Raw genomic sequence first — 54,157 nt, 5'->3', positions numbered from 1 at the left:
CCTGCGTGGTGGTCGAGGTGAACCGCAGCTTGGGACCGGGCTTCCCGACACCCGCCGGGTGGACGGTGGTCGTGGTGGTGCCGCCGGTCTGCTGCGGGCCGGTGGACCCGGGTCGGTGGGTGTTGTGCGGGTGCCACCACGTCGTCCTGCCGTTGAGCTCGTCGACGAGAGCGTTCCAGACGGCGTGGGCGGGGTGGTTGAGGATGGTCCGGTCGGTGTGGTGAATGGCACGCACGGGAAATCGGTCCTTTCGCTCGACGGGTGCGGCAGAGGAATCCGGTGAATCGCCGAATTCCCTTTTCTTGTTGTGTGTGTGGTGTGGTGTGGGGTTAGGGGAAGATGTTGTGGCCGGGGGTGAGGGTGTGGGTGGGGTCGTAGGTGTTTTTGGCGTTGGTGAGGGTGGTCCAGTGGGGGCCGTAGTGGTGTTGCCAGTCGGTGGGGGTCATGTTGGGGATGGCGCCGACGAGGTAGCGTTTGGCGCCGAGTTGGGTGGCGGTGTTGTAGAGGTTGCGGTTGCGGGTGAGGTGGGTGGTGGGGTTGGTGGTGGTGGGGTTGGGGAAGGCGAGGAGGTCGAAGAGGTAGGTGATGGGTTCGTTGGGGGTGATGGCGAGGGGGTGGGTGAGTTTGTTGGTGTGGAAGGGGTAGCAGAGGAGGAGGCCGGGGCCGATGTCGTCGGGGGTGAGTTGGGGGAGGGTGTGGTTGAGGAAGGTGGGGGTGGTGGTGGCGGGGAGGAAGAGGGAGAGCCAGGGTTTGGGGGTGTTCCAGTAGCCGAGGTTTTTGATGGTGTCGGCGAAGGTGTCGGCGCGGTAGGTGTATTCGCGGTAGGTCTGGTCGGTGATGGTGGTGGTGGTGGGGTTGAGTCCGGTGAGGAGGGGGGTGGGGTTGGGGGGTGTGGTGTTGTAGTGGGTGACGGCTTCGATTTTGTAGTGGGGGGGTTGTCCGTTGGGTTGGATGAGGATTTCGCCTGTTTGGGAGGGGAAGCGGCCGTCGTTGAGGATGGTTTGTTGGTCGGTGAGGAAGGTGTGTTGGTCGGTGTAGGTGAGGGTGAGGATGCGGGCGTTTTGGGGGGCGGGGACGAGTTTGAGGGTGGCTTTGGTGATGATGCCGACTTGGCCGGCGCCGGCGAGGGCGGTGTGGAAGAGGTCGGGGTTTCGGGTGGGGGTGGCGGTGAGGATGCGGCCGGTGCCGGTGACGATTTCGATGGCTTCGACGGTGTCGGCCTGGAGGCCGTGTTTGTGGACGGTGGAGCCGATGCCGCCGATGCTGATGGTGCCGCCGATGGAGAGGTGGAGGTAGTCGGTGAGGGCGGGGGGTGTGAGGTTTTGGGCGAGGGTGGCTTCGGTGAGTTGGGCCCAGGTGACGCCGGTGTCGACGGTGGCGTTGGTGGGGGTGATGGTGTGGATGCGGTTGAGGGCGCGGGCGTTGATGCTGATGCCGCCGGCGACGCCGGCCTGGCCGTAGTTGGAGTGTGATTCGAGGTCGTTTCCGGTGCCGCTCTGGCCGTTCATGGCGACTTTGAGGTTGTTGCGGCGGGCGAAGTCGATGATGGTGGCGATGTCGGGGGCGCCGGCGGGGTGGAGGACGGCGTAGGGGGTGTTGGTGGTGAGGCGGCCGAAGTCGTGGGCGTGGGTGTTGCGGGTGGTGGGGTTGGTGGTGAGGGTGCCTTGGATGGGGGGTAGGGGGGTGATGCGGCCGCGGGTGGGGGTGTCGGTGGTGGCCCAGGTGCGGGTGGTGGTGTTGTAGCCGATGACGGTGGCGGCGGCGCCGGTGAGCAGGGTGCGCCTGGACAGGGGGGTTCGGTTCATGCGCGGTGGTCTCCTCGGGGTGGTGGTCGGGCCCGGGTGGGTGCGGGTGCGGGTGCGGGTGCGGGTGGTGTGTGGTGGGTGGCGGTGGTGCGGTCCGGCCGGTCCGGGGGTTTGTGTTCCTGGTCCGGTGGTCGGGCCGGCCGTGCCGGTCCTGCTGATCGCGGTCTTCTCGGCCTGTCGGTCGTGCAGGTCGTTCGCGCCTCGTCGACCCAGCCGGTCCAGCCGGTCCAGCCGGTGCGGCCGGGGTTGAGCGGGCTGTCGGCAGTACTGGCTGTGCTGTTCCTGCTCGGCCTGTCTGCTCTGTCGGCGGTGCCGGCCGCGGGGTCCTTGCCGGTTGTGCCGGTGGGGGCCGCGGGTTTTGCCCGGTGTGTGGAGCGGCCGTGTTCGGTGCGGTTCATCCGTCGGGTCGGCTGCGCCGTTTCTTCCGGTCCTTCCGGGTCCTTGCCGCTGGTGCTGGTGCTGGTGCTGGTGCTGGTGCGGGTCGGGTTCCCGTGCTTGGCGGTTCGATCGGCCTGCCCTGCCGGTTGGGCCGTCCGCGCGGGTCTTGCCTGGTGCGTGGACCGGCCGCGTTCTGTGGGTGCTGCGGGTCGGGCCGGGGCCGAAGGGGCTGCGTCGGTGTTACTGGCCCTGTCGGTTGTACCGGCCTTGCCGTTCTTGCTTGTCGTGCGGGTTGTGCTGGTGCGGGTTCGGTTTTCGTTCCTCGTGGTGCCGCACGTCTGTCCTGCCGGTGCTGTCGGCCGTGGCCTGCCCTGCCGGTTGTGCCGGTGGTGCCGGTCCTGCTGGTCCTCGGCCGTTGTGTTCGTGCGTGCGGTGGTGTTCCTGCCTTTTGCAACTGCGGTGCTGGTCCTGCTTGTTGTGCTGGTGCTGGTGCTGGTGCGGGGGCCGGGTCCTTTGCCTGCTGTTCCCGACGGCGCTGCTGGTCCCAACTGGTGTGGTGGCGTGGTGGGTTGGTGTTCTCGCCGTGCCGTTTCTCCTGGCCGTCCCGGCCTTGCGGGTTGTGCGGGTGGTGCCGGTCCTGCCCCGGTCCGTCGATCCTGCCGGTTCTGCGGGCGCTGGCTGTCGTGCGGGTTGTGTTGGTGCGGGGGCCGGTTCCTTTGCCTGTCGGCCCCGTCTGCCGGTCCTGTGTGCTGCGCCGGGTGTTCCGGTCGTGTGTGCTGTAGCGGTTCCTTCCGCCTGTAACTGACCTGCTGGTCCTGCTTGTTGTTTCGGCGCCGGTGCCGGTGCCGGTGCGGGTGCGGGTGCGGGTGCGGGTCGGTCGGGTCGGTCGGGTCGGTCCCGCGGGCGTGCATGGCGGGTGGTGTGGTCTGTGCCGGTTCTGGGGGTCGTGGTGTGGGTGGTCCTGCGTGCGGTGGTGTCTTTGTGGTGTGCAACTGTGGTGCTGGCTTTGTGTGTTGTGCCGGTTCTGCGGGTCTTGCCCGTCGTGCTGGTGCTGGTGCTGGTGCTGTGTCGGGTGTGTTGCTGGTGGCTGGGTGGTGCGGGGGCCGGGGTGCCGCCGGGTGCCGGTGCCGCCGTGTGCGGGGTGCCGCTGGGGGTGTGCCGCTGGGGGCCGGGTGCGGGGTGCCGTGTGCGGGGTGCCGCGGGGTGCCGCCGGGTGGTCTGGTGTGTGTGGGGTGTTAGGGGGTGGTGTGGGTGGTGGTTTGGTAGTTGGTGAGGTCGAAGGTGCGGGTTTGTTGGCGGAAGCGCCAGGTGTAGGTGGGCCAGATGTTGGGGTTGTTGCCGTGGGTGTCGGTGTACCAGCTGGTGCAGCCGCCGGTGTTCCAGACGGTGTTTTTGAGGCGGTTCTGGAGGGTGGTGTTGTAGGTGGTTTGGGCGTGGGGGTGGACGTCGAGGGTGGTGAGGTGGTGGGTGTGGAGGGTTTTGAGGGCGGCGAGGATGTAGGTGATCTGGGCTTCGATCATGACGGTTTGGGAGGAGTGGCCGAGGGTGGTGTTGGGGCCCAGGAGCATGAAGAGGTTGGGGAAGCCGTGGATGGTGGTGCCGCGGTGGGCGGTCATGCCGTGGGTGTTCCAGGTGTCGTGGAGGGTGTGTCCGTGGCGGCCGTGGATGAGGTGGGCGATGGGGCGGTCGGTGGCGGTGAAGCCGGTGGCGAGGATGATGGTGTCGATGTGGCGTCGGGTGCCGTCGGTGGTGGTGATGTGGGTGGGGCCGATGTGGGTGATGGTGTCGGAGACGATGTCGACGTTGGGTTGTTGGATGGCGGGGTACCAGGTGTTGGAGAAGAGGAGGCGTTTGCAGCCGACGGTGTAGTCGGGGGTGAGGCGGGCGCGCAGGGTGGGGTCGGGGACGGATTTTTTGAGGTGGCCTGCGGCCATGTTCTTCATGCCGGTGGTGCGGGAGGGGCGGGACATGAAGAACGCGACGATTTCGCGGCCGTGTTTGTTGAAGGCGCGGCGGAAGCGTTGGTAGCCGGGGAGGTGGCGGAGCATCCAGGTGTGGCGGGGGGTGTTGGGTTTGTCGGGTTTGGCGGCGACCCAGGGGGGTGTGCGCTGGTAGAGGTCGATGTGTGCGGCGTGGGGTTGGATGGCGGGGACGAACTGGATGGCGGAGGCGCCGGTGCCGATGACGGCGATGTTGCGGCCGGTGAGGTCGTGGTCGTGGCGCCAGCGGGAGGAGTGGAAGACGGTGCCGGTGAAGGTGTCGAGGCCGGGCAGGTCGGGGACGGCGGGGTCGGAGAGGTAGCCGGTGCCGGTGACGAGGACCTGGGCGGTGTAGTGGCCGTGTTTGGTGCGGATGTCCCAGTGGTGGTGGGTGTCGTTCCAGGTGGCGTCGAGGAGTTCGTGGTCGTAGCGCAGGTGGGGGTCGACGCCGTAGCGGGTGGCGCAGTTCTTGAGGTAGGTGTGGACCTCGGTGCGGGTGGCGAAGGTGGATTTCCATTCGGGGTTGCGGGCGAAGGAGAAGGAGTAGAGGTGGGCCTGGACGTCGCAGGCGCAGCCGGGGTAGGTGTTGTCGCGCCAGGTGCCGCCGAGGTCGTGGGCGCGTTCGAAGACGAGGAAGTCGTCGATGCCGGCTTTGAGGAGGGCGATGGCGGTGCCGAGGCCGGAGATGCCGGCGCCGATGATCGCGACTTTGAGGTGGCGGACGGCGAGGTCGCCGGCGGCGGGGGCGGCGGGGGCGGTGGCCGCGGTGGTGGTGCCCGTGCGGGTGTCCGTGCCGGTGCCGGTGCCGGTGCGGGTGTTGGTGGCGTCGGCGGTGGTGGTGGTGTCGGTGTCCGCGGTGGTGGTGGCCGCGGTGGTGGCCGTGGTGCTGCCGGCGCTGATGGTGGTGTCGGTGTCGGCGGTGGTGGTCGCGCCGGTGCCGCGGGTCGTGCCGGTGGTGGTGTCGGGGGTGGGGGTCACCCCCGCCGCCGGGGTTGTGGGGGGTGCCGCCGGGGTGGCGGTGGGGGTGTTGGTGGTGGTGCGGTCGGGGGCGGGGGTGGTGGTCATGGCGTCGGTGTCCTCTTCTCGGGTGTCCTCGGTGGGCCCGGGGGTCAGGCGCGGCGGGTGAGGGTGACGCGGAAGTTGTTGAAGATGTGGTCTTCGAGGGTGTAGGCGAAGATGTCGAGGTAGCGCTCGAAGCGGGCGACGGTGGTCTCGTCGGTCATGGTGACGGCTTCGTCGCGGCGGGCGGCGAGGAGTTGGAGCCAGGCGCGGCAGGCGCGGGCGAAGGACTCGGGTTCGTTGCGGATCTCGGTGACCTCGAAGAGGCCGTCGAGGCCGGCGGCGAGTTCGGGCAGGCGCGGGATGTGGCAGCCCTCGAACTCCTCGCGCTGGAGGAACTTCAGGTCGTCCAGGAGCTGGCGGCGCAGCGGGGGGTTCTCGACGGTCATGGTGTGCAGGACGAAGCGGGCGCCGGGCTTGAGGAGGGAGTGGACCTGCTTGAAGAAGACGCGGTAGCGCTGGGTGCGCTCCTTGGGGGTGAGGGAGGAGAGCACGAAGTGTTCGAGTGCGTTGATGCAGAACGCGGCGTCGTAGGGGGCCTGGCCGTCGGCGAGGCGGTGGTCCTCCCAGCTTTCGACGCGGGCTTCGATGGCGGGGTTGGCGAGGGCGTCGACGAAGTCGGCCTGGGTGCGGGAGAGGGTGACGCCGACGGCCTTCTTGACGCCGTGGACGGTGGTGAGGCGGTTGAGCATGGTGCCCCAGCCGCAGCCGATGTCCAGGACGGTGTCGGTGCGGGCGGCGCGGGCGAGGTCGGTGAAGGCGTCGAGCTTGCGTTCCTGGGCCTCGTCGAGGACGGCGACGAGGTCCTCGCCGTCCTCCCAGTAGCCGCCGGAGTACATCATGGTGGGGCCCAGGATGAGCCGGTAGAGCTCGTTGGGGACCTCGTAGTGGTGGCGGATGGCCTCGACGTCGGGGTTGATGGAGCGGGCTTCGACGGTGGTCATGGGATGGGGCCCCTCGGTTGACGGTGGTGGGTATCGGACGGGTGGGCGGCGGCGGGGCCGGCGCCCGGTGCGCGGTGGCGGGTGGCCCGGCCTGCGGTGCCCGATGGCCGGTGCGCGGTGCCTGGTACGTGGTGCGTGGTTCTCGGCGCCGCGCGTGGTGCGTGGTGCCGCGCGTGGTGCGTGGTGCGTGGTTCTCGGTGCCGCTCGGGCGGCCGTGGGGCCGGTTGTTGCGGTCGTGGTGCGGCCGCTCGGGCGGTGTTCTGTGCCGGGACCGGGCCGCGGGTGCGGACCGGTCGGCTCCGGCCGGGGTGGACGGCCTGGCCGGGCCGCTGCCCTCGGCGCCTGCCGTTCCGGGCGGCCGGGTGCCGTCCGTCGTGCGGTGCTTCCGGTCGAACTGGGTTGCTGGCCGGGTCGGTTGGTTCCCGGGGTCGGCGGCTCTGTCGTGTTCGGGCGGCCGGGTGCCGTCCGTGGTGCGGTGTGCCGGTTGAACCCGGTTTCCGGCGCGGGCGGGTGGTTGGGTGCCGACCGGTGGGCGGTGTGCCGGCCGGGCCGGGCGGGGGCTCCCGGGGTTTGACGCCGTCCGGGGTGGACGGCCGTCCCGGGCAGCCGCCCCCGGCGCCTGCCGTGCCGTGCCGTTTCGGGCGGTTGGGTGCCGCCCTTGTGCGGTGTTTCCGGTCGAACTGGGTTGCTGGCCGGGTCGGTTGGTTCCCGGGGTCGGCGGCTCTGTCGTGTTCGGTGTGTTGCGGTGTGTTCGGCGGGTGCCGTTCCGGGTGGCCGGGTGCTGCCCGGGGGCGGGTGGTTGCGTGCGGGTGCGGTGTGTTGTGGGTCAGGTAAGCGCGTGTCTCGCAAGCGGTGCGCAAGGCAGTGGGGGCCGGGTGGGTTGCGGGCCGGTTGCGTGGGAGCGGGTTTCATGCGGTTTCGGCAAGACGCACGGCTTCCGGGGTCCGTCCCCGGGGGGTGCTTCGGTTCCCGGACGGCGTGTTGTGCGCTGGTGCGGGGGGTGTGGGCGCTGTCGCCGTTGTGTTCCCGGTGTTGTCGGTGCCGGCTGTTCCGCCTGCCCGTCCGCCCGGCCGTCCCGCCTGTTCGCCCGCCTGTCCCGCCCGTCCGCCTGTCCCGCCCGTCCGCCCGTCCGTCCCGCCCGTTCGTCCGCTTGTCCGTGTGTTGTGTTCGTGTCTGTCGGCCGGCCTGTTGTCGGTGTTCCTGTTCGCCCTGCCCCCCTTTGTGTTGTCGGTTGTGTGTGGTGTGTTCCCGGGGGTCGGGGGTGCGAGGAGTGCCGGGGCCGGGTGCGGGTGCGGGCGGGGCTCGTAGCGGGGTCCGTTGCGGGGGCGGCGTGGGCGGCGTGGGCGGTGGGGGGTGTGGGTGCGGGTCGGGGCCGGGGGTGGTGTGTGGGTGGTGTTTTCTGTCCTGCTTCTTTCGATGCGTTGACGGCGTCCACCGTGTGGTGGGCGTGGAGAGGAACGATCACTGATGTCTCAGATCCCCACGATCGAGGACCTGGCCCAGCAGCTCCAGGCGGTCTCCGGTGCCCAGGAGATCGACGCGGACGCGGCGTTGCAGCACATCGCGGACGTCGATTCGCTGGACCTGATGGAGTGGCTGTACGGCTTCCAGAACCAGTACCCGCACATCCCGGCGGACGAGTCGCTGTTCGCGGACATCGACGACACCACGACGCTGCGTGTGGTCCACGAGCGGATCCTGGCGCTCGTGCCGGCCGCCGGTAACTGAGTCCGGGCGCGGCGGCGGAGCGGGAGAGGGAGAGGGGTCGCGTGGTGAGCGGTTTCGACGTCACCGGCTGGGGGATGTCGGTTCCCGAACGGGTGGTGACCAGTGCCGAACTCGCGCAGCGTTTCGGTGTGGACGAGCACTGGATCGTCTCGCGGTGCGGGATCCGTGAACGCAGGGCCGTGGGCGAGGGGCAGACCACGGCGTCGATGGCCGTCGAGGCCGGGCGCCGGGCGCTGGAGCGCGCGGGGCTGACGGGTGCGGACATCGCGCATCTGATCGTGGCGACGGCGACGCCGGAGCAGCCCTCGCCGGCGACGTCGGCGTTCGTCCACGACGAGCTCGCGATCGCGGGCAGCGCGCACGACGTGAATTCCGAGTGTGCCGGGTTCGTGTACGCGCTGGTGACGGCGGCGGGCCTGTTGCGGATGGATCCGCGGCCGATCCTGGTGATCGGCTCGGACACGCACACGCTGACCGCGAACCCCGCCGACCGGGACCTGTCGATCCTGGTGGGCGACGGTGCGGGGGCGGTGGTCCTGCGGCCGGGGGCGGTGGACCGGATCCGGGCGTGGAACCTGGGCGCGGACGGCTCGTGCAAGGACAGTCTGAAGGTCCTGGCGGGGGGTTCGCGGATGCCGACCACCGCGGACACCGTCGCCCGGGGTCTGCACTACGCGCAGATCAACGGCAACGAGATCTATCTGAACGCGGTGCGCTACACGGTGCGCACGATCCGCGAGACGCTGGAGCAGGCGAAGATCACGCCGGAGCAGGTCGACCACGTGGTGCCGCACCAGGCGAACATCCGGATCATCAACTCGGTGCTCTCCCACACCGGTATCCCGGCCGACCGGCTGGTGACGAATCTGGAGCGCTACGGCAACACCGCGTCGGGGTCGATCCCGATCGCGTTGGCGGAGGCGCTGGACGCGGGGCGGATCAAGGACGGTGACACGGTGCTGCTGGCCGGGTTCGGCGCGGGTATGACGTGGGGTTCGGTCCTGCTGACGTGGGGAGGGGTGGCGCGGTGAGCGGCAGGGACGCTTTCGGTGTGCGGCCGCCGTCGCCGGTGGCGCTGGTCACCGGTGCCTCCGGGGGGCTGGGCAGTGAGCTGGCGCTGGCCCTGGACGCGGCGGGCTGCCGGGTCGCGGTGCACTACAACAGCTCGCGCGAGGGCGCGGAGAAGGTCGCCGCCCAGCTCGTCAACGAGCACGTGCTGGTGACCGGCTCGGTCGCGGACTGGGACGCGGTCGGCGCGATGTACGGGCGGATCGAGGCGGAGCTCGGGCCGGTGGACGTGCTCGTCAACAACGGGGCGATCCGCAAGGACGCGCTGATGGCGATGCAGGACCCGGCGCAGTGGCGGCAGGTGATCGACACCAACCTCGTCGGCTCCTTCCACACCGCGCGTGCGTGCGTGCCGGCGATGCTGCGGGCGCGCTGGGGGAGGGTGGTCAACATCGTCTCCCCGTCGGCGCTGATCGCCACCGCCGGGCAGACCGCCTACGCGGCGTCCAAGGCCGGCCTGATCGGGCTGACCCGTACCCTCGCGGCGGAGTGCGGGCGCAGGGGGGTGACCGTCAACGCCCTGTCGCCCGGCTTCATGATCACCGGCATGACGGACACCCTGCCCGAGCACGTCGTGGCGGGCATGCGCGAGAAGGTCCCGGTGCCGCGGTTCGTCACCCCGCGCGAGGTCGCCCGCTCGATCACCCTGTTCCTCGACCAGGACTGCATGACCGGCCAGGTCATCAGCATCGACTCCGGGGCCTCCATCACCTGAACGCCCCCCCGGCGGGCCCGGGCCCGGGCCCGGCGGGCGGCCGCCGGCCACCCGCCCCCGGCCCCCGGCCCCCGGCCGCCGGCCGCCGGCCGCCCCGGGGCCGTGCCGTCCCGGACCTGTGCCGCCCCGGGCCTGTGCCACCCCGTGTCCGGGGTGGCACGCCCGTGTCCGGGGCGGCCGGTTCCGGGCCGGCCCGCTCGTACCGGCGCGGTCCGCCGACCGTGAGGAGCGCGGCTCCCACGGTGGCCGGCCGCCGCCATCGGGCGAGGACGGCGGCGGCGAGCAGCGGCACGTGGTCACGACCGGGCGCTGCGCACCGCGGTGAACGCGTTCGTGGACGCGGTGAGCCTGCACGACGACATCGTGTCCTGCGACCGCGGGGTCGAGGAGGGAACGGTCGGGAACAACGCCGCGGAGGTGAGCGGTGTGGCCCTCGGGATCGACCGGTGCGCCGCCGCGGGCGTCGTCAACGCCCCGCTGACCGCGCGGAGTTCGTGCTCTGCCCGCAGGAGGCCCTGACCGGCCCGTGCCGCCGGCACGAGCCGACCGGCCGCTTCGACCGGACGACCCCGTGCCGTCCCTGGCTCCCGCGCCGCCCGCAACCCCCGTGCCGTCCCTGGCTCCCGTGACACCGGGCCCGCCCGGTGCGCCGTCGGACCGCGCCGCCACCGGGACCCGGTCCCCCTGAGCGCCCCCTTGGGCGTCCTGCCGGGCACGCCGCCGGCCGTGCCGTTCCCGCTCCCGGCCCCCGGGTGCTCGGGCCGGTGGGAGGGTGGGCGGGGTTCAGGAGGAGGAGGCGGCGGCCGGTTCCGCGAGCCTGGCCAGTGCCTCCTCGGCGCTGGCGGTTTCGAGTTCCACCGTGGGCGGCCGGTCGGGCGAGGCCTGGGTGTGGACGAGGTAGCGGCCTTCGGGGACGAGGGCGATGGCGTGGGCCAGGACCTCGCCGTCGCCGAGCCACCACCGGGGCCCTGTGCCGAAGCGCAGCGACGCATGGCTGGTGAAGGGGTAGTAGCGGCTCAGCGGGGTGTTTCTCGCGGCGAGGACCAGGTCCTCGAGGATGGGCGGGACCCAGGACCGGCCGGGAACGCGGCAGTACTCGTCCTGGTCCGCCGCGGCCCGGAGCCGGAAGTCCCACGCCTGGCTCGGAGGATCGCCCATGCGCCGATTGTGTCGTGGCCGTCCGGCTTCCCCGAAGGCGGTGCCGTGGCGGCCCGGCCGCGGGTGCGGGCCGGTGCGGGGCGCGAACGCGCGGCCGGCACGGCGGCGTTCGGCCGTGCGCCGCCACCACCCGGACCGTCCCGACGCGGCCGGCACCGCCCTCGCCTCTCGCTGCTACGCCCGGCGCCGGGTGCCGGGGGCTACAGCTGCTCGAAGTGGAAGGAGCGGATGAAGCAGTCGCGGGGCTGGCCGATCGCGAACAGGACGCAGTCGAGGACGGACCGGGCGCTCAGCGGGTCGTCCGCGCTGCGGGAGGTGTGGTCCCAGTCGGGGTGGAGCGGGTCGCCGTCCGTGAAGTCCGGCGGGTAGAGGGAGATGACCCGGATGCCCTCGGGGCGCAGCCGGTGGGACAGGACGTCGGCGAAGCCGGCCTGGGCGGCCTTGGCGGCGTAGAACGCGGGGTGGGCCTCGGAGCGGTGGTTGCGGGTCTCGGCGGCCGAGGAGACCAGGTTGACGACGTCGGCGCCGGCGGAGGCGCGCAGCAGGGGCAGGAAGTGTTTGACGGTCAGCAGGGTGCCGGTGGCCGCGGAGGCGACGGTGTCGGTGATCGCCTCGTCGTCGGCGTCCCACAGGTCGGGGCCGTGCAGGTAGCGGGCGCCGTTGTTGATCAGCACGTCCACCCGGTCGGTGCGGGCGGCGACGGCCTGCGCGAAGTCCCGTACCGTGGCGGGGTCGGCCAGGTCGCAGGCGAACGCGTCCACGTGCGCGCCGCTGTCGGCCGTCACCTCGCGGGCGGTGCCGTGGGCGGCGGCGAGCGTGCGGGCGGAGAGGAACAGGCGCGCGCCGCTGCGGCCGGCGTGCAGGGCCAGGGCCCTGCCGAAGCCGCGTCCGGCTCCGGTGACCACCACGTTCTTCCCGGCGAGATCCATGCGTGCTTCTCCTTCGACCGTCCTGTGCCGGTCGTGTCACGGTGAGGGCGGCCGCGGCGTCGGCGCCGCCGGGTCCCTGCCCCGGCGCGGGCGGGGGCGGGGAGGTCCGCCGCGCCACGTCCCGGGGCGGGCGGCCGGCCGGGCCGGGGGGTGCGGGCCGGGGGTGGGTGCGCGGCGGCCCGCCGCCGTCCCTGCCCGCCGCCTTCGGGGCGGGCGGGGGAGGGCGCGGGGGCGGGCCGTCACGGACGCGGACCGCGGACACGGACCGTGGACGCGGACTGCGGGGCGGCACCGGGGATGTGCGGTGCCGGGCGGGTCAGTTGAGGACGGCGAGCGCGGCCTCGTAGTTCGGCTCGTCGGCGATCTCCGCGACCAGCTCGGTGTGCAGGACGGTGTCGTTCTCGTCCAGGACGACGACGGCGCGGGCGGTCAGGCCGGCCAGCGGGCCGTCGGCGATCGCCACGCCGTACACGTCGTGGAAGTCCCGCCCGCGCAGGGTGGAGAGGGTCTTGACGTTCTCCAGGCCCTCGGCGCCGCAGAACCGGGCCTGCGCGAACGGCAGGTCGGCCGACACGCACAGCACCACGGTGTTGTCCAGCGAACCGGCCTTGGCGTTGAACGTGCGCACCGAGGTCGCGCAGGTGGGGGTGTCGATGCTGGGGAAGATGTTCAGGACCTTGCGCTTGCCCGCGAAGTCCTTCAGGGACACGTCCGCGAGCCCCTCGCCGACCAGCGTGAACCCGGGAGCCTGGCTGCCGGCGGCGGGCAGCGTGCCACCGACCTGCACCGGGTTCCCCTTCATCGTGACCTGAGCCATGAAAAGCCTCCTACCAGCGGTGTGTACGGGATGCAACGCCGCCGATCCTACTGCCCGCCCCGGACCCCGCCAGGGGGCGGCCACCGACCGGACCCCCGACCCCGGCCCGGCCCCGGCCACCGACCAGCCCCGGCCCCGGGGCGTGGTGGGGCCCGCCGGTGGGGTGCGGGCCGTGTTCGAGTACCACGGCCGGATCGAGGTCGCGCACCGCGCCGCCACCGACGACGAGGACGGCGAGGACCGGCTGCGGGAGATCACCGAGGACCTCGCACGGCGGATCCGGGAGATCGCCGGCCCCTACCTGCTGGACCCGAGGTGGATGAACGGCGAGCCGTTCGTCCACCTCGCGGGCTTCACCGACCACCGTGACGAGCGGATCCCGTCCTTCTTCCGGGAGGTCGGGACACGGGCACCGGGCTCGTACGGCCTGCTGCACGTGCGCGACGACGAGGACCCCGGGCACGAGAACGAGGTGCGCGTCACCAGGACGGTCCGCGGACGGGCGGCCGAGGGCCCCGAGCCGCTGCTGTCGCCCTGCGTCCCGGTCCTGGAGGACCCGTTCCACGTCTGAGCGCACCCGCGGACCGCGGCGCGACACCGGTGGGCCGCGGCGCGCCACGGCGTCCCGGCGCCCCCGCGCGGGCGACCTCGGGCAACGCCCGCCCCCGCACGGGCGGGGGGCGGCCCGGATGCGCACGCCGGTCCGGCACCGAAGGCGCCCGCCCGGCCGTAACCCGCCCGCGGCCTGCGGCAGTTGGCGGCTGCGCCCCGGGGCGGCGACGGGGTGCGCGGGGGTCCGGCCCCGGCTGCGCCGCGCGGTGGGCGACCACCGGCCGGGCCGGTGGGGCGCCGGTGGTGGGGCCGTGGCCGAGGTCCGGGTGGCGGGGCCGGTGGGGGTGCGGTGCCAGGTGGTCCCGTAGATGGGGCCGGGCGTCCGTCGTCGGCGACCGGGCGCGGGACCGGCCGTGCCGTCACGGGGCTCGCGGGCCCGGGGGAGCGGGCCCGGCGGTGTCGTCGTCCGTGTCCGCCGTCGTGGCAGGGCGTTCCGCCGCCGCGTACCCGGCTTTCCCCGGTCCGGCCCCGCCCCGTCCGGCAGTCCGGTCGCCCGTGCGGGGCCGGGCCGGACGGTGACCCCCCATCACCCCCGGCCCTTGCCCGGCCCCGGCCCCGGCCCAAGCCCGGGCCCTGTCCCGGGCGCGGGGTCAGGCGCCGTCGGTCCCGGGGACGGTGAAGGGCACCCCGGTCAGTTCCTGCGACACCTCCCACAGCCGCCGTCCCACCGCCTCGTCCTGCGCGCGGGGCGCGGGCGAGGTGAGCGCGGGCGTTCCGCGCAGTTCGCCGAGGCCGCTCGGCCCGTACAGTTCCCCGCCGCGCACCTGCGGCGCGGTCGCCGCGTGCAGCTGGGCCAGCGCCCCGCGGGCGGGGGACTGCGCGAGCGGGCGCAGCAGGTGTCCGAACAGCAGCCGCACCCCGGCGACGGTGCCGGCGCGGGGCAGGGCGGTGGCGGCGTAGCCGGGGTGGGCGAGCACGCTGCGCACGGGGCTGCGGGCGGCGTTCAGGCGGCGGTGCAGTTCGAGGGCGAAGACGGCGTTGGCGAGTTTGGACTGGTTGTAGTGGCCCATGGGGGAGTAGGCGTGTTCGCCGTTCAGGTCGTCGAAGTCGATGCGGGCGCGGCGGTGGTTGGCGGAGGTGACGGTGACCACGCGGGGGTCGCGGCCGCGGGCGAGCAGGTCGATGAGGTGGGCGGTGAGGGCGAAGTGGCCGAGGTGGTTGACGGCGAGCTGGAGTTCGTGGCCGTGGGGGGTGAGGGTGCGCGGGGGTGCCATGACGCCGGCGTTGTTGACCAGGACGTCGGGGTGGACGCCGTCGTCGCGCAGGCGCCGGGCGAAGGCGTGCACGCTGTCGGGGTCGGCGAGGTCCAGGCGGCGTACGTCCAGGCGGGCGCCGCTGTGTTCGGCGCGCAGGTGGGCGGTGGCGCGGTGGCCCTTGGCCTCGTCGCGTACGGCGAGGACGACGTGGGCGCCGCGGCGGGCGAGGGCGGTGGTGGTGGCCAGGCCCAGGCCGCCGGCGGCGCCGGTGACGACGAACACCCGCCCGCTGAGGTCCGGGGCGGGGTCGGGGGTCCGGTTGCTCGGTGTCATACGGCTCACGCTGCCCTGCATGTCACCAAGTGTCAAGACTGACGTTCGATGACGTGTATGGCGTGGGGGCTAGGATGGGGCGGTGACCTCCCGACCCGCCGCCACCCTGGCCCAGCGCAAGCGCCAGCTCGTCGCCGACGAGCTGACCCGCGCGGCCCTGGACCTGCTGGCCGGCGGCGGGTTCGACGCCGTCACGGTGGACGAGATCGCCACCGCCGCGGGGGTGTCCAAGCGCACCTTCTTCCGCTACTTCGCGTCCAAGGAGGACGTGGTCGTCCAGTTCCTGGCCGCGCTCGGCACCGCCATGCGCGAGGAACTGGCCGCCCGCCCGGCCGGGGAGACGCCCTCGGTCGCGCTGCGGCACGCGGTGTGGCGCTGCGTGGAGGACTGCGCCGGGCACGAGGAACGCGCCCGCAGGGTGGTGCGGCTGATCCTCACCACCCCCGCCCTGCTCGCCCGCTTCCTGGAACGCCAGGCGCAGTGGCGCGACGAGCTCGCCGCGCAGCTCGCCGAGCGCCTGGGCCTGGACGCCGCGCGCGAGCTGTACCCGCGGCTGGCCGCGGACATGGCGCTGGCGGCCTTCCACACCGTCCTGCAGCGCTGGAGCACCGCCGACGACGCCGCCGATGTCGACGACGCCGGCAGCGGTGAGGGCGCGGGCGGGGACGGCGGCGGGGTGGACATCGCGGTGCTGACGGAGAACTGTTTCGCCGTCATCGCCCCGGCCCTGGACGCCGTCGTGCGCACCCCCGCCCCCGGCGGGGCCCCCGCCACGGCCTGAGCCCGCCACCCGTCACCCCGGCCCCGGGGGACGGACCGGGCAGGGACCGGGGAGGGTCGGGGCAGGGACCGGGCGGGGAGGGAGGCGCGGCAGCGCGGGAACCCCCTACGATGCGGGGCATGGAGACCACGGCGGAACTCGTCCACCTGGAGCGGACGCTGGTCGACTTCGGGGACTTCGGCTTCGAGGGGAACCGGCACGCCTTCCGGTGGGTCGACATCAAGCGCTTCGGGCCGGTCGCCGGGGTACGCGACCGGGACGTGCTGGCCGCGCTGATCGCGCACCCGCAGTTCCGGGACACCTACGACGGGGCCGGGGCCCGGGACTGGCCGCGGCACGGGCAGTGGTGGGTGGAGCGGATCACGCCCGACAGCTACGCGCCCGTGCCGGCGCAGGCGGCGGTCGACCTCGTCGAGGCGTGGACGCAGCAGCACGGCCCGGTGCCGCCGGCGCTGCTCGCGCGGCTGGAGCGGGAGGTCCACGCCCCCGCCCGCCGGGCCCACGCCCGCTACCTGCTCGTGCACCCTCCCGAGGACGCCCGCCACGACTACGGCCCCGTCCACACCGACTTCCACGAACTCGTCCTCGTCGACCGCGCCGCGGACACCGTCACCCTCCTGGTCGCCGCCGACGACTGACCCGCCCCCGGTGCCCCGCCCCCGGACGCCCCCGGCCCCCGGCGCGCGGCGCCCGGCGCCCGGCGCCCGGCGCCCGGAAAGGCGCCCGCCCCGCGGCGCCCGCGGGGGGATCCGCGGGCGCGACGGGGCGAGGGGCACCGGTCCGTCACCGCGACGGTGCGGCCACCGGCCCGGCAGGCCGGGTCAGTTGAGGACCAGGACGTCGGTGCGCATCGTCAGCGGGCTGTTCCAGCCGATACTGATCTTGAAGGTCACCACCCCGTTGCCGGGGGCGATGCTCGACACCTGGAAGGGCGCGGCACCGACGAACCGGTTCCCGTTGGAATCGGTCTCGGAGGCCGTGATGACCACCGTCGAGTCGATCCCGATCACGTTCCACGGGATCTGCAGGTTGAACGTCCCGTTGCCCGGGCCCCACATCACCCAGCCCCGCCACACGGCACCGACGTTGCCGCCGACGTCCGCGAGGTGCTGCTCCCCGCCGGCGGACTGCAGGGCGCCCGTGATCTGCGGGACCTGGGAGGCGGTGGGTTCGCTTGCGGCCATGACGGCTCTCCTCGCGCCGGGAGGGCCCCCCACGAGCCCTCCGGATACCCAGAGTGTCCGACGCTGTGCACAGCGTCACAATCGCTCGTGGGGGTGAATCACCGGCGCGCCGCCGCACCACCCGCGCCGCCGTGGTCCAGGGTCGCACGCCACCCGGCGCGCACCCGCCCCGCCCGCCCGTCCCGCCCTCCGGCCCCGGCCGCCGTTCCGGCCCGTCCGCCCCGCCGTCCGGCCCGGGGGTCCGCCTTGACACCTCAAGGTCGTATCCAGAATATTAGATACGTCCGGCGAGGGGCCGGGCGACGGGAAGGAGGGTGCGCGGTGGAGCTGGACCCGCTGGCCGTGCACAAGGCGCTCGCCAACCCGGCGCGCGCGGACTTCCTGCGCTGGCTCAAGACGCCCGAGCGCTACTTCGACGAGCCGTACTACCGCGAGCGCGGCGTCGGCTTCCACATCGGCGTGTGCGTCACCGACATCCAGGAGCGCTCGGGGCTGTCCCAGTCGGTGGTCTCCGGCTACCTCCAGATCCTGCGCGAGGCCGGACTGCTGGTGTCCGAGCGCGTCGGCAAGTGGACCTTCTACCGGCGCAACGAGGAGACCATCGCCGCCTTCGCCGCCTACGCGCGCGACGAACTCTGACACCCACGCGCAACACCCACGCGTACACACCCACCCACGCCCACACCCACGTGTGCGCGCACATGCACGCGCACGCGTGCGGACGTGCGCACCGCACTCCCCTCCGTGCAGGGGCGCCAGGTCGGCGCCCCTTTTCTTCCGCCTTACGTATCCAACTATCTAGATTTGTGTATCTATTGGAGGCTGTCGTGCACCGCACCGCTCCCGCCCCAAACGCCCTGGCCGTCCCGGTCCTGGCCCTGGGCGTGTTCGGCATCATCACCACCGAGATGGGCGTCGTCGGCGTCCTGCCCGCCCTGGCCGAACGCCTGCACGTGGCCCCCGCCACCGCCGGATGGCTCGTCGGCGCCTTCGCCCTCACCGTCGCCGCCACCGGCCCCGCCGGCGTCCTGCTCGCCTCGCGCCTGCGCCGAAAGACCGTACTGGCCACGGCACTTGCCGTCTTCGCCGGCTCCAACGCGCTCTACGCGCTCAGCGACTCCTTCCCCCTCGTCCTCGCCCTGCGGATCCTGCCCGCCCTGTTCCACCCCGTCTTCTTCGCCCTCGCCCTCACCGCCGCCACCCGCCTCGCCGCACCCGGAAGAGCCGCGCGCGCCGCCACCACCGTCTTCGCCGGCGTCAGCGCCGGCTTCGCGTTCGGCGTCCCCCTCACCTCCTACCTCGCCGACCACCTCTGCCTGCCCGCCGCGTTCTGGAGCGCCGCCGCCCTCAACCTGATCGCCTGCGCCGGCGTCCTCGCCTTCTTCCCCGACCTGCCCGACACCCGACGCCCCACCTACGCCGGCCAGCTGCGCATCCTGCGCCGGGGCCGGCTGTGGCTGGCCGTCGCCGCCGTCACCCTGGTGTTCGCCGCGATGTTCAGCGGCTACGGCTACATCGCCGAATACCTCCAGAACGTCACCGGCCTCGACGCCTCCCTCACCGGCCCCGCCCTGATGGCCTTCGGCGTCGTCATGACCGCCGGCAACCTCGTCTTCGGCCGCCTGCTGGAACGCGCCCCCCTGCGCACCGTCACCGCCTACCCGATCCTCTACCTCGCCCTCTACCTCCTCCTCGACGCCGCCGGCCCCCACCCCGCCGCCATGCTCGCCACCGTCCTGCTCTGGGGCGCCGTCCACTCCGGCGGCCTGGCCGTGACCCAGGCCTGGCTCGCCCGCGACGCCACCGACGCCCCCGAGTTCGGCAACAGCCTCTTCATCTCCTTCTCCAACCTCGGCATCACCCTGGGCACCACCCTCGGCGGAGCCGTCGTCACCACCGCCGGCCCCCGCCACCTGCCCCTGGCCGGCGCCGCCCTCGCCGCGGCCGCCCTCACCGCCGTCCTCCTGCGCCGCCGCCTCGACCCCGGCCAGAACCGCCAGGACCGCCAGGACCGCCAGGAGCGGCCGGAGCGGCCGGAGCGGGCACACCCCGCCCCGACCCCCTGACCCGCACCCGCACCCGCACCGGCCCCGAGAAGCGCCCGCCACACCCCCTGACCCACCGTCGGCCCCAGCCCCGGCCGGCCCCGGAGACCACCGGCCACACGCTGCGCCCCGCCGATCCCGTGCGGGGCGCGGCGCGTGCGCCCTCCCGGCGCGCTGCCCCCGGGAGGGCGGCGCGGGGCCGCGGGTCCCTGCGGGTCGTGCGGGATGCCGCGCCTGTATCGGGCAGGTGTTCTGGGTTCAGGCACAGACTCCGTGAAAGTGATCAGCAGGCCGTCACGGTCTGTGTGCGCGTGAGAGCGGGAGTCTCGCAGACCCTCCCGGTTCCCGCACGAACGGGGGCGCTACCTTGCCACCATGTGCATCTCGACCAGTGAGGCCGCGTTCTCCGGCACGATCGTGTACTGCGGTCGCCGGCACCACCCCGTGCACGGCCTCATTCATGTCCTGGGCTACCAGAACACCGCCGTCAACCTCGCCGGTGGTCCGAACGCGCTGCTGCTGCACCTGCCCACCGAGCAGCTCACCCCGGGGCACTTCCTCTCCGTCGGACGCAGTGGCGACGTCCTGGAGCGCATGGTTGCCGCCGTTCGGCCCGTCTCCGTCGCAGTCGACGAGATCGCGTGGATGAGCGCGGAGCCGGAGGCCGTCCAGGTCTTCGAGTACGACGTCTACACGGTGCTCCTGGCCGCTGACCCCACCGCGATCCCAGCCGCACTGCAGCAGGTGCCGGCACACCGGCGTCCATCCCTCGACCCGGACCTCCTGCGCTTCTACACCGACCACTTCCCCGACCACACCGTCGCCCTCTGCTGCTTCGACAACGCAGACGCACAGCGCGCCAAACCCGTGCTGCTGTGGTACTCGCCCCTCGACCCCGACCGGCTGACCGTGCCCGCGCTGGACAGCCGCACCGGAGCAGTACCCGATCTCGACGCTGTCGTCCCCGTCGATCACTGGGTCCTGCTGTCCACCGACCGGGCTCCCTCCGACTGGGGCGATACCGTTGACTACCCCGAGGGCATGCGCCACAGCCTGCGCTCCTTCCTCCCCGCCGCTGTCGTGGGCCAGTACTACGGAGGAGCAGACGCCCTGCTCAACGGAGACTTCACCATCAGCCACCGCGACCTCCTCGCCGGCGACCTCGACCGCATCGAGCGCTGCCGGCCAACCCGCCGCTGACCCCGGGCACGGCAGCGCTCTCGGTCCGCACATCAGCGCGCGCTGAGCAGCCGCTGCAGGACAGGCGTCCGGCCGCCGTAGCGGCAGGTCGGCCCGTCTGTCTGTTCGACGAAGGTCACCCGCCGACACTCGTGGTTGTCGCAGAACAGTCGACGGACCGACAGTTCGACCACATCGCCTCGGCCGCCGCACGGCGCGTCCGCCAGCCGTCGACCGCACCGGCTGCGCACCCGGCCGGATCGTGCCCCGCGGCCGGGACACGGCACGAGCACGTCCTCCGGTGTCGATGCGTCGATCACCACGAGGCCGTCCCGTACCTCCATGCACTCGACCCGCATACCCGCGAGATGCGGAAGCAGAAGGGATGTCTCCTCACACGCGGTCAGCGTCCACCCTGAGATGACAGAACGTCACCGGCGCGCGGACGAACGATCGACTTCACGAAATCCGTGCCTGTATCGGGCAGGTGTTGTGAGGGCCGGTCGGGCGGCGGGATCGGGAGCTCCTGGTTCGGACACCGGGATCGGGAGCCGCCCCGGGGCGAGGGCGCGACACGCCGCGTTCGGAGGACGCTGATCGGCCGCTCCGGCTGGCCGCTGTCGGGCCGTGGCCCTTGATCGCGGTCATGCCGGAAGGCCGGGGCGGCTCTGCCGCGCGAGTTGCTGTTCGAGAGGCGACACGGGGAAGTTGTGGCGCGGCGGGGCGCTGCGGACGCTGACGCGGGGCGCGCCACCTCGTCGGTGACGGACAGTGCCGGCAGCGGCGTCCGCTTCCACGGGCACGACGAGTGCGGCGGCGCACGGTTCGGGACCGGCCCCCGGGGGGCCTGCGTGCCGTCGTGGACCAACGGGAGGATCGCCTTCCCCGCGCCGCCCCGCCCGCTCTCCCTGTGCCGCGCCGCCGGGGCGTCCGTGCGGGGGCGGTCAGCCGGTGGCGCGGGCCTGGGCGGTGGTGACGGCGTCGCCGTGGTCGGCGGCCCAGGCGCCGAGAGCGGTGAGGGGGGCGAGCAGGGTGCGGCCCAGGGGCGTGAGGGCGTAGTCGACGTGCGGGGGAGTGCCGGGGCGGGGGAGGCGTTCGACGAGGCCGGCGTCGCGCAGGCGGTGCAGGCACTGGTTGAGGACCTTGGGGCTGATGCCGCCGATGCGCCGCACCAGTTGGTGCGGGCGCACCGGGCCGTGGCGCAGCGCCCACAGGACGACCGGGTCCCAGGTGTGGGCGAGCAGGTCGAAGGCGAGGCGGGCGGGGCAGTCGGCGAGAAGTTCCTGGTGGTCGGTCATGTACCGGATGGTGCCCGATCCGGCGCCTACTGTCGTGGCGAGGTCCGTACGGGCCGCAGGGGACAGGGGAGTTGTGGCATGAGGATCGGGATCGTCGGTACCGGGGCGATGGCGCGGGCGCTGGGCGGCGCGTGGGTGCGGGCCGGGCACGAGGTGCTGGTGGGCGGGCGCGACGCGGGCCGGGCGGCCGGTGCGGCGGGGGACGCGGGCGGTGCCCGGTGGGGCGGGGTCGGGCAGGCGGTGGCGCACGGGCGGGACGCGGTGCTGCTGGCCGTCCCGCACCGGGCCGCGCCCGCCGTGGCCGGCGCGCACGCGCGGGAGCTGGCGGGGCGCACCGTGGTGGACTGCTCCAACCCGGTGGGCGAGGGGTTCGCCCTGGCCACCGGACGGGGGCCCTCGGCGGCCGAGCGGATCGCGGCCGCCGCCCCCGGGGCGCGGGTGGTCAAGGCGTTCAACCTCTGCCACGCGAGCGTGTGGGACCTGCGCCCGCCGGTCTTCGACGGGCGGGCGCTGGCGGTGCCGCTGTGCGGGGACGACGAGGGGGCGCTGGCCACCGTCGCGGCCCTGGTGCGGGACACGGGCTGCGAGCCGCTGACGGCCGGGCCGCTGGAGCGCGCCCACCTGCTGGAGGCGACGGCGGCGCTGCTGATCGGCCTGTGGGTGGGCCAGGGCGCCGACGCCCAGGCCATCGCCCCGCCGCTCGCCCACGCCGGCCCCCACGCCTGACCGCCCCGCCCACGCCTGACCGCCCCGCCCACGCCTGACCGCCCCGCCCACGCCTGCGGCCCCCGCACCCGCCCGAACCACCCGGACCCGCCGCGCCGCGCCGCGCCGCGGCCCGCACGCCGGGCGGGCGGTGTCCCGCGGCCCGAACCGTCCGGGGCCCTCTCAGGCGTAGCGGTCGAACAGGCCCTGCAGGTAGTCCTCCAGGCGCCCGGTCAGCACGGCGGGTGTCAGGTCGGTGCGGCCCAGTTCCCGCCAGGGCTCGGCGACCTTCTGCGCGTCGGGGGCGAAGGCGAGGGCGTCCAGCAGCCGCCAGTACAGGTGCGCGCGGCCCTCGGCGAGTTCGCGGCCGCCGGCGGCGGTGTAGCGGTCGGCGAAGGCCAGGCCCGCCGCGGGGCCGTGCAGCAGGGCCAGGGCGGTGGCGCAGTGGGCGACGTCCAGGTCGGCCGGGCCCCAGGAGGTCTCCACCCAGTCGACGACCCCGGCGACCGCGAGGCCGGTGCCCGTGCCGGTGAACAGCACGTTGCCGGGGTGGAAGTCGCGGTGCAGGAAGCAGGCGTGGTGCGCGGGCGCCTCGCCGCCGATCACCTCCACCGCCCGCTCCCACAAGCCGGTACGGGCGGTGCCGGCGGGCACGGCGACCCGGTCGGGGGCCGTCCACGCCTGCCAGGCGCGCGGCCGCTCCCGCTCGCCGACCGCCAGGGCGTGCACGGCGGCCAGTTGGGCCGCCAGCAGGTCGGCGCGGGCGGGCGCGTCGCCGTCCTCGGCCAGGCGCACGCTGCCGGGCAGGTGGGTCATCACCAGTGACGGGTGCTCGCACACCGCCCCCGCCGCGTCCACCGCGACCAGCCGCGCCGCCGGGACGGCGCTGCCCTCCAGCAGGCGCAGCACGGCGGCCTCGCGGGCCAGCAGCCCCGGGGCGTGGCGGCGGTAGAACGGTTTGACGAAGGAGCGCAGCACCAGCGCGTACGGGTCCGCGCCGCCGGGGCGTTCGACGTCCAGGCGGCGCATCCGCGAGGTCCAGCCGCCCTTGAGCGCGGTCACCGCGGTGACGCGTTCACCGGGCCCGAGGTGCTCCTGGACCCACCGGCGCGTGCCGTCCCGTCCCCGGCCGGGGTCGTCGCTGTCGATCATGGGCGGCAAGCCTACGCCCCGCCCCCGCCCGCCCCGCCCCACGGGGGGCCGGAGCCGACCGACGGACGCTCAACTCCCGTACCGTCGCCGCCCGGCCCGCCCTCACACCCCCGGCCCCGCGCACACCCCGCCCCCCTGCCCGGCCTCCGCGTCCGCGGCCGCCACCACCGCCGCCAGCAGCCCCGGGAACCGCCGCTCCAGCTCCTCGCTGCGCAGCGCGTTCATCTTGGTGGTGCCCACGTAGTACTGGCGCAGCAGCCCCGCCTCGCGCAGCACACCGAAGTGGTGGCTGGAGGTCGAACGCCCCACCGGCAGGTCGAAGGAACCGCAGCTCAGATCGGCTCCCGAGTGCGCGAGCGTGCGCACCACCGTCCTGCGGGCCGGATCAGCGAGCGCCTCCAGCACCTGCTGGACGCTCACGTCCTCCACACCAGGGTGCACGATCACCCGCGCCGCCACGCGTGCCCGTCCCACACCCACCACCCCTTCCCAACACTCGACCCCCGTCCGTTCGATGGCCAAAGACCGCGCCGTGTGCGCGACTTCACGTACACGACGCTACTATGCCCGACCCGGCCGCCACGCTCACCGCAACAGCCGCGCAACACGCCCCCGGGCCCGGGCGACCGGGCGCCGCGACCGCGCAACGGCCGCCGCGCCGCCCGGACACGGCGCCGGCACGGGAGGCACCGGCGACGGGCATCGCCGCAGGCCCCAAGCCCCCGGCGGGGCACGGCGGGACACCGGCGGGCCGCGACCGGGCGCGGCCGGGCGGCACGCGCGCGCCCCGCCGGACGGGGGGACCGGCGGGGCGGCGGAACACGGCGGACACGGCGCACGGGCCGGGCGCGCCGGACGGACCGGACAGCGCCGGGCGGGCCGGACAGCGGCGGGCGGCGGCGGGCGGCGGCGGGCGGCGGAGGGAAGAAGGAGGGAAAAGGAGGGGAAGGGGCGGGCCTCAGGCGGCGCGCACCGGCGCGGGCACCGGACGGGCCAGGCGGGCCAGCGCCAGCGGCTCGAAGATCCCCATCAGCACCGGGTCCACCGCCCGCACCGCCGCCGGAGCGGGCGCCGCGGGGGCCGGGGTGCGCAGCAGCGCGAGGTAGAGCTCCTGGGTCTCGGCGGCCGGGTCGATGCCCAACTCCTCCGCCAGCACCTGACGCAACTGCTGGTAGCAGCGCAGCGCCTCGGCCCGGTTGCCGGCGGCGGCCAGCGCCTCCATCCGGCAGCGGTAGGCGCTCTCGCGGAACGGGGCCCGGCGCACCGCCTCGTCGGCCCAGCGCAGCGCGTGGTGCTCCTCGCCGAGCGCGGAGGCCGCCAGACTCGCCGTCTCCAGCGCACCGATGCGCAACTCCTCCACGTGCTCGCGCACCCCCTGCGCCCACTCGCCCTCGTGGTCGGGCAGGAACGCCCCGCGCAGGTTCGACAGCGCCCCCGCGGCCAGCTGCTGGGCCACCGCGTGGCCGCCCGCCGCCAGCGCCTCGCCGGCCTCGCCCACCGCCGAGGCCGCCGCCTCCAGGTCCACGGCCGCGTCCGCGGGCAGCCGCAGCACGTACCGCCCGCCCTGGGCGATCAACGGGGTCGCACCCGGGCCCTGACCCGGCGCGGTGACGAAGGCCCGCACCCGGGAGACCACGCTGCGCAGCGCGGAGGCCCACGTGTCGGGCAGGCCGTCGGGCCAGATGGTGTCGGCCAGCTGGTCGCGGCTGGTGCCGCTGGAACGCTCCAGCACCAGGCGGGCGAACGCCACCTGGGCCTGGGCGCTGGACAGGTGCTGCGGGGCGCCGTCCTGGTGCTCGACGGCCACCAGACCGGTGAGGCGGATCAGCATGCGCGCGCCCCCGATCTGCCGGACGGACCGTCTTCCCTGAAGCCATTCGACACGAGCTCCAACCCCCTTGAGTCAAAGCAGAAGTGACGGCCCGTCTCCGGCCGTCGGCGCGGGAAATCGCGGATCGGAACAATAAACCGCCGACCAGCCGTTCGGTTTCAGCGGATTTCGACCATACATTCGCCGCATCGCGCGGTGTCAACACCGGCCCGGAAAACATACCCACCGGCCGGTCAATGCGTCGTGGACGCAAGGTTTCTGCACGTCAGAGCGTTCCCGCAGGCCAGGAAAGCGGCTATTGCGGACGCCTTGCGCATCCTGCCGTAGAAATGTAGCCATCCTTGAGCACCCCGCGTGAAGGCTTCGAGAAAACACCCCCGCAGCCACCCCGGGCCCCCGCCCCCGCGGACGGGAAGCCGAATGCCCGCGAAAGCCGTGAAAACCGTGACGCCGTGAAGGAGAAACGCCCGTGAACGCCACCGGAGCATGGAACCGCCTGGAGCCGAAGCTCGCCGCAACCAACGCCCGCGTGGCCGCACTGGAGTCCGACCCCTCCCGGCGCAACAGCTTCGTCGCCTACACCATGGAACGCGACAGCGCCTACTGCGACCTCGACGGCGAGCGCCTGCTCATGATGTCCGGCTACAGCTACCTCGGCCTGGCCGGCGACGAACGCGTCGTGGCCGCCGCCAAGGCCGCCGTCGACGTCTACGGCACCGGCAACCACGGCGTACGGGCCCTGGCCGGCACCATCCCCCTGCACGAGGAACTGGAGGCCGAGGTCGCCCGCTTCGCCCGCCGCGAACGCGCCCTGGTCTTCGGCTCCGGCTACGCCGCCAACGTCGGCACCGTCGGCGCCCTGGTCGGCGCCGGCGACACCGTCCTGATCGACAAGTACGACCACGCCTCCATCGTCGACGGCTGCCGCCTGTCCGGCGCCACCGTCACCCGCTTCCGCCACAACGACGTCGACCACCTCGAGCGCCGCCTCAAGGCCGCCGCCCCCACCGGCGTGCGCCTGGTCATCGTCGACAGCGTCTACTCCATGGACGGCGACATCGCCCCGCTGCCCGAACTGCGCGAGGTCTGCGACCGCTACGACGCCCTGCTCATGGTCGACGAGGCCCACGCCCTGGGCGTCATCGGCGCCACCGGCGGCGGCATCGAGGAACACTTCGACCACGAGGTCCGCGTCGACGTCAAACTCGGCACCCTCTCCAAGGCCATCCCCTCCATGGGCGGCTGGGTCGCCGGCAGCCACGACCTCATCGGCCACCTGCGCTACGCCGCCCGCCCGTTCCTGTTCTCCGCCGCCCTCGGCCCCGCCCAGACCGGCGCCGCCCTGGAATCCCTGCGCATCCTGCGCCGCGAACCCGAACGCGTCACCCACACCCAGACCCAGGCCCGGCGCCTGCGCCAGCGCCTCAACGACGCCGGCATCTCCACCATGCACTCCACCACCGCCGTCCTGCCCGTCATCGCCGGCAGCGACGACGCCGCCTACGACTACGCCACCGCCTGCCGCAAGGCCGGCGTCATCGGCCTGCCCGTCGTCACCCCCGCCGTCCCCAACGACCTCGCCCGGCTGCGCATCGCGGTCACCGCCCGCCACACCGCCGCCGACATCGACTTCGCCGCCGAGGCGTTCCTGACCGCCGCCGCCCAGACCGGCCTGATCTGACCCGCCCCCACCCCCTCACCCCCTCTTTTTCCCACCGCCGGGCCGCCCGCGTGCAGCGCGAAGGAGACGAAGCCATGGCCCCCCACCACCGGCCGCCGATCGCCGTCACCGGCCTCGGCGTGGTCAGCCCCGCCGGCCACGGCGTCCAGGACCTGTGGCGCACCGTCGCCTCCGGCCGCTCCACCGCCACCGCCCTGACCGACCCCGCCCTGGCCCGCCACCGGGTGCGCCTGGGCTGCCGCGTCACCGACCTGCCCGACACCGCGCACCTGCCCGCCAAGGACGCCCGCCGCCTGGACCCCTTCGCCCGCTACGGCACCCTCGCCGCCCTGGCCGCCCACGCCGACGCCGGCCACCCCGAGCCCGAACCCGGGCGCAGCGCCATCGTGGTCGGCACCGCCGTGGGCGGACGCACCACCAGCGACCGCGAGTCCGCGCTGTACACCCAGCACGGCCCGCTGCGCGTCTCCCCGCTGATGCCGCTGGTCACCATGCCCAACGCCGCCGCCGCCCAGATCGCGATGCGCCTGCACTGGAGCGGCCCGGCACTGACCATCGCCACCACCTGCGCCTCCAGCGCGGACGCGATCGGCCACGCGGCACTGCTGCTGGAGAGCGGACGCGCGGACGTGGTGATCGCCGGCGGCTGCGAGGCCACCTTGACCCCCGTCACCCTGGCCGCGTTCGGCAACCTCGGCGCGCACTCCCTGCGCAACGACGAACCCGCCCGCGCCTCACGGCCCTTCGACGCCGACCGCGACGGCTTCGTGATGGGCGAGGGCGCCGGCTTCCTCGTCCTGGAACGCCTGGACGACGCCCGCGCCCGCCGCCGCACCCCCTACGCGCTGCTCGCCGGGTACGGGGCCAGCGCGGACGCCTACCACCTGTCCAACCCGCGCCCCGACGGCGCCGGCGCCGTCGCCGCGATGCGCGCCGCCCTCGCCGACGCGGGCCTGGCCCCCGGCGACATCGCCCACGTCAACGCCCACGGCACCTCCACCGTGCACAACGACCGGGCCGAGGCCGCCGCCCTGCGCGCCGTGTTCGGCCCCCACGGCGTGCCGGTCACCTCCACCAAGGGCGCCATCGGCCACCTGATCGGCGCCGCCGGAGCCGTCGAGCTGATCGCCGCCATCGGGGCCATGAACGAGCGCACCGTCCCTCCCACCGCCAACCACGAGAAGACCGAAGAGGGCCTGGACCTCGACGTCGTGCACACCGCGCCGCGCCCGATCCGCGCCGGCGCGGCCCTGTCCAACTCGTTCGGCTTCGGCGGCCACAACACGACCCTGGTGGTGACCCCGCTATGACCCCGCCCACGACCGCCCCCGCCCCCGCCGCGACCACCGCCGCGCCGGGACCCGTCCCGCGCACCCGCCTGCACATCAGCGCGCAGGACCTGACGGCCTACCGCGCCGCCGCCCGCGCCCACCTGGGCGCCCCGCGGCGCGAGGGGGCCAGCCCCGCACACCCCTTCGTCGCCGCCCACGCCCTCGCCCAGCACACCGTCACCGCCCTGACCGCCGGCGACCCGGGCTTCACCGGCGTGGTCCACCTCGCCCAGGAGATCCGCACCCACGCCCCCCTCGCCCCGGGCGACCTCGACATCGCCGTCGAGGTCACCGCGGTGCGCCGCGAGGCCCGCGGCACCCGCCTGGCCCTGACCACCCGCCTCACCGACGCCGCCACCGGCGCCCCCGTCGCCGACCTCGCCACCGCCGCCCTCCTGCTGGGCGCCACCCGCACCGAACCCCACGGCGCCCTGCCCGCCGCCGCCCACCCCGGCACCGCCCCCGACGGCACCGGCCACGTCTCCACCCACGTCCTGAGCGCCGCCGACACCACCGCCTACGCCCACGCCTCCGGCGACCTCAACCCCATCCACCTCGACGAGGACGCCGCCAGGGCGGCCGGCTTCCCCACCGCCATCGCCCACGGCATGCACCTCGTCGCCCTGGCCGCCGAACGGATCACCGACCTGCACGCCGACGGCGACCCCGCCCGCGTCACCGCCCTCGGCGCCCGCTTCGCCGCCCCCACCGTGCCCGGCACCGAACTGCGCCTGACCCTGCAGCCCCACGACCGGGGCACCGTGGTGCGCTTCACCGTCGCCACCGCCACCGGCACCGCCGTCAAGGCCGGCTGGGCACGCATCGCACCGGCGGGGGAGTGAACCCCGTGACCACGAACCCCACCGCCACGAACCCCGCGACCGCCACCGGCACGAACCCCGCGACCGGCACGACCGCGACGACCGCCACCGGCACGAACCCCGCGACCGCCACCGGCACGACCGCGACGACCGCCACCGGCACGAACCCCGCGACCGGCACGACCGCGACGGGCGCCCCGGGTGCGGCCCCCGCGCCGCCGGCGCCGCTGGCGCTGCCCGACGCGTTCACCGCCCACGCCCGCACCCGCCCCACCGCCCCGGCCCTGCTGTGGCACGAGCACACCGTCACCTACGGCGAGCTCGCCGAGGCCGCCGAGGCCGAACGCGCCCGCCTGAGGGCCCTGCGGCTGGCACCGGGGGAGCCGGTGGGCCTGTACGCCGTCAAGTCGCCCGGCGCGATCGCCCTGGTGCTGGCCTGCCTGATGGAACGCCGGCCCTTCCTGCTGCCCTCCCCGCAGCTCGCCCCCGCCCTGCTGGCCGCCCTCTTCGCCCAGGCCGGCGCCCGGCGCCTGCTCGCGCCCCTCGGCCAGGACACCCCCGCCCTGCCCGCCCTGCCCCACCCCGCGCCGGTGCCCACCCTCGCGGCCGGCACCTCCTTCATGCTCACCACCTCCGGCTCCACCGACCTGCCCAAGATCGTCCCCCTCGCCCGGTCGGCCGTGGACCGCTTCACCGCCTGGGCCCACGACACCTTCGACCTCGGGCCCGGACGCGTCGTCGCCAACTACGCGCCCCTCAACTTCGACCTCGCCCTGCTCGACGTGTGGGCCACCCTCGCCGCTGGCGGCACCTGCCTGCTCATCGACCCCGCCCACGCCCTCAACGCCCGCCACCTGCTCACCCTGCTGACCCGTCACCGCCCCCACGTGCTGCAGGCCGTCCCCCTGGCCTACGCCCTGCTCGTCCAGGCCGCCGGCCCCGCCGCCGCCGTGCTGGACAGCGTCGAGCACGCCGCGTTCACCGGCGACGCCATCGACGCCCGCACCCTCGCCGCGCTGCCCGCCCTGCTGCCGAACGCCCACCTGTACAACATCTACGGCTGCACCGAGACCAACGACAGCTTCCTGCACCGCCTGGACCGCCTGGACGCCGCGGCCGCCCTGCCCGTGCCCATCGGCGAGCCCCTGCCCGGCGTGCGCACCCTCATCACCACCGACGACGGCACCCCCCTCACCGGCCCCGGCAGCGGCGAACTCCACGTCTCCACCCCCTTCCAGGCCGCCGGCTACCTCGACCGCTCCCGCGACACCGGACGCTTCACCACCCGCCCCGAGGGCGCAGGCGAGGGACGGCGCTGGTTCCGCACCGGCGACCTCGTCACCCGCGACGACAGCGGCCGCATCCACCTCACCGGCCGCGCCGACTTCCAGGTCAAGGTCCGCGGCGTCGCCGTCAACACCGCCGAGATCGAACGCGTCCTGCTCGCCCACCCCGACGTGCGGGAGGCCGCCGTCGCCGCCGCGAGCGACCCGCTCACCGGCAAACGCCTGCACGCCGCCGTCCAGCGCACCCCCGGCTCCACCCTCAACAGCCTCGTCCTGCGCGAGCACCTGGCCCGCAACCTGCCGCGCGCCGCCGTCCCCGAGAAACTCGCCATCCACGACACCCCCCTGCCCAAGACCGCCACCGGCAAGGTCGACCGCAAAGCCGTCCTGCCCGCCCCCTGAAACCCCGCACCCCGCGCCCCGCACCACCGAACACCAACAACCCACTCACGCAAGGGAGTTGCCCGCCATGAGCAACATCGACCGGATCAAGCGGTTCCTCATCGAGGAGTTCCTGCCCGACATCACCCCCGACCAGCTCGCCGACGACCACGACCTGCTCTCCGACGGCGTCATCGACAGCCTCGGCGTCCTCAAGCTCATCGCCTGGGTCGAGGACCACTTCGCCCTGCCCGTCGACGACACCGACCTCGACCCCAACAACTTCCGCTCGGTCGCCGCCATCGACGCCTTCATCACCGAACGCCGCACCGCCGCCACCGCCGCCGCGGCCACCGTGGGCGGCTGACACCCGTGCACCCGGCCCTCACCGCGCTCCTCGCCGCCCGCCCCGTCGACGCCGAGGCCTGGCACTCGTGGTGGGACCAGCTCGAACACCGCACCCTGGGCCCGGCCGACACCGACCGGGCCCAGGCGGCGGCCCTGCTGGCCGGCCTCACCACCCGCCTGCCCGACCCGGACACCCTCGCCGCCCTGGTCACCTCGCTCACCGAACGCACCCCCGACCCCGGCCCCGCCCACCCCCACAGCGTCAACATCGTCGGCACCGGCGGCGGACCGGCCACCTTCAACCTCTCCACCGCCGCCGCCCTCACCGCCGCCGCCATCGGCATCCCCGTCGTCAAGACCGGCTCCCGCGCCTACACCAGCGCCGCCGGCTCCGTCGACCTCCTGGAGCGCCTGGGCATCACCCTCACCTCCGGCCACGCCGCCACCGCCGACCACCTCGCCCGCCACAACATCGCCTTCGCCGGCCCGCACGTCTACCCGCCGCCCCTGACCCGCCTGGCCCGCACCCTCTACCCGCTCACCCTCAAACCCTTCGGCGCCTTCCTCAACACCCTCGGCCCCCTGCTCGCCACCGTCCCCGTCACCGCCCAGCTCACCGGCGTCTCCACCCCCGCCGCCCTCGACGCCCTGCGCCCCCTGGCCGCCCGCCTGCCCGCCCGCACCGTGTGGCTGGCCCACAACCGCACCGGCGCCGACGAACTCCTGCCCTTCGCCGACAACACCCTGCACACCCCCACCGGCACCGTCCACCTGCCCGCCGGCTGCGTCGCCCCCGACACCGGCACCCTCGCCGACCTCGCCCCCCACCCCGGCGACCTCACCGGCCACTTCCTGCGCGCCCTCGCCGGACAGGCCGGCACCACCGCCACCCGCACCATCGCCCTCAACGCCGCCGCCCTCGCCCTGGCCTCCGGCCGCCACACCCACTGGAACACCGCCTACGACGCCGCCCTGGACGCCCTCGCCGACGGCACCCCCCGCGCCCTGGCCGAACGCCTCGCCACCGCACCCGCCCGCCCCGCCCGCCCCGCGCCACCCGCGCCACCGGCGCCACCGCCCGCCGGGACCGCCGCCCCGGACCCCGCGGCCCGCCGACCGGAGGCCACCCGTGCCTGAACCCCTCTTCCCCCAGGACCGCCCCGGCCTCGCCCTGTTCCTCAACGCCGGCGACCCCGCCGACCGCCTCACCGACCTCGCCCTCATGCTCGACGAGCAGCGCGTCGACGTCCTCGAACTCGCCGTCCCCTTCCCCGACTCGCCCACCGACGGCCCCGTCATCCGCCGCTCCGCCACCCGCGCCCTGCACACCGGCACCACCTGGGACACCGTCCTCGCCGACCTCACCGACCTCACCCCCCGGCTGCGCCACCTCAAGGTCGTCCTGCTCGCCGACTGGAGCCACAGCCTGCGCCACCGCGACCCCGCCGCCACCGCGCGCGCCGCCACCGCCGCCGGAGCCCGCGCCCTGCTCGTCCACGCCCTGCCCCCACGCCTACGCCCCGCCTGGCAGCAGGCCCTGCGCGACGAAGGCCTCCCGCAGGTCACCACCTGCTACCCCGCCTCCGCCCCCGACGTCCTCGCCGCCGCCGCCCGCGACGCCACCGGCGCCTACGTCTACCTCGTCGCCCACTACGGCCGCTCCGGCACCACCCCCACCACCGGCCACCGCGCCCTGGCCACCACCGTCGCCACCCTGCGCACCGCCGCCCCCGCGACCCCCGTCGCCATCGGCTTCGGCGTCAGGACCGCCGCCGACCTGGACGCCGTCACCGCCACCGGCGCCGACGCCGCCATCGTCGGCTCCGCCGCCGTCGCCCGCCTGGAACACGCAGCCGCCCACGGCCTGGACGCCGTCACCGAACTGCGCGCCTTCCTCACCGACCTCCGCCCCGCCCGCCCCCCTCACCCGGACGCAAGAGGCGGACCCCGCGCCACCGCGCACACCCCCACCACCCCCGGCACCACCACCCGAGAGGAACAACCCGCATGCTGATCCGCGACCTGGCCGACGTGAAGACCGTCGAGTGGGGCAACGGCCTGTCCCGCCGCTTCCTCGTCGAGAGCGACAACCTCGGCTACAGCCTCACCGACACCATCGTCAACGCCGGCACCAAGTCCCGCCTGGAGTACCGCAACCACCTGGAGGCCTGCTACTGCATCGCCGGCTCCGGCGAGGTCATCGACATGGACGGCAACTCCCACCCCATCACCCCCGGCCGCCTCTACGCCCTCGACGAGCACGACGCCCACTACCTGGTCGCCGGCCCCCACGAGGACCTGCGCCTGGTCTGCGTCTTCTCCCCGGCCCTGCGCGGCGACGAGGTCCACCAGCTCGACGCCCACTCCTCCTCCGCCTACTAGCCACCCCGCCAGGCACCCGCGGCCAGGCACCCCCGCCAGGCACCCCGCGCCCCACCCGGGGCCCGCCGCCCCCACCCACCGCCCGGGGGCCCGGGCCCCCGCACGGGCCCTGGAACCGACGTCAGCCGGCGCCACCGGGCGCCGGCCTGCCACCCCGGGCCCCGACGGCCCGGGAGGAAGGCGGCACCCCCGATGATCCGCTGGAACGCCGACCAGACGGCCCTGCGCGAGGGCCTGGCCCGCTTCGGCGACGACCTCAGCGCCGGCCACATCGAAGGCGACGAACAGGCCGCCTTCTCCCACGACAAGTGGCGCCTGATCCAGAAGACCGGCATCCTCTCCCTGCCCTTCGACGAACGCCACGGCGGCCTGGGCCAGTCCCTGCTCACCACCATGTACGTCCTCGAAGGCCTCGGCCAGACCTGCCGCGACGGCGGCCTCAACTTCTCCGTCACCACCTCCATGGCCTCCACCGGCGTCCCCCTCCAGGCCTTCGGCTCACCCGCCCTCAAGGACGCCTACCTGCCCCGCATCGCCTCCGGCGACGCCATCGGCGCCCACGCCATCACCGAGTCCGAATCCGGCTCCGACGCCATGCAGATGCGCACCCGCGCCGTCCGCGACGGCGACCACTTCGTCCTCAACGGCTCCAAGACCTTCGTCTCCAACGGCCCCGTCGCCGACGTCGTCGTCGTCTACGCCCGCACCCACCCCCAGGGCGGAGCCCTCGGCGTCACCGCCTTCCTCGTCGACGCCGACACCCCCGGCCTCACCACCGGAAACCCCGTCAAGAAGATGGGCCTGCGCACCTCCCCCCTCTCCGAGCTCTACCTCGACGACGTCCGCGTCGGCGCCGACCGCGTCCTGGGCCGCGTCGGCGGCGGCTTCCTCGTCCTCGACCACGTCATGAAACGCGAGATCCTCTACACCTTCATCGTCAACACCGGCGAGATGCAGCACCGCCTCGCCCGCTGCCTCGACTACGCCAAGACCCGCATGTCCTTCGGCAAACCCATCGGCTCCTACCAGTCCGTCGCCAACAAGATCGTCGACACCAAGATCCGCCTGGAAACCGCCCGCAAGTGGCTGTACGACACCGCCCAGCGACTGGAAGCCGGCGACAACGTCACCGTCGACATGGCCATCGCCAAACTCCTCACCAGCGAATCCAACCTCGCCACCTCCCTGGCCGCCGTCCAGGTCTTCGGCGGCAACGGCTACATGTCCGAATACGGACTGGAGAAGGACGTGCGCAACGCCGTCGCCGGCACCATCTACTCCGGCAGCAACGAGATCCAGTACAACCGCATCGCCGCCATGCTCGGACTCGGCAAATGACCGCCCCCGCCGCCCCGCTCGCCCCCACCCGCAGCGGCCACCTCAAAGTCTGCGGCGCCCGCACCCGCGCCGACCTCACCCTCCTCGCCGACACCGGCCCCACCCTGGTCGGCCTGTGGCACGGCATCCCCGGCGGCCCCGCCGAACTCGAGGCCGACCGCCTCGCCGACCTCGCCGCCACCGCCATCCGCCTGGGCCTGGAACCCGTCCTGGTCACCTTCCTCGACCACGCCCCCACCCTCGCCGCCCTCGCCCGCGCCACCGGCATCCGCTGGATCCAGCTCCACGCCTACCAGAGCCCCGCCCTCGTCGCCGAACTGCGCGAACACCTGCCCTACGCCGTCCTCGTCAAAGTCCTCCACCTCTCCCGAGGACGCTGCCTCGAACGCGCCTTCACCGGCGCCTTCGCCCGCGCCGGCTGCGACCTGTTCCTCCTCGACACCGTCACCGACGACGGCCGCGTCGGCTCCACCGGCCAACCCCTGGACCCCGCCCACGTCCACGCCCTGCTGCCCCGCCTCACCATCCCCTTCCTCCTCGCCGGCGGCCTCAGCACCACCAACCGCGACACCTACCGCACCATCACCGACCACCCCCTCTACGCCGGCGCCGACATCGACTCCGCCGCCCGCGACCGCACCGGCCGCTTCACCCACGAGAACGTCACCGCCCTCACCCGCGCCTGGCACCCGCGCCTCCAGGAGACGACCGCATGAGCCCGAGCTTCATCGACGCGCTGCTCACCGCCGCCCGCCCCCTGGTCATGGAAGTCAAACTCCGCGACCCCCACGGCACCGACCTCCTGGGCCCGCGCACCGTCACCGACCTCGTCACCCGCTACGAACAGGCCGGCGCCCCCTGCCTGTCCGTCGTCACCGGCCGCTGGTTCGGCGGCACCCCCCGCCTGCTGCGCGAAGTCACCGCCGCCACCGAACTGCCCGTCCTGCAGAAGGACTTCCTCACCCGCCCCGCCCAACTCGAAGCCGCCCGCGCACTCGGCGCCTCCGCCGTCCTGCTCACCGCCGCCCTGCTGCCCGCCACCTCCCTCGCCCGCCTGGTCACCAGCGCCCTCGACCTCGGCCTGACCCCCTTCGTCGAGATCACCGACGAACGCGAACTCGACGCCCTGCCCCGCATCGCCGACTGCGTCGTCGCCGTCAACAACAAGGACATCCGCACCCGCGAACGCGACCGCGGCGACCTCGGCCGCAGCCTGCGCCTGCTGCCCGCCCTGCGCGCGGCCGGCTGCCGCGCCCCCGTCTCCGCCTCCGCCATCACCGACCCCGCCGACGCCGCCCGCCTCCTGGACGCCGGCTACGCCGCACTGCTCATCGGCACCTCCCTCATGCGCAACCCCGACCTCACCGGCTGGCTCGCCGACCTCGACAACGCCCGCACCGGAGTCGCCGCGTGAGAACCGACCTGCGCACCCGCTCCCTGGTCCTGGACGCCGCCGGCATCCCGCTGTCCGCCCTGGTCGCCGAACCCGAGGACCGCGCCCCCAAAGCCGTCCTCCTCGCCGTCCACGGCCGCGGCATGCGCGCCGCCTACTTCGCCGGCCCCGCCCACCCCGACACCAGCCTGCTCACCCTCGCCGCCGACCTCGGCTACACCGTCCTCGCCGTCGACCGCCCCGGCCACGGCGCCTCCGCCCACCGCCTGCCGGCCGGCCAGCTCATCGCCGACCAGGCCGCCACCCTCCACGCCGCCCTCACCGACTACGCCCGCGCCCACGACACCGGCGCCGGCGTCCAACTCCTCGCCCACTCCTTCGGCGGCAAGATCGCCCTCCAACTCGCCGCCCACTGGCCCGACAACCCCCGCCTGCCCCTGCTCGGCTGCGACATCTCCGGCCTCGCCCAGCACTACGCCCCCGGCGCCTGGGACCGCCCCGACGACCTCGCCGGCGGCGGCCGCCTCAACTGGGGCCCCCTCAACCTCTACCCGCCCGGCACCTTCCACGCCGCCCGCACCCTGCTCACCCCCGTCCCCGCCCTCGAATCCCGCGAACTGGCCACCTGGCCCGCCCGCTACAGCGCCCTCGCCGCCCGCGTACGCGTCCCCGTGCGCCTGACCCTCGCCGAACACGAACACTGGTGGCGCCTGGACGAGGCCTCCCGCACCGCCCTGACCGCCGCCTTCCCCACCGGCCTGGCCCACCTGGTCACCGCCCACGGCGCCGGCCACAACCTCTCCCTGGGCCACGCCGCCCGCCCCTACCACCTGCGCGCCCTCGCCTTCACCGACGACTGCCTCACCCGGCCCGCCACCGCCGCGCCCGCCGCCGCCGCGCCCGCCGCCGCCGCGCCCGCCGCCGCCGCGCCCGCCGCCGCCGCGCCCGCCGCTGGTGCGGCCGCCGTGCCGGCCCCCGCCCTCGCCACCGTCTGACGGGGGCCCACCGACCATCTGGCGCAGGGTGGCAGGAAGGCCCCGCCGTCCCCCCGGGCAAGGGGACGGCGGGGCCCGCCCCCCGCGCGCCGGGCACGGGAATCCCGTACCGCCCGGGAAGGTTGCCGTCGACAGCCCACGAACGGACCCCGGTCCGCCACGGGCACACCGACAGCCGGCCACAGGAGGGCACACACATGAGGATCGGCGACATCGACGTCCAGGCGATCACCGACGGAACCGGCAGCGAACGGGCCGCCGACATCCTCACCCGCCCCGGCACCGACGACCCCTGGGCCTGCCACCGCCACCACCTCGAACCCGACGGCACCCTCACCCTGCCCCTGGGCGGCTTCCTCGTACGCAGCGGGCAGCGCACCGTCCTCGTCGACGCCGGAGTCGGCCCCCACGACGACGGCAAGTACCGCGGCGGCGCACTCCTCGACTCCCTCGCCGCCCACGGCGCCACCCCCGCCGACATCACCGACGTCCTGTTCACCCACCTCCACTTCGACCACGTCGGCTGGGCCGCCGTCGACGGCCGGCCCGTCTTCCCCAACGCCACCTACCGCGCCCACCGCGCCGACTGGCAGCACTTCGTCACCGGCGACGCGGCGACCCCCGAGGCCGTCGCCAAACTCGCCCCCGTCGAGGCACAACTCGAACTCTTCGACGCCGACACCACCCTCGCCCCCGGCATCGACGCCCTCCACACCCCCGGCCACACCCCCGGCACCACCGTCTACGTGCTCTCCTCCGGCGGCCGACGCGCCCTGCTGCTCGGCGACGTCGTCCACTCCGTCGTCCAACTCGCCGAACGCGACTGGCAGGTCGTCTGGGACATCGACCCCGCCGCCGCCTCCGCCGCGCGCAACCGCATCGCCGACCGGGCCGCCGACACCGACGACCTCCTCGTCGCCGCCCACTTCCCCGGCATGCGCTTCGGCCGCGTCCTCGCCGCCGACGGCCACCGCCGCTTCGTCGCCGTCTGACCGGGCCCCGACCACGACCTCTGACCGCGACCCCGGGCCCCGCCGCGCCCCACCCGCACGGCGGGGCCCGCCGGCGGGCACCCGGACCGTAAGGTGCCCGCATGCCGGTAGTCATCGCAGGCGGCCACGGCAGGGTCGCACTCCTGACCACCCGTCTGCTCACAGGCCGGGGCCTGCGGGTGTCCGGGATCATCCGGCGCCCCGAACAGGGCGCCGCCCACCACGCCGGGGCACGCCGCTTCGTCCTCCTGTCGGCCATGGGCTCCGACCCGGCCGCGCACTACCCGGCCGACCCCCTCGTGGAGACCTTCCTGCGCGCCAAGGGCCGCGCCTACCAGGCCAGCTCTCCCGCCCGGACCTCGACAGCACCGTGGTGCGCCCCGCCTGGTTCCGCGACGGGCCCGGCACCGGCCTGGTCCACCTCGCCGCACACACCGGCCCCGGCGAGATCGACCGCCCCGACGCCGCCGCCGCCCTCGCCCACCTGCTCACCGTCCCCGCCACCACCCCGCGCCTGCTGGAACTCGTCTCCGGCCCCACCCCCGTCCACGCAGCCGTCGCCCGCGTCGCCGCACGCTCCCTCGCCGACCACTGGCCCCGCCCCTCCGGCCCGTACCGGCGCGGACTTGGGCAGGTCCGCGGCGCCCACTCCCTGTTCGCCCCGTCGGCCCGTGACATTACCCCGGCGCCTTCCGGGACCGCCCCCGCAGGGAAGCCGCCCGCTCCGCCGAGACGTCCCCGCCCTGTCCGCCGCCGCCGACCCGCACGCCGGCCACGGCGTCCACGGCACCGCGTGTGCGGACGGCTGCGTCAATGCCCCCGTCGCCCGGTCGCCTGTCAGTGCGTGACGGCACCGGGGGCCGGGCGGCCCGCCGTCCGGCCCCCGGCGGTGCAGCGCCCGGTACATCCCACGGCCCCTGCCGGGCCCGGGACTTGCCGCCCGGCCCTGACGCGCCCACACTGGGCCGACCTGTGGGGAGAGGGGGCGTCATGTGGGTGGTCCTGGTCCTTCTGGTGGGGACGGGGGCGGCGCTGGCCGCGGCCGGGGTGCGCTGCCGCCGCGCGCTGCGCGAGCTGAACCGGGCCGAACGGCTCGCGACGGGCCGGGACTTCGACCTCGACCGGGAGGAACTCGCCTGCCTGGCCGGGAACCTGGCGGAGCTGACACTCGCGGAGATGTACGACAGGGGCCGGATCGTCGCCGCCCGCTCCGGTGACGTCACACTGACCACGGCAGCCACGACCGGGGACGAGGCCACGGACGGGGCCGGGGACGGGTTCGAGGCGGTGGCCGTGCGCTCGCTGAGGTTCACCCGCACCGGCGACATCGGGAAGCTGATCCCGTCGGTGGACTGGTCGCCGGAAGCGAAGGCGCTGCGCAAGCGGCTGGCGGCCTCGGGTCTGCTCGACGACGAGGAACTGGTCGAGCGGGTGCGCAAGGCCTACGGGTGGATGCCCGTGGTGCTCCTCGCGGTGGCCGCGGCGGGCGCGGCCGCCCTGGTGTGGACGCTCGCACGGCACGAGAACTGGCTCCTGCCGCCGGTGGGCTTCACCGCGCTGTTCGCGGCCGCCCTGTGGGTCAACCACCGGGTACGGCCGCCCGTGCGCCCGCTGCGCCCGCTGACCGCGCTCGGCTCCCGCGTGCTCGCCGACGCCCGGACGGCCGAGCGCCGCGGGCAGGGGCCGGCGACGGTGGCCCTGGGCGGGCTGTCGGCCCTGCCCGTCGGCCACGACCTGCGGATCTGCCGGGAGGCGGCCCGCGCCCGCTCGAACGCCCTCGCCCGGGCCGTGGCCACGAGGAGCACCACCACCTCCCACAGCGGCGGCAGCGGCGGCGTGGGCCTGGGCGGGGGCTGCGGCGGCGCGTCCTGCGGGGGCGGCTGCGGAGGGGGCTGCGGCGGCGGTCTCTGACCGGGGCGCGTCCCGGTTCGCGGCACGTCGTGGACCTCGGCCCGGCCGGCGGCGCATACGCCCGGCGCGCCGGGGCAGTCGAGGGGGCGGCCCGGACCGGTGCCGCTCCCGGCCGGGCCCCCGGGGAAGCTCGGGGGAGGCCCCGGGGCGCCGCCCGCGTCCGCGGGAGGATCCGCGGACGCGGGCGGCGCACGGCACACTGGGCGCAGCCGGACATCCGGTGCCGCATGAGGGAGTGGTGTGATGGTGCAGGTAGCCGTGGTCACCTTCGACGGGTTCAACGAGCTCGACAGTTTCATCGCCTCCGCGCTGATCAACCGCTGCCGCAAGGACGGCCTGGAGGCCTTCATCACGACGCCCACGCCGCGGGTGACCTCGATGAACGGTGTCGAGGTCGCCGGGCAGCGCCCGATCGGGTTCGTCACCGAGGCCGACGTCGTGCTGATCGGCAGCGGGGTGCGGACGCGCGACGTGGTCGCCGACGCGCCGCTGCTCGCCCGGCTGCCGCTCGACCCCGCGCGGCAGTTGATCGGCTCCCAGTGCTCCGGCGCGCTGGTGCTGGCCCACCTCGGCCTGCTGGGCGCCATGCCGGCCTGTACGGACCTGACGAGCCGCCCGTTCGTCGAGGCCCGCGGCGTCACCGTGCTGGACGCGCCCTTCCACGCGGAGGGCAACATCGCCACGGCGGGCGGCTGCCTGGCCTCCCAGTACCTCGCGACCTGGGTGATCACCCGCACCCTCGGCGAGGACGCCGCGCGCGCCGTCCTCGACTACGTGGCCCCGGTGGGCGAGAGGCGGGAGACCGCCGACCGCGCCCTGCGCGCCGTGGGTGCCGTGGGTGCTTTGGGTGCCGTCCCCGCCGCCTCCGCGGCCCGGGCCTGAGCGGGCGAGGAGCGCGACGCAGGCGGCGATCGCCTACCTCGGGGGACGGTCGGCGTCGGTGCCGTCAGGGAGCCGCCGCACCCGGGGGGTTGAGCGGGCGCCCGGCCGGTGCGCGGGCGGGGCCCGGCGGCTGCGCATCGCCGAGCGCCTGACACCCTGGCCGCATGGACGCCGACGACCCGACCCCGGTCCGCCTCGACCACGTGCTGGACGGGCTGGCCGTGAACCCCGCCCTGCCCGCCGCGATGGTCCGGCGGCTGTTCGCCCGGCGGCACGGATTCGGGGAGGTGGCGGGTCGTGCGGACCTCACCGAGGACATGATCGACGAGATCGTCGCGACCGGCGACCACTGGCTCCTGCACAGTCTGGCCCTCAACGACCGGCTGCCGCACCGCTTCCGCCTGCGCCTGGCCGCCCATCCCGACGAGGGGGTGCGGGCCGCGCTCGCCGTCCGCGCCGCGACCGCGCCGAGGCGGATGCTGGAGCAGTTCGTCGACGATCCGGATTCGAAGGTCCGCGAACACCTGGCCCAGTCGGACGGCACCCCGCCCGACCTGAGGGCCCGTCTCGCCGCCGACCCCGACCCGGCGGTCCGCGCCGCGCTGGCGAAGCACTGGACGCAGGCCCCGGAGGCGGTGCGCCGGATCCTGCTCACCGACCCCGAGCCGGAGGTCCGCGCCGCCGCCTGCTCCACCTGCTCCGCGCACCCGCCGCATCCGGTACCGCCCGCGGACCTGCTGCCGGCGCTGCTGGCGGACCCGGTGACCCGGGCGGGCGCAGTGGTCCACGCCGTCCTCGACGCGGACACCGCCCGGCGGCTCGCCGAGGACCCGGACGCCGGCGTGCGCGCCGAACTCGCCCGGCATCCCGACCTGCCGCCGGCGCTGCGCGAGGCCCTGGCCGTCGATCCGGCCCTGAGCGTGCGGGTGAACGTCTTCGCCCGTCCGGACACACCCGGGCACGAGCGGGCACGGATCCACGCCTCGGTCCACGAGGCGTCGCGGTCGACGGCCGAGCCGGGCTCCGACGCCGACGACGAGGCCTTCCTGCGCTGGTACGAGAACTCCTTCGCGCCCACGGAACTACGGATCCTGCGCCTTGACTGGGTGACGGCCGACCCGCTGCCGCACGTCGACTCGCCCTACGTCTGCTTCCGGGCCTCGGCTGCCGCCGCCAAGGACCTGCCCGCCGGGGCGGTGGCCCGACTGCTCGGCGACGAGGAGGAGTTGGTCCGCCTCACCATGGCGCACTCCGCCCCGCACCTGGTCGACCCGGCGACCGCCGAGGACATCGAGCGCCGCTACCGCCGACGCGACAAGTTCACGTTCTGGTGGGACAGGGCGCAGGTCCTGCCGTTCCCCCCGCAGACCCTGCGCCGCTTCGCCACCGACCCCCAGCCCCGGCTGCGCTCCCTGGCGCCCCGCGATCCGGACCTGCCCGCGGAACTCGCCGGGCAGCTGGCCGACGACCCCGAGGAGCGTGTGCGCCGGGCCGTCGCCGCCCACCGCAACCTTCCGCTCCCGTCCCTGCTGCGCCTGCTCGCCGACCCTTCCGAACACGTCGCGCGGGCCGCCGCCGCCTCGCCGTTCCTTCCCGTCGAGCACATGGAGCGGCTGCTGACCGGGGCGGGCCTGTAGCCGTCGCGGACCCGCCGTCAGGCCCTCGGGCCCCGAGTCCAGTCCCCTCAGGGCCTTCGGTCCGCCGGCCCGGCCTCGACCCGTCGCGGCACGCGCACCGGCGCGAGGAACTTCTCGTTGAGGACCAGCAGCCACGCCAGCGCGATGATGCCGACGATCGGGAGCCCGAGCAGCAGCAGGAGGAAGAGGATCGGGTGCTCGTGGCTGAACGCGTCGGCGTTGAGCCCGAAGAGCGTCACGGGACCGGCGACGACCAGCGGCACCACCAGCCAGCAGAACAGGTAGGTGCGGATCACCTCGCTCGCGCGCAGCTCGGCCTCGCCGAGGAACACGTACTCGGTGGTGGTCGTCGAGGCGCCGCCCCGTCCGGGGACGTCGACCGTCTCGCCCTCCTTGACGTAGTAGCGGCCCAGCGGCCGGATCGGCAGCATCAGCACGGTGAACCAGTGGGTGGCGAAACAGGCGCCCTGGGCGTCCACGCGGGTCTTGCCCAGCATCGTGCGCCCGAATCCGTTGACCGTGCCCAGCCGTGGTGCCGCGCGCAGCGGCCTGACCTTGTCCGGCATCCGCCCCCCTCGTCCCCTCCCGGTGACAACTCTTGACCCCAGCATGCCAGTCGCCTGCGACACCGTGCCGGGCCGGGGGTGCAAAACCCCGGCCCGGTCAGGTCACTGCAGAAGCCTCAACCGCCCGTCGGACGGGCCGACGTCCCGCGGGAGGCGTTCGCGCGCGGCGGTGCGGGAAACGGGGGTTCGTCCGCGCGTCGCCGCCCCGAGGCGGGCGGCGACGCTCAAGTGCCCTCGGCCGGCGTCGAATTCGCCCGCGCGGACGGCGGGAGAGAGGAAGGGAAGGGTAGGGCCGCCGGGGTCCTTGGAGCCGCGGACGGGCGTGAGACCGGGGTTGCCGTCGGCGACTTCGATGCACTGGCCGCCCTGTCCGTTGCGGGTGCTCCTGCGACAGGTGACGGGAGTGCTGCTCTTCCCTCCTGGCCGGGCGGTGGAGCAGGAAGTCGGCGGGGCCGACTTCTCATGCGAGGCGTTCGGGGGCGGTGAGGTGCCGGCCGTCATGGGAGCGGATGCGCGTGAGGCCGGGGCGCAGGGCATCGAGGACGCGGACGGCATAGACCTCGGCCATGCGGTCGGTGACCTCGTCGGGGGTCAGCCAGGCGATGGCGGTGGATTCGGAGGAGAGTTGTTCGGCGCCGTCCTCGGGGTGGCACCGGAAGACCAGGGCGACGATGCCGCGGGTCATGTTCTTGTAGACGCCGGTGAGCCGGTCGACGCCGACCTTGAGCCCCGTCTCCTCGTGGATTTCGCGGCGCAGGCCGTCCTCGATGGTCTCGGTGAGTTCGAGGACGCCGCCCGGAGGCTCCCAGGTGCCGTTGTCGGCCCGCCGGATGGCCAGCACGCGCCCGTCCTCGCGAACGACCACGCCCGCGACGGACACGGAGTGGAGCGGCATCGGGGCGGGCCGGCAGGCGTCGTGGCTCATGGACACGAGGACAGAAACCTCGCCCGCCCCCTCGTCCGCATGCGCCCGCTGCCCTCGTCGGGGCGGCGGGCGAACCGAGAGATGCGGGTTCAGGCGCTGGTACGGGCCGGGTTGGTGGGAATGCCGCTGCCCCGGGACCAGAGTTCCTCGATGTGCTCGGCGAAGCGGTCGAACATTCCGTTCTCCTCGCTGCGCCGCAGGTGCATCAGCGGGGAGTCGTGGCCGACGGTTCGGGCCAAGTGCGGGGTGACCAGGGCGTGTTCGTCGAATCGGAAGACGGACAGGCCGATGTGGTTCGGGCCGTCCTCCGGGGAGCTGAAGTGGGCCTCGACGCCCTGGGTGCCGGAGAGTTTGGACAGGTGCTCCAGCGTGACCCGGATCCGGGTGGACACGGTGAGGGCCACGTCCTCGATCTGCTCACGCCGGCGCGTCGTCTCGGACCCGGGATCGCCGAGGAGGAAGCGGATGCGGCAACCGCTCTCGGCCTTGCGCCGCAAGGTCTGGAGGAGGGCGGGCTGCTCCAGCCGGACGAAGTAGTTGGTGTACCCGGCGAGGAAGACCTCGGACCGAGCCTCGGCGATCAGCTGCGCCCAGACCGACCGAGGGCAGGCCGACCGGTGCGGATAGACGGCGAACACCTCCCGGTCGTGCCCGGTCTTGACGTTCGCCCGGACGCTGTTGGGCCAGATCACTCGTTCATCAACCCCTGAAGCCGCGCAGACACCGATACGGTTCCGCTGATGCGGCACCAGTGCCGCATCAGAGAGCCGGCGTTCCACTGTCCTAGGTGTACACCGACCCGGGCGGCGAAGCGCAAGTGCCCTCAGGGGGCGTCGAACTCGCCGGTGCGGACGGCGGAGACGAAGGCCTGCCAGGCGGGAGCGGGGAAGAGGAGGGCCGGCCCGTTGGGGTCCTTGGAGTCACGCACGGGCATGACACCGCTGAAGCCGTCGGCGACCTCCACGCAGCCGTTCTGGCCCCCGCTGTAGGTGCTCTTCCGCCAGCCAGCGTGGGTCAGGTCAACATCCATCCTCATAGCCCTTCCGTACCGCACGGATCATCTCCATAGATGCGGCCTGATTCAGTGCCTCGATCTGAAGCCGATCGTAGCCCCTGAACAGTGGAAGGACAGTGTCGATATCGCGATCAAGGTAACCGCGGACTTCGGTCTCGCCGTACCCGAGCAACTTGCGGTCGGGCATGGTCAGCAGGGTCACATGGGAGCTGAAAGGCCGTTCCTCGCCCAGGGAGTACGGGGCGACCTGAATGATCACGCTCGGGGAGGCGGCAAGCCGCTCAAGGTGCTGTAGCTGCTCGATCATCACCTTGGCTCCGCCGACAGGTCGGCGCAGGCAGCTTTCATCGAGAACTGCATGAAGTAGAGGGGTCGGAGTGCGGGCCAGGAGTTGTTGGCGCGTCATGAGGAAGGCGACCCGTTCCTCGGCCTGCTCGGGAGTCGCGGTGCCGCGCCTGATGTTGGCCGCTTCCCAGGCGCCGGCGTAAGCATGGGTCTGCAGCAGCCCGGACACGATGTCGATCGAGAACAGCCGCACCTCTGCGGCGCGGTTCTCGTGGTTGGCGTATTCCGGGAAGCCCGGCACGAGCGCGGTGTGCTTGTGCTACCACCTCAGCATCAAGGTCCCGCCCGTTTCCAGGACTTCGTCGGCCTTGGTAGCAAACTTTTCACTCGGCGGTCGGTGCGCAAGTTCAACGAACGAGACGTACGAGGCGCTGACTCCGCATTTGCGCGCGAGCTGGTGCTGCAGGAGGCCTTTCGCCTTGCGTGAGTTGCGGAGTTGGATGCCGAAGGGGGCCCAGGGGCTGGATGACGGGTCGATTCCCTTGATGTTCACCATGGGGGCTCCGACTCAACGTGGCCTCGAAGTCAAGTTGTTTGCGCTTCCGATGCTAGGTGAGTCCAGGCCACCATGTGCACAGAACGTGAAACTCCGATCGCAGAGGGTTCCCCATGCCCCACGACCAAGCCACCCGCCTCCCCGGCTACGGCGTCCGGTTCGACGCCACGGCCGACCGCTACCGGGTCCGCAACGAGATGACGGAGGAGTGGCTGTGCCGGCCCACCGGCGAACTCGCCGCCTTCACCTTCTTCGGGGACGCGTACAGCGCCTGGCGCGCCTTCGAGGTCCACAAGCGGCCAGGGGAGTGAGCACCTTGTCCTCCACCCTCTCCCGCGCGACCGCCGAGCAGCGCCGGCAGGCCGCCGACGTGCTGGACGACCTCGCCGCCGTCCTCGTCCTCGTCCACGGCCGGCGCGCCGCCTGAACCCCGCCCGAACCCACCGATTAACCGGTGGCTTTTCCGGCCCCCGTCCGTGGAAGCTGAGCGCATGAGCGTCGACCCGTCCTCCGACACCGCACACACCCGGGACCAGGACCGGGACCGGGACAGGGCGGCCGTCGAACGAATCCTGGGCCGCCCCCTGAACCGCGACTGGCCCGCCGGTGCACTGCCCCCCGGTACCCGGGTCACCGTGGTCCGCGACCCGCAGTGGGACGGCCCGTGGCAGGTGGAGTTCACGGGCACCATCGACCCGATGGGGGCGCCGGAGCCCGCCGGCGACCCGCGGGCCGAGGACGGCGAACCGGCCTACTGGGTCGCCTTCGACGCACCGCAGTACGACGGCGCCGGCGAGGGCCCCTACCGCAAGGCCCAGATCTGGGCCCGCCACCTGCGCGGCGCACCGGAAACGGGCGCGTGACCCCCGCTGGATAGCTCTCACTGAGAGCTAAAATGAGGGTATGACCGCGACAGAGCCGCAGACGCTCGACGTCGCGCCGGCGGACGAGTTCTCCACCCTCCTCGTCGGCATCCAGCGACTGGTCCGCCGCCGCCTGCGGCAGACGATGGACGAACCCCGCCTGCGCGGCGCCCAGGTCGAACTGCTGCGCCTGGTGACGGAAACCCCCGGACTGCGCGTCTCCGAGGCCGCCGAGGAGCTGTGCCTGGCCGGCAACTCGGTGTCCACCCTCGTCAACCAGCTCGTCGCCCTCGGCCTGCTGCGCCGCGAGACCGACCCCGCCGACCGCCGGGCCGCCCTCCTGCACGCCACCCCCGAGGCCGTCGAGCGGATCGAGGCCTGGCGCCGGCGCCGCCGCGCGCTGATGGAGGACGTCGTCGCCGGCCTGCCCGCCGACCGGCGCGAGGCCCTGGCCGCCGCCCTGCCCGCCCTGCGGCAGGTCGCCGAAGGCCTGCGCACCCTGCCCGCAGCACCCGCAGCACCCGCTACGCCCGCAGCACCCGCTACGCCCGCAGCACCCGCTACGCCCGCAGGACCGGCAGCACCCGGAGGACCCTGCGGGGAGGAGGAGCCATGAGCACCGAGGACGCGGTGGTGTGCCAGGGCCTGGAGTACGTCTTCCGCCACGGCCACGGCAGGACCACCCGGGCCGTCGACCGGATCGACCTGACCGTGCGCACCGGCGAGGTGTTCGGCCTGCTCGGCCCCAACGGCGCCGGCAAGACCACCACCATCCGCGCGATCACCACCCTGCTGCCCGTCGGCGCCGGCATGGTCCGCGTCTTCGGCCACGACGCCACCCGCCACCCCATGCAGGTGCGCCGCCTGCTCGGCTACGTCCCCCAGCAGCTGTCCGCCGACGCCGGGCTGACCGGACGCGAGAACGTCGCCCTGTTCGCCCGCGTCTTCGACGTCCCGCGCGCCGAACGCGCCCGCCGTGTCGCCCAGGCGCTGGCCGCCGTCGACCTCACCGAGGCCGCCGAGCGGATGGCCGCCACCTACTCCGGCGGCATGGTGCGCCGCCTCGAACTCGCCCAGGCCCTGGTCAGCGCCCCGCGCCTGCTCGTCCTGGACGAACCCACCATCGGCCTGGACCCGATCGCCCGCACCGGCGTGTGGGAACGCGTGGACGCCGTACGCGCCGCCACCGGCATGACCGTCCTGGTCACCACCCACTACATGGACGAGGCCGACCGCCACTGCGACCGCATCGCCCTCATGGACCGCGGCCGCATCCGCGCGCTCGGCACCCCCGCCGAGCTCAAGGAGCAGGTCCACCGGGCCGACCCGGCCCGGCCGGACCCCAGCCTCGACGACGTCTTCCGCCACTTCGCCGGCCGCCAACTGGCCGACGCGACCGAAGGAGACTTCAGCGATGTCCGCCGAACCCGCCGCACCGCGGGCCGCGTCGGCTGAATCCGCCGGCGCCGCCGGTCCCGCCGGCCCCGACCTGTCCCTGCTGCTGGTGCCCCCGCGCGCCCGCACCGGCTGGCGCCTGGTGCCCGCCCGCATCGGCGCGATGTGCGCCGTCGAACTGCAGAAGCTGCGCCACGACCGCACCGAGCTGTACACCCGGGCGGTCCAGCCGGCGCTGTGGCTGCTGATCTTCGGCCAGACCTTCACCCGCCTCAAGGCGATCCCCACCGGCGGCATCCCGTACCTGGACTTCCTCGCGCCCGGCATCATCGCCCAGTCCGCGATGTTCATCGCGATCTTCTACGGCATCATGATCATCTGGGAGCGGGACTCCGGAGTCCTCACCAAACTGCTGGTCACCCCGACCCCGCGCGCCGCCCTGGTCACCGGCAAGGCCTTCGCCGCCGGGGTGAAGGCCGTCCTGCAGGCCGCGGTGGTGGTGCTGATCGCCGCCGCCCTCGGCGTCGCCATGACCTGGAACCCGCTGCGGCTGCTCGGCGTCGTCGCCGCCGTCCTGCTCGGCTCGGCGTTCTTCTCCTGCCTGTCGATGGCCATCGCCGGGATCGTGCTCACCCGCGACCGCCTGATGGGCATCGGCCAGGCCATCACCATGCCGCTGTTCTTCGCCTCCAACGCCCTCTACCCGATCGCCCTGATGCCCGGCTGGCTCCAGGCCGTCAGCAAGGCCAACCCGCTCAGCTACCAGGTCGACGCGCTGCGCGGCCTGCTCATCGGCACCCCCTCCCACCTGCTCCTGGACTTCGCCGTCCTCGCCTTCGCCACCCTCCTCGGCATCGCCGCCTCCTCCGCCCTCCTCGGGCGCCTCGCGCGCTAGGAGGGCAGGAGGGAACGGACCCCGGACCTGACGGCGTCCCGGGCCACGGTGCCGGGAAACCCGGTGACAAGCGCGCGCCGCACCGGGAGACTTCCTCCCGACAGGCCGACAGGCCGACAGGCCGACAGGCCGACAGGCCGACAGAGCAGCAGAGCAGCAGAGCAGCAGAGCAGCAGAGCGGCAGACGGACGGGCCGACGGGCCGACGGGCCGAACACCGGGAGGCAGCACCGTGGCACTGGCCAGGAAGGGCGCGCGCCGCATCGTCGTCGACGGCGTGGCGTACCGCTGGCGCGTCACCAAGCAGCACTGGTGCTGCGACTTCGAGGGCAGCACCCTGGGCTACGCGGTGGAGGACGCCGCCCACCCCGCGACGACGCTCGTCGTGGACACCGGCCGACCCACCCGGCACACCCCGGACGCGGTGCCCGCCCACGTGGTCATGCCGCGCGAGGTCGCCGCGGGCATCCGCTCCGCGCGCACCGAGGGCTGGACGCCCACCGCCAACGGGTCGCCCTTCAGGCTGCGCCTGTCCGCCGCCGGACCACCGGCCGCCTGACGGGGGCCGGTGGTCCGGCCTGCCGCGCACGCCGCGTCGCCGGGACCGTCGCCACGTCCGCGTCCGCGTCCGCGTCCGTGTCCGTGTCCGTGCGGCCTCCAGGTGTGCGGGGCCCGGGCGCGCGGGTCAGGAGAGCCAGTCGGCGTAGCGGGTGGGGGCGAGGCGGGCGCGGGGATCGGTCAGGACGTCCCCCTTGACGACGGCGAACATGCCGGCGGTGGGGTCGGTGACGACGGTACGGCTGTCGCCCTTGCGGGACAGGGTGATGCGCCCCAGCTCGTCCAGGGGGAAGATCTCGGGGCCCGCGATGTTGCGGATGCCGCCCAGCGGGGCGCCCGCCGCGACCTCCGCCACCGCACGGGCCACGTCCGCGGAGGCGATCGGCTGGACCGGCGTGGCGGGCAACCGGACGGTGTCGCCGTCGGCGGTCCAGGACAGGACGGCGTCCACGAAGTCCATGAACTGCGTCGCCCGGACGATCGAGTAGGGGATCGGCCCGGCCGTGAGGATGTCCTCCTGGAGCACCTTGGCGCGGTAGTAGGCCAGCTCCGGCACCTGGTCCACGCCGACGATCGAGAGGATGACGAAGTGGCCGACGCCACCGTCGCGGGCCGCGGCCAGAAGGTTCTCCATCGAGGTCCGGAAGAAGTCGAGGGAGGCCTCGTCGAAGGTCGGGGAGTTCGTCAGGTTGACGACGACGTCGGCCCCCGCCACCGCCTCGGTCAGGCCCCGGCCGCTGATGACGTCGGCTCCGGTGGACTTGGAGTGCGGTACCGCCTCGTGCCCGGCGGCGTTCAGATCTTCGACGACCTGCGAGCCGATCAGCCCGGTACCGCCGATGACCGCGAACCTCATGACATGCCTTTCGTCGGGACCATGTCCGCAATATGGCATATGAACCCCGTGCGGGCCTGGCGTGCGCCCACCCGGGCGGGCCGTTCGCCGCGGTCGCGGGAACCGGGCGGGGAACGGCGCCGGCGCCGGTCCGTGGTGGCGGCGGGCAGTGGCGGCGGGCGGTAAATCCCTTTGCCCGGCGCCGCTTTGCGGCCCGACACTGGGCGCATGCTCGGATTCGTCAGCACCGACAACGAAGCCCTCGTCTCCTGCCTGGGCGACCCCCAGCGCACGGTGGCCGCCTACCGGGAACTGCTGCGCCGCGGGCAGGACGTGCTCGGGGCCGTACGGGCGGGCCTGTCCCACGAGAACGCGGCCGTGCGGGAGGGCTGCTGCCGGCTGCTGGACCACCTGGTCGACACCGAGTCCATGGACCAGCTCGTCGCGATGGCCGACGACCCGGACGCCCGGGTGAGGACCGCCGCCTTCCACGCCCTGGCCTGCGACCGGTGCAAGGGCGACACGTGCGCACCGGGCGCGGACCGGGTCCTCGAACCCGGGCTGCGCCACCTGGCCGACGATCCCGATCCGGGCGTGCGGGCCATGGCCGCCGAGCTCGTCGGCCGCTTCGCCCGCACCGAGCCCCGGGCCGTGGCCGCCCTGCGGGCCTCCCACGACCGGGACCCGAGCCCGGCGGTCCGCAAGAAGGCGGGCTGGTACATCCCCGGCGGCGCGATCTACGAACGCGCCGCCGCCCGTACGGCCCGGTGAACGGGCCCGGCAGCGGGCCCGGGTCAGGACGCCGGTCGGACGCGGGTCGGATACCGGTCGGACGCCGGTCGGGCGCAGGTCAGGCCCCGGTGTGGCGCACGGGGTGGCCGTCGGGGCCGGTGGTGAGCCAGGAGCCGTCGCCGAGCGGGTGGATGTCGTACGGGTCCGTGGTGCGGGCGTCGAACTCGCCGTGGACGCGGCCGGTGCGGGCGTCGAGGCGGTAGTGGCGGAACCAGTCCTCCTCGTCCTCGTCCTGGCCGACGAGGGTGGCGACGACGGTGTCGGCGCTCAGGTGGCCGCCGCTCCATTCCAGGAAGACCGTGTCCGGGTCGTGCCCGAAGTCGGCGGCGGTGCGGGTGAACAGCACGTCGCCGTCGGGGAAGGCGTGGACGGCGAGGTCGTTCTGGGCGTGGTCGACGGTCAGGAACCGGTGGCCGTCGGGTGACAGGTCGATGAGGCACCGGTCGTCCCAGGGGTAGCGGGCGAGTTCGATCCGGCCGCCGGTCAGCGACGCGCGGTGGATCACGCTGCCGTCCTGCCCCTCGCCGACGTTGAGGAGCATCTGGCCGCTCGCCGGGTGCGCCCGCTGCACGGCGCCGTGCCCGACCGTCTCCAGGTCGGCCCGGGCGAGGACGGTCCCGGTCGCGGCGTCCACGGCGACCCACTGGTCCGGGCGGCCGCGCCCGGCCATGGCGTCGGGCCGGTAGACCCACAGCACCCGCCCGTCCGGGGACAGTTCGCAGCCGGGCCGGTGGCCGAAGACCTCGTCCGCCTCCGGCTCGAACCGCGAGCGCCACAGCTGCGCGCCGTCCGCCCCCACGCAGACGGCCGCGTCCGGCGTGGTGTAGTGGGCGCGGCCCAGGTCGGCGGCGACGGCGTGGCCGACGGCCTCGTCCCCCGGCAGGGGCCGGAAGGCCGCCACGGGGGACAGCGCGCCCACGGCGCCGGCGTGCGGGGCGTAGGCGTGGACGAGCCCGTCGACGAGCCGCGTGGCGGGCCGGACGGCACGGGGGGAGGACACCATCCCCGGAGGCTACCCAACCCCCTGCCGCCGCCCCGCGCGGGGATTTCCGGCGGCCGGTTCACGCGGATGTACCGTGCGGCCTCTTACCCACGAGAGGTTCGCACGGGAGCGGACCGCTGAGAGGGAGGGCGCACGGATGGATCCGCTGACGGCCGCAGCCTTGGCGGCGGTATCGGGCGCGGGGGTGCGCATCACCGCGGTGGTGTGCCGGCACCTGCGACTGCGGTGGCGATCGCACGAGGAGTGCGCGCGCGGGAGGGTCATCGAGGCGCTTGCCCGGGTCCTGCCCGAGGGAGGCCGTTTTCGGGAGGTGCGCGGCGACGGGAGCTCGGTGACGCTGACGGTCCCGCGGCAGCCCGTTCGGCGGGGGTACGGGACGGGTGAGTGACAACGATGCGTACGACGCCGGTGTGTCCCGGCCCCTGCTCACTCCGCAGGGGCCGGAGGGTCTGCTGGCCGCCGACCGGCACTCGACGCGGGAGGACTTCGCGGAGTTCTACCGGCGTTTCACGCCGACGCTGGTCGGCTTCCTGATGTGGCAGGGCGCGCCGACGCGGCTGGCGGCGGATCTGGCCCAGGAGACGATGATCAAGGCTTTCCAGGGGTGGCGGCAGATCCGGTCGCCGGAGTCGTGGGCGCGCAAGGTCGCCTCCCGGGAACTGGTGCGGCACTTCAGCCGGGTCGAGGAGGACCCGGTCGAGCAGGTCCCCGAGACGACGGGTCTGATCCGGCGCTGTCCGGCCGAGTTGGCGGAGTGGGAGAGCCGGCACGAACTCGAGGAGCTGCTGGGTGGCCTTCCGCCCCGCCAGCGGCAGGTCCTGGCCTGGAGCGTGTCCGGCTACAGCCCGTCGGAGATCGCCGAGGAACTGGGGATCGAACCCGCCGCGGTGCGCGCCAATCTGATGAAGGCCCGCCGGGCGGTCGCCCTACGGATGAGGGACCGAGAGGAGGGGGCATGACCGGCAGGTCGGGGCCCGTGGCGGACGGCGGGGCGGTCAACCCGGACGACGAGGCGGTCAACCCGGGGATCGCCGCGCGGCTGACGAGTCTCGTCAACGGCCTCGCCGGGTTGCTGGACCTGGAGACCGGTCTGGGGGAGGTCATGGTCCACGCCCGCCACGTCGCCCTGGTCGGGGAACTCGGCACCGTGATCGACCTGGAGACCGGTCTGGCCGAGGTCCTCCGCGAGAACCCGCGCAGGGGCGAGGCGCACGCCCGAGCCGACGGCACCGGGCGGGGACCGGGGCGCCGGGAACTCGACGGGGTCGTGCAGGCACTGGATCCCCAGGTCCGACTGGCCCTGCGCCGACACCCGGTCATCGTGGCCAGCATCCGGGGCGGACTCGTGTCGCGGGCGGTGGACCTGGCCCTGCAGGTCGACCGTGACCTCGCACGCGCCCTGGTCCTCGCGCACGCGCTCGCCCGCACCGTCGCCGACGACCTCGGTCATCTGATCGCGCTTCCACGTGATGTCACCCTGGCCCGCGAGCTGTACCTCGCGGTCGACTTCGCCCTGCACCACGCCCACGACGTCCCCCGGGCACTGACCCGGGCGCGTGTCCTGGCCCACGACCTGGCGCACGATCTGGCGCACGATCTGGCGCGGGACCTCGCCCACCACCGCGCCCAGGACCTCGCGCACGCTCTCGCCCGGGATCTCGCCCGAGCCCTCGCCCGGGACCTCGACCGTGCTCCCGTGCGGGAGCTCGCGCGCGCTCTGGCGCGGGACCTCGATCACGCGGCGGGACCGCTGCTCGGCCTGCCGGGCTGCGGTGCGCTCGGCGCCCTGCTGCTGGACGGTCCGCTCGACGACTTCACCCGGGCCGACCTCAGCGACGTGGACCTGACCCGCGTCGATCTGGCCGGCATGCGCTGGTCCGTGCAGGGCACCCGGTGGCCGTCGGCGACCGATGCCGAGCAGCTCAAGAGCGGGTCACGGGAGAGCCCGCCGGGCTCCGGCGTCTATGTGATCCGGCCGGGGACGTCGACGACGGACTTCACCAGGGTGTGAATCCGTCGGCGCAGCGCCCGCGCGGGAAGTCGGCCCGGCCGACTTCCCGCGCGGCACCGGCCCGGGGCGAAGGGGCGCGGGGGGGGGGCGGGCCCCCCCCGGCCCCCCCCCGGGGGCGGGGGGGGCGGGCGCCGCGGGGATGCGCGGCGCGCGGCCGGCGAGGCGCACCACTGGCGCGGCGAGGG

60 protein-coding genes (1 of these 60 cut by a window edge) are annotated in these 54,157 nt (G+C 74.2%); 36 read left to right on the top strand and 24 right to left on the bottom strand.

Translation table 11 applies throughout. The features are described from left to right. The 4 genes from ACGFSC_RS36025 to ACGFSC_RS36010 all read right to left on the bottom strand — a co-directional run. On the bottom strand, positions 1–235 hold the 5' end (the start) of the coding sequence (locus ACGFSC_RS36025; protein WP_359914079.1) for an SRPBCC family protein. It extends 236 nt beyond the left edge of the window; 235 of the gene's 471 nt are visible here — the first part of the coding sequence; the start codon lies at positions 233–235; the stop codon falls past the left edge of the window. 94 nt (positions 236–329) lie between these two features. Beyond that, the gene (locus tag ACGFSC_RS36020; protein WP_359914076.1) at positions 330–1,805 is read right to left on the bottom strand and encodes an FAD-binding protein; all 1,476 of its coding nucleotides are present in this window, start codon (positions 1,803–1,805) and stop codon (positions 330–332) included. A 1,613-nt stretch (positions 1,806–3,418) separates the two neighbouring features. After that, on the bottom strand, positions 3,419–5,227 hold the full coding sequence (locus ACGFSC_RS36015) for an NAD(P)/FAD-dependent oxidoreductase (protein WP_359914073.1): 1,809 nt from the start codon (positions 5,225–5,227) through the stop codon (positions 3,419–3,421). 44 nt (positions 5,228–5,271) lie between these two features. Continuing rightward, a complete protein-coding gene (locus ACGFSC_RS36010) occupies positions 5,272–6,165 on the bottom strand; it encodes a class I SAM-dependent methyltransferase (protein ID WP_359914070.1) in 894 nt (297 codons plus the stop codon). A gap of 1,467 nt (positions 6,166–7,632) precedes the next feature. Here ACGFSC_RS36010 and ACGFSC_RS36005 point away from each other — a divergent pair. The 4 genes from ACGFSC_RS36005 (at position 7,633) to ACGFSC_RS35990 (ending at position 10,195) form a co-directional block, all read left to right on the top strand. Further along, complete coding sequence (locus ACGFSC_RS36005; RefSeq protein ID WP_224279085.1) at positions 7,633–7,893, top strand: hypothetical protein; 261 nt, start codon at positions 7,633–7,635, stop codon at positions 7,891–7,893. A gap of 44 nt (positions 7,894–7,937) precedes the next feature. Then, complete coding sequence (locus tag ACGFSC_RS36000; RefSeq protein WP_380355169.1) at positions 7,938–8,924, top strand: 3-oxoacyl-ACP synthase III family protein; 987 nt, start codon at positions 7,938–7,940, stop codon at positions 8,922–8,924. Continuing rightward, entirely contained in the window at positions 8,921–9,676 is a 756-nt protein-coding gene (locus ACGFSC_RS35995; protein WP_359914065.1) for an SDR family NAD(P)-dependent oxidoreductase, read from the top strand. The genes ACGFSC_RS36000 and ACGFSC_RS35995 overlap by 4 nt, the downstream gene beginning before the upstream one ends. A gap of 321 nt (positions 9,677–9,997) precedes the next feature. Next, entirely contained in the window at positions 9,998–10,195 is a 198-nt protein-coding gene (locus ACGFSC_RS35990) for a hypothetical protein (protein ID WP_359911968.1), read from the top strand. Between the two features lie 264 nt (positions 10,196–10,459). Here the strand turns inward: ACGFSC_RS35990 and ACGFSC_RS35985 are convergent, their stop codons facing one another. From ACGFSC_RS35985 to tpx, 3 genes are all read right to left on the bottom strand, one after another. Next, positions 10,460–10,834: a hypothetical protein gene (locus ACGFSC_RS35985; RefSeq protein WP_359911965.1), complete on the bottom strand. Its 375-nt coding sequence runs from the start codon at positions 10,832–10,834 to the stop codon at positions 10,460–10,462. 200 nt (positions 10,835–11,034) lie between these two features. Continuing rightward, complete coding sequence (locus ACGFSC_RS35980; RefSeq protein ID WP_359911962.1) at positions 11,035–11,763, bottom strand: SDR family NAD(P)-dependent oxidoreductase; 729 nt, start codon at positions 11,761–11,763, stop codon at positions 11,035–11,037. A gap of 316 nt (positions 11,764–12,079) precedes the next feature. Further along, positions 12,080–12,580, bottom strand: coding sequence for a thiol peroxidase (tpx, locus tag ACGFSC_RS35975; RefSeq protein ID WP_359911959.1), 501 nt, complete (start codon positions 12,578–12,580; stop codon positions 12,080–12,082). Between the two features lie 172 nt (positions 12,581–12,752). On the opposite strand from tpx, the gene ACGFSC_RS35970 reads away from it, so the two are divergent. Next, a complete protein-coding gene (locus tag ACGFSC_RS35970; protein ID WP_359911956.1) occupies positions 12,753–13,151 on the top strand; it encodes an Imm7 family immunity protein in 399 nt (132 codons plus the stop codon). Positions 13,152–13,782: 631 nt separating this feature from the next. Here ACGFSC_RS35970 and ACGFSC_RS35965 read toward each other — a convergent pair. Further along, complete coding sequence (locus ACGFSC_RS35965; protein WP_359911953.1) at positions 13,783–14,721, bottom strand: oxidoreductase; 939 nt, start codon at positions 14,719–14,721, stop codon at positions 13,783–13,785. Between the two features lie 82 nt (positions 14,722–14,803). On the opposite strand from ACGFSC_RS35965, the gene ACGFSC_RS35960 reads away from it, so the two are divergent. Then, positions 14,804–15,502, top strand: coding sequence for a TetR family transcriptional regulator (locus ACGFSC_RS35960; RefSeq protein ID WP_359911950.1), 699 nt, complete (start codon positions 14,804–14,806; stop codon positions 15,500–15,502). A gap of 119 nt (positions 15,503–15,621) precedes the next feature. Continuing rightward, positions 15,622–16,140 (top strand): hypothetical protein, encoded by a 519-nt coding sequence (locus tag ACGFSC_RS35955; RefSeq protein ID WP_359911947.1) that lies wholly within the window; start codon positions 15,622–15,624, stop codon positions 16,138–16,140. Between the two features lie 183 nt (positions 16,141–16,323). Here the strand turns inward: ACGFSC_RS35955 and ACGFSC_RS35950 are convergent, their stop codons facing one another. Beyond that, positions 16,324–16,686 carry a hypothetical protein gene (locus ACGFSC_RS35950; protein WP_359911944.1) on the bottom strand — a complete coding sequence of 121 codons (363 nt, stop codon included), beginning with the start codon at positions 16,684–16,686 and terminating at the stop codon, positions 16,324–16,326. A gap of 321 nt (positions 16,687–17,007) precedes the next feature. On the opposite strand from ACGFSC_RS35950, the gene ACGFSC_RS35945 reads away from it, so the two are divergent. The 3 genes from ACGFSC_RS35945 (at position 17,008) to ACGFSC_RS35935 (ending at position 19,931) form a co-directional block, all read left to right on the top strand. Further along, positions 17,008–17,325, top strand: a complete 318-nt coding sequence (locus ACGFSC_RS35945) for a metalloregulator ArsR/SmtB family transcription factor (RefSeq protein ID WP_359911941.1) — start codon at positions 17,008–17,010, stop codon at positions 17,323–17,325. A 188-nt stretch (positions 17,326–17,513) separates the two neighbouring features. Beyond that, on the top strand, positions 17,514–18,752 hold the full coding sequence (locus ACGFSC_RS35940) for an MFS transporter (RefSeq protein ID WP_359911938.1): 1,239 nt from the start codon (positions 17,514–17,516) through the stop codon (positions 18,750–18,752). Between the two features lie 354 nt (positions 18,753–19,106). Continuing rightward, positions 19,107–19,931, top strand: a complete 825-nt coding sequence (locus tag ACGFSC_RS35935; protein WP_359911935.1) for a hypothetical protein — start codon at positions 19,107–19,109, stop codon at positions 19,929–19,931. Positions 19,932–19,963: 32 nt separating this feature from the next. Here the strand turns inward: ACGFSC_RS35935 and ACGFSC_RS35930 are convergent, their stop codons facing one another. Both ACGFSC_RS35930 and ACGFSC_RS35925 read right to left on the bottom strand, forming a co-directional pair. Beyond that, on the bottom strand, positions 19,964–20,233 hold the full coding sequence (locus ACGFSC_RS35930; protein ID WP_359911932.1) for a hypothetical protein: 270 nt from the start codon (positions 20,231–20,233) through the stop codon (positions 19,964–19,966). 621 nt (positions 20,234–20,854) lie between these two features. After that, on the bottom strand, positions 20,855–21,208 hold the full coding sequence (locus ACGFSC_RS35925) for a helix-turn-helix domain-containing protein (RefSeq protein ID WP_359911929.1): 354 nt from the start codon (positions 21,206–21,208) through the stop codon (positions 20,855–20,857). A gap of 78 nt (positions 21,209–21,286) precedes the next feature. Between ACGFSC_RS35925 and ACGFSC_RS35920 the strand changes: the two genes are divergently transcribed. After that, positions 21,287–21,934 carry an NAD(P)-binding domain-containing protein gene (locus ACGFSC_RS35920; protein WP_359911926.1) on the top strand — a complete coding sequence of 216 codons (648 nt, stop codon included), beginning with the start codon at positions 21,287–21,289 and terminating at the stop codon, positions 21,932–21,934. A 162-nt stretch (positions 21,935–22,096) separates the two neighbouring features. Here the strand turns inward: ACGFSC_RS35920 and ACGFSC_RS35915 are convergent, their stop codons facing one another. The 3 genes from ACGFSC_RS35915 to ACGFSC_RS35905 all read right to left on the bottom strand — a co-directional run bounded on the left by ACGFSC_RS35915 (position 22,097) and on the right by ACGFSC_RS35905 (position 24,896). Beyond that, positions 22,097–23,065, bottom strand: coding sequence for an aminoglycoside phosphotransferase family protein (locus ACGFSC_RS35915; protein ID WP_359911923.1), 969 nt, complete (start codon positions 23,063–23,065; stop codon positions 22,097–22,099). Positions 23,066–23,167: 102 nt separating this feature from the next. Then, positions 23,168–23,539, bottom strand: a complete 372-nt coding sequence (locus ACGFSC_RS35910; protein WP_359911921.1) for a helix-turn-helix transcriptional regulator — start codon at positions 23,537–23,539, stop codon at positions 23,168–23,170. A 484-nt stretch (positions 23,540–24,023) separates the two neighbouring features. Beyond that, a complete protein-coding gene (locus tag ACGFSC_RS35905; protein WP_359911919.1) occupies positions 24,024–24,896 on the bottom strand; it encodes a BTAD domain-containing putative transcriptional regulator in 873 nt (290 codons plus the stop codon). A 469-nt stretch (positions 24,897–25,365) separates the two neighbouring features. Between ACGFSC_RS35905 and ACGFSC_RS35900 the strand changes: the two genes are divergently transcribed. The 13 genes from ACGFSC_RS35900 (at position 25,366) to ACGFSC_RS35840 (ending at position 37,844) form a co-directional block, all read left to right on the top strand. Then, complete coding sequence (locus ACGFSC_RS35900; protein ID WP_359911916.1) at positions 25,366–26,577, top strand: aminotransferase class I/II-fold pyridoxal phosphate-dependent enzyme; 1,212 nt, start codon at positions 25,366–25,368, stop codon at positions 26,575–26,577. Between the two features lie 74 nt (positions 26,578–26,651). Further along, positions 26,652–27,887: a beta-ketoacyl-[acyl-carrier-protein] synthase family protein gene (locus ACGFSC_RS35895; RefSeq protein ID WP_359911913.1), complete on the top strand. Its 1,236-nt coding sequence runs from the start codon at positions 26,652–26,654 to the stop codon at positions 27,885–27,887. Beyond that, positions 27,884–28,750, top strand: a complete 867-nt coding sequence (locus tag ACGFSC_RS35890; protein WP_359911910.1) for a MaoC family dehydratase — start codon at positions 27,884–27,886, stop codon at positions 28,748–28,750. Before ACGFSC_RS35895 ends, ACGFSC_RS35890 begins: the two co-directional genes overlap by 4 nt. Positions 28,751–28,755: 5 nt before the next feature. Next, positions 28,756–30,417, top strand: coding sequence for an AMP-binding protein (locus ACGFSC_RS35885; RefSeq protein WP_359911907.1), 1,662 nt, complete (start codon positions 28,756–28,758; stop codon positions 30,415–30,417). A 67-nt stretch (positions 30,418–30,484) separates the two neighbouring features. After that, entirely contained in the window at positions 30,485–30,763 is a 279-nt protein-coding gene (locus tag ACGFSC_RS35880; protein ID WP_359911904.1) for a phosphopantetheine-binding protein, read from the top strand. Positions 30,764–30,768: 5 nt separating this feature from the next. Further along, entirely contained in the window at positions 30,769–31,881 is a 1,113-nt protein-coding gene (locus ACGFSC_RS35875; protein ID WP_359911901.1) for a hypothetical protein, read from the top strand. Beyond that, a complete protein-coding gene (gene trpA / locus ACGFSC_RS35870; RefSeq protein WP_359911898.1) occupies positions 31,874–32,758 on the top strand; it encodes a tryptophan synthase subunit alpha in 885 nt (294 codons plus the stop codon). Before ACGFSC_RS35875 ends, trpA begins: the two co-directional genes overlap by 8 nt. Next, positions 32,752–33,126 (top strand): ectoine synthase, encoded by a 375-nt coding sequence (locus ACGFSC_RS35865; protein WP_359911895.1) that lies wholly within the window; start codon positions 32,752–32,754, stop codon positions 33,124–33,126. Before trpA ends, ACGFSC_RS35865 begins: the two co-directional genes overlap by 7 nt. A 192-nt stretch (positions 33,127–33,318) precedes the next feature. Continuing rightward, positions 33,319–34,464 carry an acyl-CoA dehydrogenase family protein gene (locus tag ACGFSC_RS35860; protein ID WP_359911892.1) on the top strand — a complete coding sequence of 382 codons (1,146 nt, stop codon included), beginning with the start codon at positions 33,319–33,321 and terminating at the stop codon, positions 34,462–34,464. After that, entirely contained in the window at positions 34,461–35,180 is a 720-nt protein-coding gene (locus ACGFSC_RS35855; RefSeq protein ID WP_359911889.1) for an N-(5'-phosphoribosyl)anthranilate isomerase, read from the top strand. Before ACGFSC_RS35860 ends, ACGFSC_RS35855 begins: the two co-directional genes overlap by 4 nt. Continuing rightward, complete coding sequence (locus tag ACGFSC_RS35850) at positions 35,177–35,878, top strand: indole-3-glycerol-phosphate synthase (protein ID WP_359911886.1); 702 nt, start codon at positions 35,177–35,179, stop codon at positions 35,876–35,878. Before ACGFSC_RS35855 ends, ACGFSC_RS35850 begins: the two co-directional genes overlap by 4 nt. After that, positions 35,875–36,852, top strand: a complete 978-nt coding sequence (locus ACGFSC_RS35845; RefSeq protein WP_392864569.1) for an alpha/beta hydrolase — start codon at positions 35,875–35,877, stop codon at positions 36,850–36,852. Before ACGFSC_RS35850 ends, ACGFSC_RS35845 begins: the two co-directional genes overlap by 4 nt. Before the next feature lie 197 nt (positions 36,853–37,049). After that, the gene (locus ACGFSC_RS35840) at positions 37,050–37,844 is read left to right on the top strand and encodes an MBL fold metallo-hydrolase (protein WP_359911880.1); all 795 of its coding nucleotides are present in this window, start codon (positions 37,050–37,052) and stop codon (positions 37,842–37,844) included. Positions 37,845–38,175: 331 nt separating this feature from the next. On the opposite strand, the gene ACGFSC_RS35835 is transcribed toward ACGFSC_RS35840, so the two are convergent. Continuing rightward, positions 38,176–38,436, bottom strand: coding sequence for a hypothetical protein (locus ACGFSC_RS35835; RefSeq protein WP_392864566.1), 261 nt, complete (start codon positions 38,434–38,436; stop codon positions 38,176–38,178). Between the two features lie 404 nt (positions 38,437–38,840). On the opposite strand from ACGFSC_RS35835, the gene ACGFSC_RS35830 reads away from it, so the two are divergent. From ACGFSC_RS35830 to ACGFSC_RS35820, 3 genes are all read left to right on the top strand, one after another. Continuing rightward, complete coding sequence (locus ACGFSC_RS35830) at positions 38,841–39,755, top strand: TIGR04222 domain-containing membrane protein (RefSeq protein ID WP_392864563.1); 915 nt, start codon at positions 38,841–38,843, stop codon at positions 39,753–39,755. A gap of 243 nt (positions 39,756–39,998) precedes the next feature. Next, positions 39,999–40,637: an AraC family transcriptional regulator gene (locus ACGFSC_RS35825; RefSeq protein WP_359914876.1), complete on the top strand. Its 639-nt coding sequence runs from the start codon at positions 39,999–40,001 to the stop codon at positions 40,635–40,637. A 164-nt stretch (positions 40,638–40,801) separates the two neighbouring features. Continuing rightward, entirely contained in the window at positions 40,802–42,274 is a 1,473-nt protein-coding gene (locus ACGFSC_RS35820) for a hypothetical protein (RefSeq protein WP_359914878.1), read from the top strand. A 47-nt stretch (positions 42,275–42,321) separates the two neighbouring features. On the opposite strand, the gene ACGFSC_RS35815 is transcribed toward ACGFSC_RS35820, so the two are convergent. The 7 genes from ACGFSC_RS35815 to ACGFSC_RS35785 all read right to left on the bottom strand — a co-directional run bounded on the left by ACGFSC_RS35815 (position 42,322) and on the right by ACGFSC_RS35785 (position 45,621). After that, the gene (locus tag ACGFSC_RS35815) at positions 42,322–42,840 is read right to left on the bottom strand and encodes a hypothetical protein (protein WP_359914881.1); all 519 of its coding nucleotides are present in this window, start codon (positions 42,838–42,840) and stop codon (positions 42,322–42,324) included. Positions 42,841–42,942: 102 nt separating this feature from the next. Beyond that, entirely contained in the window at positions 42,943–43,341 is a 399-nt protein-coding gene (locus tag ACGFSC_RS35810; RefSeq protein WP_392864559.1) for a DUF397 domain-containing protein, read from the bottom strand. Next, positions 43,301–43,765: an NUDIX domain-containing protein gene (locus tag ACGFSC_RS35805; RefSeq protein ID WP_359914883.1), complete on the bottom strand. Its 465-nt coding sequence runs from the start codon at positions 43,763–43,765 to the stop codon at positions 43,301–43,303. The genes ACGFSC_RS35810 and ACGFSC_RS35805 overlap by 41 nt, the downstream gene beginning before the upstream one ends. Positions 43,766–43,854: 89 nt before the next feature. After that, the gene (locus tag ACGFSC_RS35800; protein WP_359914886.1) at positions 43,855–44,457 is read right to left on the bottom strand and encodes a DUF5919 domain-containing protein; all 603 of its coding nucleotides are present in this window, start codon (positions 44,455–44,457) and stop codon (positions 43,855–43,857) included. A 131-nt stretch (positions 44,458–44,588) separates the two neighbouring features. After that, complete coding sequence (locus tag ACGFSC_RS35795) at positions 44,589–44,801, bottom strand: DUF397 domain-containing protein (RefSeq protein WP_359914889.1); 213 nt, start codon at positions 44,799–44,801, stop codon at positions 44,589–44,591. Further along, positions 44,785–45,366: a DUF5753 domain-containing protein gene (locus ACGFSC_RS35790; protein ID WP_359914892.1), complete on the bottom strand. Its 582-nt coding sequence runs from the start codon at positions 45,364–45,366 to the stop codon at positions 44,785–44,787. Before ACGFSC_RS35790 ends, ACGFSC_RS35795 begins: the two co-directional genes overlap by 17 nt. 18 nt (positions 45,367–45,384) lie before the next feature. Then, positions 45,385–45,621, bottom strand: coding sequence for a helix-turn-helix transcriptional regulator (locus ACGFSC_RS35785; RefSeq protein WP_359914895.1), 237 nt, complete (start codon positions 45,619–45,621; stop codon positions 45,385–45,387). 113 nt (positions 45,622–45,734) lie between these two features. Here ACGFSC_RS35785 and ACGFSC_RS35780 point away from each other — a divergent pair, with 113 nt between their 5' ends. From ACGFSC_RS35780 to ACGFSC_RS35755, 6 genes are all read left to right on the top strand, one after another. After that, positions 45,735–45,932, top strand: a complete 198-nt coding sequence (locus ACGFSC_RS35780) for a hypothetical protein (RefSeq protein WP_359914898.1) — start codon at positions 45,735–45,737, stop codon at positions 45,930–45,932. Positions 45,933–46,112: 180 nt separating this feature from the next. Further along, positions 46,113–46,484 carry a ferrous iron transport protein A gene (locus tag ACGFSC_RS35775; RefSeq protein WP_359914901.1) on the top strand — a complete coding sequence of 124 codons (372 nt, stop codon included), beginning with the start codon at positions 46,113–46,115 and terminating at the stop codon, positions 46,482–46,484. 40 nt (positions 46,485–46,524) lie between these two features. Next, positions 46,525–47,100: a MarR family winged helix-turn-helix transcriptional regulator gene (locus ACGFSC_RS35770; RefSeq protein ID WP_392864551.1), complete on the top strand. Its 576-nt coding sequence runs from the start codon at positions 46,525–46,527 to the stop codon at positions 47,098–47,100. Then, positions 47,097–47,939: an ATP-binding cassette domain-containing protein gene (locus ACGFSC_RS35765; RefSeq protein ID WP_359914904.1), complete on the top strand. Its 843-nt coding sequence runs from the start codon at positions 47,097–47,099 to the stop codon at positions 47,937–47,939. Before ACGFSC_RS35770 ends, ACGFSC_RS35765 begins: the two co-directional genes overlap by 4 nt. Further along, complete coding sequence (locus ACGFSC_RS35760) at positions 47,899–48,774, top strand: ABC transporter permease (RefSeq protein WP_359914907.1); 876 nt, start codon at positions 47,899–47,901, stop codon at positions 48,772–48,774. The genes ACGFSC_RS35765 and ACGFSC_RS35760 overlap by 41 nt, the downstream gene beginning before the upstream one ends. A 231-nt stretch (positions 48,775–49,005) precedes the next feature. Continuing rightward, the gene (locus ACGFSC_RS35755) at positions 49,006–49,332 is read left to right on the top strand and encodes a hypothetical protein (protein WP_359914910.1); all 327 of its coding nucleotides are present in this window, start codon (positions 49,006–49,008) and stop codon (positions 49,330–49,332) included. A 126-nt stretch (positions 49,333–49,458) separates the two neighbouring features. Here the strand turns inward: ACGFSC_RS35755 and ACGFSC_RS35750 are convergent, their stop codons facing one another. Next, positions 49,459–50,187 carry an NAD(P)H-binding protein gene (locus ACGFSC_RS35750; protein WP_359914913.1) on the bottom strand — a complete coding sequence of 243 codons (729 nt, stop codon included), beginning with the start codon at positions 50,185–50,187 and terminating at the stop codon, positions 49,459–49,461. Positions 50,188–50,394: 207 nt separating this feature from the next. Between ACGFSC_RS35750 and ACGFSC_RS35745 the strand changes: the two genes are divergently transcribed. Continuing rightward, positions 50,395–50,937, top strand: a complete 543-nt coding sequence (locus ACGFSC_RS35745; protein ID WP_359914916.1) for a HEAT repeat domain-containing protein — start codon at positions 50,395–50,397, stop codon at positions 50,935–50,937. 79 nt (positions 50,938–51,016) lie between these two features. Here ACGFSC_RS35745 and ACGFSC_RS35740 read toward each other — a convergent pair whose 3' ends face one another. After that, positions 51,017–51,961: a hypothetical protein gene (locus ACGFSC_RS35740; RefSeq protein ID WP_359914918.1), complete on the bottom strand. Its 945-nt coding sequence runs from the start codon at positions 51,959–51,961 to the stop codon at positions 51,017–51,019. A gap of 380 nt (positions 51,962–52,341) precedes the next feature. Here ACGFSC_RS35740 and ACGFSC_RS35735 point away from each other — a divergent pair, with 380 nt between their 5' ends. Continuing rightward, entirely contained in the window at positions 52,342–52,920 is a 579-nt protein-coding gene (locus ACGFSC_RS35735) for a sigma-70 family RNA polymerase sigma factor (protein WP_359914919.1), read from the top strand. Continuing rightward, the gene (locus ACGFSC_RS35730; protein WP_359914922.1) at positions 52,917–53,972 is read left to right on the top strand and encodes a hypothetical protein; all 1,056 of its coding nucleotides are present in this window, start codon (positions 52,917–52,919) and stop codon (positions 53,970–53,972) included. Before ACGFSC_RS35735 ends, ACGFSC_RS35730 begins: the two co-directional genes overlap by 4 nt. Positions 53,973–54,157 lie beyond the last annotated feature (185 nt).

The sequence above is a fragment of the Kitasatospora sp. NPDC048715 genome, from assembly GCF_043198905.1.
Taxonomy (GTDB): Bacteria; Actinomycetota; Actinomycetes; order Streptomycetales; family Streptomycetaceae; genus Kitasatospora; species Kitasatospora lactacystinica.
Note: the sequence above shows the minus strand (reverse complement) of the source record. Positions and strands in the feature narration are given on the sequence as shown.

Bases quoted from the DNA above. Each gene is read 5' to 3' on its own strand.
- ACGFSC_RS35780 (WP_359914898.1), top strand. From the start codon at position 45,735: ATGCCCCACGACCAAGCCACCCGCCTCCCCGGCTACGGCGTCCGGTTC.
- ACGFSC_RS35810 (WP_392864559.1), bottom strand. From the start codon at position 43,341: ATGACGGCCGGCACCTCACCGCCCCCGAACGCCTCGCATGAGAAGTCG.
- ACGFSC_RS35730 (WP_359914922.1), top strand. From the start codon at position 52,917: ATGACCGGCAGGTCGGGGCCCGTGGCGGACGGCGGGGCGGTCAACCCG.
- ACGFSC_RS35895 (WP_359911913.1), top strand. From the start codon at position 26,652: ATGGCCCCCCACCACCGGCCGCCGATCGCCGTCACCGGCCTCGGCGTG.
- ACGFSC_RS35905 (WP_359911919.1), bottom strand. From the start codon at position 24,896: ATGCTGATCCGCCTCACCGGTCTGGTGGCCGTCGAGCACCAGGACGGC.
- tpx (WP_359911959.1), bottom strand. From the start codon at position 12,580: ATGGCTCAGGTCACGATGAAGGGGAACCCGGTGCAGGTCGGTGGCACG.
- ACGFSC_RS35765 (WP_359914904.1), top strand. From the start codon at position 47,097: ATGAGCACCGAGGACGCGGTGGTGTGCCAGGGCCTGGAGTACGTCTTC.
- ACGFSC_RS35965 (WP_359911953.1), bottom strand. From the start codon at position 14,721: ATGACACCGAGCAACCGGACCCCCGACCCCGCCCCGGACCTCAGCGGG.
- ACGFSC_RS35865 (WP_359911895.1), top strand. From the start codon at position 32,752: ATGCTGATCCGCGACCTGGCCGACGTGAAGACCGTCGAGTGGGGCAAC.
- ACGFSC_RS35820 (WP_359914878.1), top strand. From the start codon at position 40,802: ATGGACGCCGACGACCCGACCCCGGTCCGCCTCGACCACGTGCTGGAC.
- ACGFSC_RS35815 (WP_359914881.1), bottom strand. From the start codon at position 42,840: ATGCCGGACAAGGTCAGGCCGCTGCGCGCGGCACCACGGCTGGGCACG.
- ACGFSC_RS36020 (WP_359914076.1), bottom strand. From the start codon at position 1,805: ATGAACCGAACCCCCCTGTCCAGGCGCACCCTGCTCACCGGCGCCGCC.
- ACGFSC_RS35915 (WP_359911923.1), bottom strand. From the start codon at position 23,065: ATGATCGACAGCGACGACCCCGGCCGGGGACGGGACGGCACGCGCCGG.
- ACGFSC_RS35775 (WP_359914901.1), top strand. From the start codon at position 46,113: ATGAGCGTCGACCCGTCCTCCGACACCGCACACACCCGGGACCAGGAC.
- ACGFSC_RS36010 (WP_359914070.1), bottom strand. From the start codon at position 6,165: ATGACCACCGTCGAAGCCCGCTCCATCAACCCCGACGTCGAGGCCATC.
- ACGFSC_RS35955 (WP_359911947.1), top strand. From the start codon at position 15,622: ATGGAGACCACGGCGGAACTCGTCCACCTGGAGCGGACGCTGGTCGAC.
- ACGFSC_RS35920 (WP_359911926.1), top strand. From the start codon at position 21,287: ATGAGGATCGGGATCGTCGGTACCGGGGCGATGGCGCGGGCGCTGGGC.
- ACGFSC_RS35925 (WP_359911929.1), bottom strand. From the start codon at position 21,208: ATGACCGACCACCAGGAACTTCTCGCCGACTGCCCCGCCCGCCTCGCC.
- ACGFSC_RS35740 (WP_359914918.1), bottom strand. From the start codon at position 51,961: ATGGTGTCCTCCCCCCGTGCCGTCCGGCCCGCCACGCGGCTCGTCGAC.
- ACGFSC_RS35760 (WP_359914907.1), top strand. From the start codon at position 47,899: ATGTCCGCCGAACCCGCCGCACCGCGGGCCGCGTCGGCTGAATCCGCC.
- ACGFSC_RS35805 (WP_359914883.1), bottom strand. From the start codon at position 43,765: ATGAGCCACGACGCCTGCCGGCCCGCCCCGATGCCGCTCCACTCCGTG.
- ACGFSC_RS35770 (WP_392864551.1), top strand. From the start codon at position 46,525: ATGACCGCGACAGAGCCGCAGACGCTCGACGTCGCGCCGGCGGACGAG.
- ACGFSC_RS35825 (WP_359914876.1), top strand. From the start codon at position 39,999: ATGGTGCAGGTAGCCGTGGTCACCTTCGACGGGTTCAACGAGCTCGAC.
- ACGFSC_RS35750 (WP_359914913.1), bottom strand. From the start codon at position 50,187: ATGAGGTTCGCGGTCATCGGCGGTACCGGGCTGATCGGCTCGCAGGTC.
- ACGFSC_RS35950 (WP_359911944.1), bottom strand. From the start codon at position 16,686: ATGGCCGCAAGCGAACCCACCGCCTCCCAGGTCCCGCAGATCACGGGC.
- ACGFSC_RS35840 (WP_359911880.1), top strand. From the start codon at position 37,050: ATGAGGATCGGCGACATCGACGTCCAGGCGATCACCGACGGAACCGGC.
- ACGFSC_RS35980 (WP_359911962.1), bottom strand. From the start codon at position 11,763: ATGGATCTCGCCGGGAAGAACGTGGTGGTCACCGGAGCCGGACGCGGC.
- ACGFSC_RS35985 (WP_359911965.1), bottom strand. From the start codon at position 10,834: ATGGGCGATCCTCCGAGCCAGGCGTGGGACTTCCGGCTCCGGGCCGCG.
- ACGFSC_RS35890 (WP_359911910.1), top strand. From the start codon at position 27,884: ATGACCCCGCCCACGACCGCCCCCGCCCCCGCCGCGACCACCGCCGCG.
- ACGFSC_RS35850 (WP_359911886.1), top strand. From the start codon at position 35,177: ATGAGCCCGAGCTTCATCGACGCGCTGCTCACCGCCGCCCGCCCCCTG.
- ACGFSC_RS35745 (WP_359914916.1), top strand. From the start codon at position 50,395: ATGCTCGGATTCGTCAGCACCGACAACGAAGCCCTCGTCTCCTGCCTG.
- ACGFSC_RS35935 (WP_359911935.1), top strand. From the start codon at position 19,107: ATGTGCATCTCGACCAGTGAGGCCGCGTTCTCCGGCACGATCGTGTAC.
- ACGFSC_RS35855 (WP_359911889.1), top strand. From the start codon at position 34,461: ATGACCGCCCCCGCCGCCCCGCTCGCCCCCACCCGCAGCGGCCACCTC.
- ACGFSC_RS35795 (WP_359914889.1), bottom strand. From the start codon at position 44,801: ATGAGGATGGATGTTGACCTGACCCACGCTGGCTGGCGGAAGAGCACC.
- ACGFSC_RS35880 (WP_359911904.1), top strand. From the start codon at position 30,485: ATGAGCAACATCGACCGGATCAAGCGGTTCCTCATCGAGGAGTTCCTG.
- ACGFSC_RS36015 (WP_359914073.1), bottom strand. From the start codon at position 5,227: ATGACCACCACCCCCGCCCCCGACCGCACCACCACCAACACCCCCACC.
- ACGFSC_RS35785 (WP_359914895.1), bottom strand. From the start codon at position 45,621: ATGGTGAACATCAAGGGAATCGACCCGTCATCCAGCCCCTGGGCCCCC.
- ACGFSC_RS35860 (WP_359911892.1), top strand. From the start codon at position 33,319: ATGATCCGCTGGAACGCCGACCAGACGGCCCTGCGCGAGGGCCTGGCC.
- ACGFSC_RS36005 (WP_224279085.1), top strand. From the start codon at position 7,633: ATGTCTCAGATCCCCACGATCGAGGACCTGGCCCAGCAGCTCCAGGCG.